Source organism: Vibrio sp. 3-2(1) (genome assembly GCF_963887575.1).
GTDB lineage: Bacteria > Pseudomonadota > Gammaproteobacteria > Enterobacterales > Vibrionaceae > Vibrio > Vibrio anguillarum.
In genome coordinates this window covers 1-54,609 of sequence record NZ_CAWPGB010000006.1, presented here as the reverse complement: position 1 = coordinate 54,609, position 54,609 = coordinate 1, and the positions used below count along the sequence as shown (strand labels likewise).

General features: G+C 45.3%; 40 protein-coding genes, 1 tRNA gene and 1 riboswitch. Of the genes, 34 read left to right on the top strand and 7 right to left on the bottom strand.

Annotation, left to right across the window (positions count from 1 at the left end; genetic code table 11):
- The first annotated feature begins 37 nt into the window (after positions 1-37).
- Positions 38-114, top strand: a tRNA-Asp gene (locus tag AACQ79_RS01950).
- A 534-nt stretch (positions 115-648) separates the two neighbouring features.
- Here AACQ79_RS01950 and AACQ79_RS01945 read toward each other — a convergent pair.
- Positions 649-1,995 (bottom strand): cation:proton antiporter, encoded by a 1,347-nt coding sequence (locus AACQ79_RS01945; RefSeq protein ID WP_013857902.1) that lies wholly within the window; start codon positions 1,993-1,995, stop codon positions 649-651.
- Between the two features lie 116 nt (positions 1,996-2,111).
- On the opposite strand from AACQ79_RS01945, the gene metH reads away from it, so the two are divergent.
- Positions 2,112-5,789, top strand: coding sequence for a methionine synthase (gene metH / locus AACQ79_RS01940; protein WP_170899654.1), 3,678 nt, complete (start codon positions 2,112-2,114; stop codon positions 5,787-5,789).
- A gap of 66 nt (positions 5,790-5,855) precedes the next feature.
- Here the strand turns inward: metH and lysC are convergent, their stop codons facing one another.
- Positions 5,856-7,208 (bottom strand): lysine-sensitive aspartokinase 3, encoded by a 1,353-nt coding sequence (gene lysC / locus AACQ79_RS01935; protein ID WP_017043419.1) that lies wholly within the window; start codon positions 7,206-7,208, stop codon positions 5,856-5,858.
- A gap of 109 nt (positions 7,209-7,317) precedes the next feature.
- Positions 7,318-7,493: riboswitch (Lysine riboswitch) on the bottom strand.
- A 178-nt stretch (positions 7,494-7,671) separates the two neighbouring features.
- Between lysC and AACQ79_RS01930 the strand changes: the two genes are divergently transcribed.
- The 3 genes from AACQ79_RS01930 (at position 7,672) to mgtE (ending at position 11,581) form a co-directional block, all read left to right on the top strand.
- Positions 7,672-8,793 carry a pyridoxal-phosphate-dependent aminotransferase family protein gene (locus AACQ79_RS01930; RefSeq protein ID WP_170899653.1) on the top strand — a complete coding sequence of 374 codons (1,122 nt, stop codon included), beginning with the start codon at positions 7,672-7,674 and terminating at the stop codon, positions 8,791-8,793.
- An 849-nt stretch (positions 8,794-9,642) separates the two neighbouring features.
- On the top strand, positions 9,643-10,038 hold the full coding sequence (locus AACQ79_RS01925; RefSeq protein ID WP_017050669.1) for a hypothetical protein: 396 nt from the start codon (positions 9,643-9,645) through the stop codon (positions 10,036-10,038).
- A 166-nt stretch (positions 10,039-10,204) separates the two neighbouring features.
- Entirely contained in the window at positions 10,205-11,581 is a 1,377-nt protein-coding gene (gene mgtE / locus AACQ79_RS01920) for a magnesium transporter (RefSeq protein WP_088731551.1), read from the top strand.
- Between the two features lie 114 nt (positions 11,582-11,695).
- Here mgtE and AACQ79_RS01915 read toward each other — a convergent pair whose 3' ends face one another.
- The 4 genes from AACQ79_RS01915 to AACQ79_RS01900 all read right to left on the bottom strand — a co-directional run bounded on the left by AACQ79_RS01915 (position 11,696) and on the right by AACQ79_RS01900 (position 18,149).
- Positions 11,696-13,489 carry a PglL family O-oligosaccharyltransferase gene (locus tag AACQ79_RS01915; protein ID WP_373433179.1) on the bottom strand — a complete coding sequence of 598 codons (1,794 nt, stop codon included), beginning with the start codon at positions 13,487-13,489 and terminating at the stop codon, positions 11,696-11,698.
- 34 nt (positions 13,490-13,523) lie between these two features.
- Positions 13,524-16,346 (bottom strand): excinuclease ABC subunit UvrA, encoded by a 2,823-nt coding sequence (gene uvrA, locus AACQ79_RS01910; protein ID WP_026029161.1) that lies wholly within the window; start codon positions 16,344-16,346, stop codon positions 13,524-13,526.
- Positions 16,347-16,514: 168 nt separating this feature from the next.
- Complete coding sequence (gene galU, locus AACQ79_RS01905; RefSeq protein WP_013857894.1) at positions 16,515-17,384, bottom strand: UTP--glucose-1-phosphate uridylyltransferase GalU; 870 nt, start codon at positions 17,382-17,384, stop codon at positions 16,515-16,517.
- A gap of 117 nt (positions 17,385-17,501) precedes the next feature.
- A complete protein-coding gene (locus tag AACQ79_RS01900; RefSeq protein ID WP_047688160.1) occupies positions 17,502-18,149 on the bottom strand; it encodes a LuxR C-terminal-related transcriptional regulator in 648 nt (215 codons plus the stop codon).
- Positions 18,150-18,434: 285 nt separating this feature from the next.
- Here AACQ79_RS01900 and AACQ79_RS01895 point away from each other — a divergent pair, with 285 nt between their 5' ends.
- The 26 genes from AACQ79_RS01895 to tldD all read left to right on the top strand — a co-directional run bounded on the left by AACQ79_RS01895 (position 18,435) and on the right by tldD (position 49,366).
- Entirely contained in the window at positions 18,435-18,968 is a 534-nt protein-coding gene (locus tag AACQ79_RS01895) for a single-stranded DNA-binding protein (RefSeq protein ID WP_013857892.1), read from the top strand.
- 129 nt (positions 18,969-19,097) lie between these two features.
- Positions 19,098-21,086 (top strand): RNase E specificity factor CsrD, encoded by a 1,989-nt coding sequence (gene csrD / locus AACQ79_RS01890; protein WP_170899651.1) that lies wholly within the window; start codon positions 19,098-19,100, stop codon positions 21,084-21,086.
- A 12-nt stretch (positions 21,087-21,098) separates the two neighbouring features.
- Positions 21,099-22,541 carry an MSHA biogenesis protein MshI gene (locus AACQ79_RS01885; protein WP_088731575.1) on the top strand — a complete coding sequence of 481 codons (1,443 nt, stop codon included), beginning with the start codon at positions 21,099-21,101 and terminating at the stop codon, positions 22,539-22,541.
- Positions 22,538-23,182, top strand: coding sequence for a type II secretion system protein GspM (gene gspM, locus AACQ79_RS01880; RefSeq protein WP_017047102.1), 645 nt, complete (start codon positions 22,538-22,540; stop codon positions 23,180-23,182). The genes AACQ79_RS01885 and gspM overlap by 4 nt, the downstream gene beginning before the upstream one ends.
- Complete coding sequence (locus AACQ79_RS01875; RefSeq protein ID WP_017050664.1) at positions 23,172-23,498, top strand: MSHA biogenesis protein MshK; 327 nt, start codon at positions 23,172-23,174, stop codon at positions 23,496-23,498. Before gspM ends, AACQ79_RS01875 begins: the two co-directional genes overlap by 11 nt.
- A gap of 14 nt (positions 23,499-23,512) precedes the next feature.
- On the top strand, positions 23,513-25,141 hold the full coding sequence (mshL, locus tag AACQ79_RS01870; RefSeq protein WP_170899650.1) for a pilus (MSHA type) biogenesis protein MshL: 1,629 nt from the start codon (positions 23,513-23,515) through the stop codon (positions 25,139-25,141).
- Between the two features lie 5 nt (positions 25,142-25,146).
- The gene (locus AACQ79_RS01865; protein ID WP_170899649.1) at positions 25,147-25,992 is read left to right on the top strand and encodes an ExeA family protein; all 846 of its coding nucleotides are present in this window, start codon (positions 25,147-25,149) and stop codon (positions 25,990-25,992) included.
- Complete coding sequence (locus AACQ79_RS01860; protein WP_170899648.1) at positions 25,989-27,134, top strand: tetratricopeptide repeat protein; 1,146 nt, start codon at positions 25,989-25,991, stop codon at positions 27,132-27,134. The genes AACQ79_RS01865 and AACQ79_RS01860 overlap by 4 nt, the downstream gene beginning before the upstream one ends.
- Complete coding sequence (locus AACQ79_RS01855) at positions 27,124-28,848, top strand: ATPase, T2SS/T4P/T4SS family (RefSeq protein ID WP_170899647.1); 1,725 nt, start codon at positions 27,124-27,126, stop codon at positions 28,846-28,848. Before AACQ79_RS01860 ends, AACQ79_RS01855 begins: the two co-directional genes overlap by 11 nt.
- Before the next feature lie 12 nt (positions 28,849-28,860).
- Positions 28,861-30,078, top strand: a complete 1,218-nt coding sequence (locus AACQ79_RS01850; RefSeq protein ID WP_013857883.1) for a type II secretion system F family protein — start codon at positions 28,861-28,863, stop codon at positions 30,076-30,078.
- A gap of 10 nt (positions 30,079-30,088) precedes the next feature.
- Positions 30,089-30,550 carry an MSHA biogenesis protein MshF gene (locus tag AACQ79_RS01845; protein ID WP_170899646.1) on the top strand — a complete coding sequence of 154 codons (462 nt, stop codon included), beginning with the start codon at positions 30,089-30,091 and terminating at the stop codon, positions 30,548-30,550.
- A gap of 95 nt (positions 30,551-30,645) precedes the next feature.
- On the top strand, positions 30,646-31,221 hold the full coding sequence (locus AACQ79_RS01840) for a prepilin-type N-terminal cleavage/methylation domain-containing protein (RefSeq protein WP_010320593.1): 576 nt from the start codon (positions 30,646-30,648) through the stop codon (positions 31,219-31,221).
- Between the two features lie 37 nt (positions 31,222-31,258).
- The gene (locus AACQ79_RS01835) at positions 31,259-31,732 is read left to right on the top strand and encodes a type II secretion system protein (protein ID WP_094150213.1); all 474 of its coding nucleotides are present in this window, start codon (positions 31,259-31,261) and stop codon (positions 31,730-31,732) included.
- A gap of 153 nt (positions 31,733-31,885) precedes the next feature.
- A complete protein-coding gene (locus tag AACQ79_RS01830; RefSeq protein ID WP_170899645.1) occupies positions 31,886-32,383 on the top strand; it encodes a prepilin-type N-terminal cleavage/methylation domain-containing protein in 498 nt (165 codons plus the stop codon).
- Entirely contained in the window at positions 32,373-32,930 is a 558-nt protein-coding gene (locus AACQ79_RS01825) for a prepilin-type N-terminal cleavage/methylation domain-containing protein (protein ID WP_170899644.1), read from the top strand. The genes AACQ79_RS01830 and AACQ79_RS01825 overlap by 11 nt, the downstream gene beginning before the upstream one ends.
- Positions 32,930-33,700, top strand: coding sequence for a PilW family protein (locus AACQ79_RS01820; protein ID WP_017046656.1), 771 nt, complete (start codon positions 32,930-32,932; stop codon positions 33,698-33,700). Before AACQ79_RS01825 ends, AACQ79_RS01820 begins: the two co-directional genes overlap by 1 nt.
- Complete coding sequence (locus tag AACQ79_RS01815) at positions 33,675-34,100, top strand: MSHA biogenesis protein MshP (RefSeq protein WP_170899656.1); 426 nt, start codon at positions 33,675-33,677, stop codon at positions 34,098-34,100. The genes AACQ79_RS01820 and AACQ79_RS01815 overlap by 26 nt, the downstream gene beginning before the upstream one ends.
- Positions 34,087-38,499: a DUF6701 domain-containing protein gene (locus AACQ79_RS01810; protein WP_170899643.1), complete on the top strand. Its 4,413-nt coding sequence runs from the start codon at positions 34,087-34,089 to the stop codon at positions 38,497-38,499. The genes AACQ79_RS01815 and AACQ79_RS01810 overlap by 14 nt, the downstream gene beginning before the upstream one ends.
- A gap of 170 nt (positions 38,500-38,669) precedes the next feature.
- Positions 38,670-39,713, top strand: a complete 1,044-nt coding sequence (locus AACQ79_RS01805; protein ID WP_013857874.1) for a rod shape-determining protein — start codon at positions 38,670-38,672, stop codon at positions 39,711-39,713.
- A gap of 51 nt (positions 39,714-39,764) precedes the next feature.
- On the top strand, positions 39,765-40,652 hold the full coding sequence (gene mreC, locus AACQ79_RS01800) for a rod shape-determining protein MreC (RefSeq protein ID WP_013857873.1): 888 nt from the start codon (positions 39,765-39,767) through the stop codon (positions 40,650-40,652).
- Positions 40,642-41,130 carry a rod shape-determining protein MreD gene (gene mreD, locus AACQ79_RS01795; protein ID WP_013857872.1) on the top strand — a complete coding sequence of 163 codons (489 nt, stop codon included), beginning with the start codon at positions 40,642-40,644 and terminating at the stop codon, positions 41,128-41,130. Before mreC ends, mreD begins: the two co-directional genes overlap by 11 nt.
- Positions 41,127-41,693 (top strand): Maf family protein, encoded by a 567-nt coding sequence (locus AACQ79_RS01790; RefSeq protein ID WP_094125127.1) that lies wholly within the window; start codon positions 41,127-41,129, stop codon positions 41,691-41,693. Before mreD ends, AACQ79_RS01790 begins: the two co-directional genes overlap by 4 nt.
- 22 nt (positions 41,694-41,715) lie before the next feature.
- Positions 41,716-43,185 carry a ribonuclease G gene (gene rng / locus AACQ79_RS01785; protein ID WP_019281135.1) on the top strand — a complete coding sequence of 490 codons (1,470 nt, stop codon included), beginning with the start codon at positions 41,716-41,718 and terminating at the stop codon, positions 43,183-43,185.
- A 10-nt stretch (positions 43,186-43,195) separates the two neighbouring features.
- The gene (locus AACQ79_RS01780; protein WP_170899642.1) at positions 43,196-47,080 is read left to right on the top strand and encodes a YhdP family protein; all 3,885 of its coding nucleotides are present in this window, start codon (positions 43,196-43,198) and stop codon (positions 47,078-47,080) included.
- A 10-nt stretch (positions 47,081-47,090) separates the two neighbouring features.
- Positions 47,091-47,924, top strand: a complete 834-nt coding sequence (locus AACQ79_RS01775) for a carbon-nitrogen hydrolase family protein (RefSeq protein WP_170899641.1) — start codon at positions 47,091-47,093, stop codon at positions 47,922-47,924.
- A complete protein-coding gene (gene tldD, locus AACQ79_RS01770; RefSeq protein WP_170899640.1) occupies positions 47,921-49,366 on the top strand; it encodes a metalloprotease TldD in 1,446 nt (481 codons plus the stop codon). The genes AACQ79_RS01775 and tldD overlap by 4 nt, the downstream gene beginning before the upstream one ends.
- A gap of 117 nt (positions 49,367-49,483) precedes the next feature.
- Here tldD and arcA read toward each other — a convergent pair whose 3' ends face one another.
- Positions 49,484-50,704: an arginine deiminase gene (gene arcA, locus AACQ79_RS01765; RefSeq protein WP_017047087.1), complete on the bottom strand. Its 1,221-nt coding sequence runs from the start codon at positions 50,702-50,704 to the stop codon at positions 49,484-49,486.
- A 686-nt stretch (positions 50,705-51,390) separates the two neighbouring features.
- Here arcA and rraB point away from each other — a divergent pair.
- The 3 genes from rraB to AACQ79_RS01750 all read left to right on the top strand — a co-directional run bounded on the left by rraB (position 51,391) and on the right by AACQ79_RS01750 (position 54,495).
- Positions 51,391-51,819, top strand: a complete 429-nt coding sequence (gene rraB / locus AACQ79_RS01760) for a ribonuclease E inhibitor RraB (protein ID WP_170899639.1) — start codon at positions 51,391-51,393, stop codon at positions 51,817-51,819.
- 140 nt (positions 51,820-51,959) lie between these two features.
- Positions 51,960-53,585, top strand: coding sequence for a tyrosine-type recombinase/integrase (locus tag AACQ79_RS01755; protein ID WP_170899638.1), 1,626 nt, complete (start codon positions 51,960-51,962; stop codon positions 53,583-53,585).
- Between the two features lie 196 nt (positions 53,586-53,781).
- On the top strand, positions 53,782-54,495 hold the full coding sequence (locus AACQ79_RS01750) for a hypothetical protein (RefSeq protein WP_170899637.1): 714 nt from the start codon (positions 53,782-53,784) through the stop codon (positions 54,493-54,495).
- The last annotated feature ends 114 nt before the right edge of the window (positions 54,496-54,609 follow it).

The window sequence follows — 54,609 nt, the reverse complement described above, 5'->3', positions numbered from 1 at the left end:
CGCCAGGCTTTGAATATTGTCTAACCAGACACGCTGCGGAGCGGTAGTTCAGTTGGTTAGAATACCGGCCTGTCACGCCGGGGGTCGCGGGTTCGAGTCCCGTCCGCTCCGCCACTTATTAAGAAGCCCTGCTAGTAATAGCTGGGTTTTTTTCGTTTGAGTAAAATAGCATTTTATTTTTTATCACTCTCACTGCCGTCTTCTAAAAATCAATTCCACGCATACTTACATATTCACTCCTTGTAATCCGTAACACTCTGATTAGCTAGGGCTCGCTTACCGGTCCGTAATTTTACTTGGCGCCCTTCTTCAATAATCATTGAACCTGTTTGTTCAAACTTGTTCGGCTGACTTTAAGCTATTGTGTGATTATTTGTGTATGTGAATGACTTTCTTTGGGGTGTGCGAGAGCCATCATCACACCTTCATTTGAATAGGGTTCGCCAGCTTTTTAAAATAAGTGTTACTAAAGCTATCCATAGTGATATTTCACCATAGTTCACAGCCTTAATTAGATCATATTTTTTAAATTGGTATTACAGTAGATATAGAGAGAGGAGCAACAAAGTAAAGATAGCAAAGCCGATGTTCTAGAACATCGGCTAGGGATAAAATTGATTTGATCAGTCATTACTGACAGTTTTCTTTCTAAACTGACGACTTTTCAGCTTGTTTTGCTTTGTCTATTAATGGGGTAATTGTTGAACCTTGAATAAGTATTGAGAACACCACGACAGCGTATGTCATAACAAGGATTATCTCTTTTACATCAATAAGCTTGTCTGGGATAACTAATATGCCAGATGGGATAGAAAGTGCCATTGCTAGTGCTAGCCCACCTCGTAGCCCTCCCCAAGTTAGTATCTTTATTGACCATGGATTGTAGGAGCGGTAACGCTTGAAGCCGATGTAAGAGAAAAAAACGCTTAGATAGCGAGCAGATAAGACAAGAGGAATGGCGAAAGCCATCAATATCCAGTCCTCTTCATGGAATTTGAAAAGTAGCATCGACATACCGATAAGTAGGAAGAGCACACCATTCAAAAATTCGTCAACCAATTCCCAAAAGTGGTCAAGGTGTTCTTCACTTTCTTTTGAAAAGCCAATGAAGCGTGTCCAGTTGCCAATCATTATCCCTGATACAACCATAGCTAAAGGTCCGGAAACATGAATAACATCTGCAAAAACATAGCCAGCAGTCGGTATACCAATGGTTAAAAGCAGTTCCATTGAGTGATCATCGGTGGCGCTGATGAGGTAGTGGAATAATAGCCCAAGAGCTAGGCCATACAGGATGCCCCCCATTGCCTCTTGAATAAACAACATAGTTACACTACCTATGGTTGGTGCTTCTGTACCAAATGCAATAGTGAAAATAGTGACAAAGATAACCAAACCAAAACCATCATTAAAGAGCGATTCTCCCTCGATTTGGGTTGAAATACGTTTTGGTGCATCTAACTTTTTAACAATAGCTAATACGGCTATTGGGTCTGTTGGTGATATGAGTGCACCAAATAGCAGACAGTAAACGAGATCGAAGTGAATACCGATAAATTGGCAGAAGGCGTATAGTCCAAAACCGATGAAGAAGGTTGAAAATAGCGTTGCGCCTAGCGCAAGAACCGCAATTTCCCATTTCTGATCTTTTAGGTTGGGTAATTTGATGCCTAGGCCGCCAGCGAAAAGTAGAAAACCGAGTATTCCTTTGAGCAGAAAATTTTCAAAGTTAATACTGTTGACGGTTTCTGTCGCTATTTGAGTTAGATGAAACCAATCATTTTGACCTGCAACTAAGATCAATAATGACAACATCATCGATCCTGCTGTAATGGCGATAGTGGTTTGCATATTGCCTATCTTACTGTTTAGAAAGGCAATCAACATTGCTGCTCCTGATAGGAAGCATAAAGTGTAATAGACAGACATTGTTTTCTCGTCGTGTAACAAAATATGAATGAAATTCTCCTTGGATGATGTACAAATAGCAAACACTTTTTAGCCATGATTGCCGATGTATCAAACGATAATTAAAGTGAAGTTTAGACGTCTAGATTTCTAATGGTTATATGATAGGATGAGCGAATAACCAAAAGGAATGAGGCTGTACTGTGGGAAGAGAAGTTAGAAGTCAAATTGAAGCTCAATTGCAACAGAGAATATTATTGATTGATGGTGGCATGGGCACCATGATTCAGAGCTATAAATTGGAAGAGCAAGATTACCGCGGAGATCGCTTTGCCCATTGGCCAAGCGATCTGAAAGGAAATAATGACCTTCTCGTCTTGACGCAGCCTCAGTTAATCAAAGAAATTCATAGTGCTTACTTGGAAGCAGGTGCTGATATCCTCGAGACGAATACCTTCAACGCGACGAGCATCGCAATGGCCGACTACGATATGCAAGCCATTAGCGATGAGATCAATTTCGCTGCTGCAAAACTTGCACGCGAAGCTGCTGACGAATGGACGGCGAAAACGCCTGAGAAACCTCGTTATGTAGCAGGAGTGCTAGGGCCAACAAACCGCACTTGCTCGCTCTCCCCTGACGTGAATGACCCTGGTTTTCGAAATATCAGCTTTGAGCAATTAGTTGAAGCTTACTCAGAATCAACACGTGCTTTAATTCGTGGCGGCAGCGACTTAATTTTGATTGAAACTATTTTCGATACTTTAAATGCTAAAGCCTGTGCCTTTGCGGTGGATTGTGTGTTTGAAGAGTTGGGTTACAAACTGCCCGTGATGATCTCAGGGACAATCACCGATGCCTCTGGTCGAACGCTTTCTGGGCAAACAACCGAAGCCTTTTATAATGCACTGCGACACGTTGAGCCTATCTCATTTGGTTTGAACTGTGCACTCGGTCCGGATGAATTGCGCCAATACGTTGAAGAGCTATCACGTATTTCCGAATGTTATGTCTCGGCTCATCCCAATGCGGGGTTGCCTAACGCATTCGGTGAGTATGATCTTGAAGCCGATGAGATGGCGCAGCACATCGGGGAATGGGCGCGAGCAGGATTCTTGAACCTTGTTGGTGGCTGTTGTGGAACCACTCCTGAGCACATTAGACAAATGGCAAAAGTGGTCGAAGGTGTGAAACCAAGAGCGTTACCCGATATTCCAGTGGCTTGTCGTCTATCCGGTCTAGAGCCGCTGACGATTACCAAAGAGAGCTTATTCATCAACGTAGGTGAGCGAACTAACGTCACTGGTTCTGCGCGTTTTAAGCGTTTAATCAAAGATGAGCAATATGATGAGGCGCTGCATGTTGCTCGAGAGCAGGTCGAAAACGGTGCACAAATCATCGATATCAATATGGATGAAGGGATGTTGGATGCGCAAGCTTGCATGGTCCGCTTTCTCAATTTATGCGCTTCTGAGCCGGATATTTCCAAAGTACCAATCATGGTTGATTCTTCTAAGTGGGAGGTAATTGAAGCAGGTCTCAAATGCATTCAAGGCAAAGGGATTGTGAACTCGATTTCCCTCAAGGAGGGAAAAGAGAAGTTTGTTGAACAAGCTAAACTCATTCGCCGCTATGGTGCTGCTGTGATCGTGATGGCGTTTGATGAAGTAGGCCAAGCGGATACCCGTGAGCGAAAACTTGAAATTTGTACCAAAGCTTATCGAATTTTGGTTGATGAGGTTGGTTTCCCTGCTGAAGATATCATTTTTGATCCCAATATTTTCGCGGTTGCGACTGGTATTGATGAGCATAATAATTATGCTGTGGACTTTATCGAAGCCGTGGCTGATATCAAACGTAATTTACCCTATGCGATGATTTCCGGCGGGGTTTCCAACGTCTCTTTCTCTTTTCGCGGTAACAACTATGTGCGTGAAGCGATCCATGCTGTATTCCTTTATCACTGTTTTAAAAACGGCATGGACATGGGTATCGTCAATGCCGGTCAGCTTGAGATTTACGATAACGTGCCTGAGAAACTGCGTGAAGCAGTCGAAGATATCATTCTCAATCGCCGCAGCGATGGCACTGAACGCTTACTGGATATTGCGGCTGAATATGCGAACAAAGGTGTCGGTAAGGAAGAGGATGCCAGTGCGCTTGAATGGCGTTCATGGCCAGTCGCAAAACGTTTAGAGCATGCGTTGGTCAAAGGTATCACCGAGTATATTGTTGAAGATACGGAAGAAGCTCGTCAAAATGCCACTCGCCCATTGGATGTGATCGAAGGGCCTCTCATGGATGGAATGAACGTGGTCGGCGACCTCTTTGGCGAAGGGAAAATGTTCCTGCCGCAAGTAGTGAAATCGGCGCGCGTTATGAAGCAAGCCGTTGCGCATTTAGAGCCCTACATCAACGCGCTTAAGCAAGCGGGTTCCAATAATGGCAAAATCCTTCTTGCCACAGTTAAAGGGGATGTACACGACATCGGCAAAAATATCGTTGGCGTCGTTTTGCAGTGTAATAACTACGAAATCATTGACCTCGGCGTTATGGTGCCATGCGAGCAGATCCTCAAAGTCGCGAAAGAACAGAATGTCGACATCATTGGGTTATCCGGCCTCATCACTCCCTCTTTAGATGAAATGGTGCACGTCGCTAAAGAAATGGAGCGACAAGGGTTTAAATTACCGCTTTTGATTGGCGGAGCAACCACCTCTAAAGCACATACCGCAGTTAAAATTGAGCAAAATTATCACCAGCCAGTTGTGTACGTGAACAATGCTTCGCGCGCAGTAGGCGTTTGTTCTTCGCTTCTTTCTGATGAGTTACGTCCTGCTTTTGTGGAAAAATTAAACATCGACTATGAACGCACGCGTGATCAACATCACCGTAAAACCCCCCGAACTAAGCCTGTCTCATTAGAAGTGGCAAGGGCAAATAAAGCGGTTATCGATTGGGATAACTATACGCCGCCAGTTCCGGCTAAATTGGGCGTACATGTGTTTGATGATTTTGATGTGGCTACCCTTCGTCGTTACATCGACTGGACACCATTTTTCATGACATGGTCATTGATGGGTAAATATCCAACGATTTTTGAACACGAAGAGGTGGGAGAGGAAGCGCAAAGTTTATTCCATGATGCTAATGCATTGCTTGATAGAGTTGAGCGAGAAGGGCTACTCAAGGCTCGCGGTATTTGCGCTTTATTCCCGGCCGCGAGTGTGGGAGATGATATCGAAGTGTATCGCGATGAATCGCGCACCGAGGTTGCTCATGTTCTGCATCACTTACGCCAACAAACCGAAAAGCCCAAAGGTTATAACTACTGCTTGTCCGATTACATTGCACCAAAGGAGAGTGGTAAACGAGATTGGATCGGCGCATTTGCCGTGACAGGCGGAATTGGTGAGCGAGAATTAGCAGACCAATATAAAGCGCAAGGCGATGACTACAACGCCATCATGATCCAAGCGGTAGCTGATCGTCTTGCTGAGGCTTTTGCGGAATATTTGCATCAGCAAGTTCGTAAAGAAATTTGGGGCTATGCTGCTGACGAAGAGTTGTCGAACGATGATTTGATCCGTGAGAAATACCAAGGTATACGCCCAGCGCCGGGCTATCCAGCGTGTCCTGAGCATACGGAAAAAGGCACCTTGTGGGAGATGTTGCAGGTTGAGCAAGCCATCGATATGTCTTTAACCACCAGTTACGCTATGTGGCCGGGTGCTTCGGTGTCAGGTTGGTACTTCTCGCATCCGGACTCTCGTTATTTTGCCATTGCACAAATTCAGCAAGATCAGATGCAAGATTACGCGCAACGTAAAGGTTGGAATGCACAAGAAGCGGAAAAATGGCTTGGGCCGAATTTAGATTAAGTAATAAAAAACAGGTTGGCTAAGCCAACCTGTTTTTTATTCAGCGTGTAACTACTCAATGTGGTTTTATCGTTCAAACAAATCTTGATGAAGTTTCTGAATTGCCGCTTTAGAAACCGACTCGTGTAATAAAAAGCAGAGGTTGTGCGGGCTGGCACCATAGCAAATCATACGCAAATTGAAATCTTCTAAGGTGCTAAAAACTTGTTTTGCATAGCCTTTGCTTTCACTCATGTTATTGCCGATCAGCGCAACTAAACACAGATTATGTTCGACTTCAACTTTACACAGCTCTTCTAATTCTAAGCGCACCGCTTGAGGCAGTTCAGGCGCTCCACCTGAGGTATCGGTTTTATCTAATGTTAATGAGACGCTGATTTCAGAGGTGGTGATCAAATCCACCGAAATTTTGTGTTTGGCTAAAATTTCAAACACCTTCGAAAGAAAGCCGTATGCGTGAAACATGCTAGCGCTGCGTAGCGTAACCATGGTTTGATTGCAGCGTAGGGTCAAGGCTCTAAATAGAGGTGAGCTTTCCACACGTTTACGGATCCAAGTGCCGCCTTTTTCAGGCTCTTTTGAGGAGCCGACAAACACAGGGATATCGTGGCGAAGCGCGGGCAGCAACGTCGATGGATGCAAAATCTTAGCGCCAAAGTTTGCCATCTCCGATGCTTCGCTAAAGCTTATTTCCGCAATCGGAGCGGCTTTAGGCGCAATGCGAGGGTCGGTCGTATAAATCCCCGGCACATCAGTCCAAATTTCTAAGCCAGAAGCTTGTACCGCTTCGGCGATCAAGGCCGCAGAATAATCACTGCCGCCTCGGCCCAATGTGGTTGTATTTCCTTGCTCATCAGCGCCGATGAAACCTTGAGTTACCACTACGTGTTGCAGACAAAGTGGTGTTAACTTCTCTTGGGCTAATTGCTGGATCTGTTCTAATTGCGGTTCTGCCCGACCGTAGTGATCATCAGTACGCAGCACTTCTCGAATATCAAAACGGATCGCATCCATGCCACGTTCACGCAGTAATTGCGTCAGAATGAAGGTCGACATTAACTCGCCACAAGCCACTAAGTGATCGGTCAGTTTTTTACTCGCTTGAAAAGAGGCCGCTTCTGCGACACTGGCCACCATATCTAAAATTGAGTGTACCTCTTTTTCAACTTGTAGCGGGTCGGCAAGTTTATCAATAATCGCATGATGAATATCAGCTAACTGCTTGATAATACTTAAGCGTTGATTGGCATCTTGTACGCCATTGGCTAATTCAACCAATAAATTCGTCACGCCAGAGCAGGCACTGCTCACGACTAATTTGGTCTCTGGATTATTTTCGATCACAGCGGCACAAAGGCTCATTGCTTCAAAGTTAGCAACGCTTGTTCCGCCAAATTTGGCGACATTGAATGCGCTCACGGCATTTCTCCCACGACTTCCTGAAATAAAAATAGTGTTGGTGTACCAACGTCCAATGTTTGAAGAGAGTTTTTCTAGAGCAAATAAAGAGGTGTTTTTATGATTGGTTTACCTCAGAAGCTCTTCATCAGGGTTGCTGATGACAGTTGAAGGGATTCAGCCCATTCAACCGATAAACCAAATCCACAACCTTGGTTTATCTCGGCACTGCTCCCCATTAATGTTTTGTATTGGAGTTGAGGCTCCACAAAACATCTGCCTGGGCAGTGCTCCTCTTCTGCTAGATAGCTCATTCATTGAACGTTTTTGAACTGTTAATGTCAATCGCTAATTAAGTCCAAATGTAAAATAAAATTAACCAGAGTGTGACACTGGTTTGACCTCTAGACTTCGGTCGAATTGTTGCATCAGCAGATTTGTTTTACTCTGGGTATTCGTATTTGGCCGCAAGCAAGGAGCAACTATGTCCATTACCAGTTTTAACCCACCCCAGCGAATTTTGATGGGGCCAGGCCCGTCAGATATTTACCCCCAAGTATTACAAGCGCTGAGCAGGCCGACCGTTGGCCACTTAGATCCGCTTTTTATCCAGATGATGGATGAGCTAAAGCAGCTGCTTAAATACGCTTTTCAAACGGAAAATGAGTTTACCATCGCGGTTTCCGCGCCGGGCAGCGCTGGTATGGAGGCGTGCTTTGTCAACCTGATTGAGCCGGGAGATAAGGTCATCGTGTGTCGCAATGGCGTTTTTGGCGAGCGTATGCGCGAGAATGTAGTGCGCTGTGGCGGAGAAGTGGTGCTGGTGGATGATGAGTGGGGAGCCCCCGTTTCGCTCGATAAAGTCGAGCAAGCCATACAGGCTAACCCTGATGCTAAAATTCTCGCATTTGTCCATGCAGAAACGTCAACTGGTGCATTGAGTGATGCGCAAGCATTAGGTTTGCTGGCTAAGCAAAACAACATGCTGAGTATTGTAGATGCGGTGACATCCTTAGGCGGCGTGCCACTTTATGTGGATCAATGGCAGCTCGATGCCGTCTATTCTGGGAGCCAAAAGTGCTTATCGTGCCCTCCGGGTTTATCGCCACTGACTTTTTCAGCGCAAGCGATTGAAAAAATTCAATCTCGCACAACCCCCGTTCAAAGCTGGTTTTTAGATCAAAGCTTAGTGCTTGGTTATTGGAGCGGTGCAGGCAAACGCAGTTATCACCACACTGCGCCAGTTAACAGTTTGTACGCATTGCATGAAGCCTTACTGGTGTTGAGAAACGAAGGTCTAGAGCAGGCTTGGGCACGTCATCGTGTGATGCATGACAAATTAAAGCAGGGCCTAGAAAAATTAGGATTTGAATTTGTCGTTGCTGAAGATTGTCGTTTACCGCAATTGAATGCGATCTATATTCCAACAGGGGTTGATGAGGCTAAAGTGCGAGCGCATTTGCTCAATCAATACAACTTGGAGATCGGCGCAGGCCTTGGCACTTTAGCGGGTAAAGCGTGGCGTATTGGTCTAATGGGGTATGGGGCGCGCAGTGAAAACGTGGCCTTATGCCTACGGGCGTTAGAAGAGTCATTAACAAATTAGCAAAAAAACACATAAGGGAGCATTTGCTCCTTTTTAGTGATGCTGATGCCGAACGTTGTTCGTCTCAGCATCAATCATAAAATTCATTTTTATTGTTAGCTCTTCCCTAGCGTGAGTGGAATACTCGTGATTGATGTCTTAAGATAAATTCTTCCGTTAATGGTTTAATTACTCCTATGAATATAAGTGGCATTTTGTGTATTTATAATAAATATACGATGCTAAAGTTTGTGGCCTAAATATTAGAACCGGTTTGGATGCTACTTTGTATTGTCATGGTATTGTAAAAAATGAACATTGTTCGATTGTTTTGGTTGACCATTATTTTATCTGCGTTAGGATAACCGCGCTGAGAAAGCATACTTATTATTAACTTTTTAGAGGTGCAATAGAAACCTATGGACTCGTCGAGTAGTCGATTATCCAAGTGTGGTATTTTCTGGTTAGTAGAAAAGCCTACGTTTTGTTGCCAACTTTTCATTTAAAGCCTCGCTTTTGCTAAGTTGGTATTCATACTAACGAAGCTCCTTTTCTTGTTCTCTCCTGTCAATATCACACTCTTTTTATAGAGTATCGTGTTTGTTTAAGTCGATCATATGATTTATTCAATACAGCGTTTCTACTGGCTAGAGCGTGAATGCTTTTGAATTTCTTGCGTGTCATCTGTACACCGCTAGAACTTTCGCAAGTACACGGCTTCTCTATTTGACTGACTTTATCTTCTCCTAACTTGCTTGTTCAAGGCGGGGAATGCTTGAGCTTGATGGTATAAGCTTATTGCAGCTCAGTTACGTGGATTTTCTGCATAATTTGGTTTCTTTGCCTTGATAGTTTCAAGGAGATACAAAGATGGTTATGTACAACACATCATTAGCTATGGGCAACCGGCTACCTGCTGCTCACTCTATTCAAACCGAAATGGATAACAACTTTATTTGTGTAGGCGCATCGCTATCTGTAGAGGCGGTGATTGCGATTCTACGCTCATCGTCCTTAACCGATAAGCGTTTAAACCTTATCTTTATCTCTGGTGATGCAGGTGAATACTTAGGATTTGTTTATTTAAGCAAGGTGGTGGTATCACAGATGAATATCATCATGAAAGATATTATGCACAAAAGCGATATTGCCGTATCGGCCTTAATGGATAAGGTTCAAGCTAGAAAGTTATTATTAGACAGTCATTTGCCTATGATTCCTATCATCGATAGTCGGAATCGAGTGATTGGCGCCTATTCTATATAATAAATATTAACAAACTTTAAAATAAGTCGCTCAACTTCACTAAATGAAATTTTAGTGAGATTGGAACAGTGTGCTTAAAATTTAAGTTATTCATTGAATACATTGATTCTAAAAATAAGCTTTAAAATTATTATGTTTATTTTTAAAGTTAAATATCGGCTGAGATATGATAATGAAATTACAAAAAATAGCGTTAGAACTCGCTGCGATTAATTTTAATCGTGACCCATTAAACTTAAATCAATTAATGGAACAGTATCCTATCGCTGATATTGCTCAAGTCTTCGCTGAGCAGTTGGCTAATCAGACCTTGAGCGAAGAGGATGTCTTTGAGCTGGTGCAATTGATGCCAATCGCTCGTCAAGCGGCGCTATTGGGGTATTTTTCTGAGCCTATCAGAGAAAAAGTGGTGGAGAGAATGCCGCTCGAAGCGCTTGCGAAAGTGCTTCAAGTTATGCCCCATGATGAAAGGGCTGACTTATATGCTCACTTGGATGAGACGCGCCAACCGCCGCTACTTGCTCTACTGGATCAACAAGAGCGGCAAGATGTACAACAACTTGCAGCTTACCCTCAAGGCTCGGTCGGCTCCATCATGACGACAGATTATGCGACGTTAAACGCTGATGATGATGTGCAGCAGGCGATTGCGCGTTTACGTGAAATGGCCAACGAGAGGGAAACCATCTATCAAGCGTATGTGATTGATAAACAGAATCGCTTACTTGGTACACTTTCGCTTAAGGATTTAGTGCTGGCACAACCGACCTCGCTTGTCTCTGACATCATGACCAAAGAGACAGTGTTTGTGCGAGCCGATGAAGATCAAGAGTGTGCAGCGCAAGCCATCAGTAAATACGATTTACTTGCGGTGCCTGTTTTTGATGAGCAATTTCGTTTGGTCGGTATAGTGACTTATGACGATGCGATGGACGTGGCCGAGCAGCAAGCGGATATGGATTTTCATAAAGTCGCTGCGGTTGGTTTTACCGGTAACCTTAAAGAAGCCAGCGTATGGCTAATGTACAAGAAACGTGTGTTTTGGCTGGTGTTGTTAGTCTTTGGTAATCTTTTTTCTGGTGCCGGTATTGCGTACTTTGAGGAGACGATTCAAACCTATGTCGCCTTGGTCTTCTTCTTACCACTGTTGATTGATAGCGGCGGTAATGCAGGATCCCAGTCAGCTACGTTGATGGTTCGAGCCTTAGCCACTGGTGAAGTGGTGATGAAAGATTGGCTATCCATGTTGGTGCGAGAGTTAGGGATTGCGGCGTTATTAGGGGCAACAATGGCCATTGCTGTCTCTTTATTGGGTTTTTGGCGAGGCGGCAGTGATATCGCTTTTGTCGTTGCGGTAACGATGCAAATTGTGGTGATTATTGGCTGTATTGTTGGAATGCTCCTTCCGTTCATTCTGAATAAGTTTAAGCTCGATCCTGCGTCAGCCAGTGCTCCGTTGATCACGACCATTGCGGATTCTATCGGGGTGATCATCTATTTCAGCGTTGCTACCATGGTGTTGGATTTTCCACCAGTGACGTAAGCCACTCATCCGGCAGTGAGATCTACTGGTTGGAGTGTGAAATAAGCCCAACGGTCAGAAGCTTTCTCTATTTTTGGGAAAGCTTTTTTTATGAATAAGGCTCATATGCTCGATTTAATTGGCAGACGAACGATCAGCCGAACTGGTTGGCGGGCTATATTGCACCTCACTGAAATCCATATTGGGGAACAAAAATGCGGCTTCGGAGCGAATTTGCTCGGCGCGGCTTTCGTCACCAATGCCTTGGTAAGCCAAGATCAGATTATTGTAAAAAGCAGGACGCGGTTTATGTTTTATGATGGCCAATGACCAGTCGATGTATGGCGTAATCAATTTAGGATCTTGATTATACAGGCCAATGTTGAGGTAAGTGCTGTAGACATCCCAATCAAAACGGTCTTTCCAAACCACAGGGTTCGTCACCTTTTGTAGGATATCCGGGTTCTTGGGTTGAGATTTCTCAAATTGGGTAAGCACGTAATTACTGTGCAGTGCGCTGAGCATATAAAAGCCAGTCAAAATCGGCACTACTAAACTCAATACTCGAAACAGGGATTTACTGATAAGGCCAAAAGGGGCCGAACGGTATTTAGCCACGCGTTGATCAACCCAAAAAAGCAGAATAATGAAGGTTATCCAATGAATGGCAGAATGGTAAAATGGGTATTCGAGTTGGCTGTGCAACACGATAGGGATGAAAAGGGCGAACATCGCAAGCCTGGTCCCTTTCTTGGCCGAATACATCCGCATGAGCACGAAAAGCATGGCCAGTGTGATCCCTAGCGTAGGTAACAAACCGCCTTCCACTGCCCAGAATAGTAATTCATTATGAGGATGATCCATCGACGCCAACCCCGGTTGGTAGCTAGGGTTTAATTGGTGTTGCCTTGCAGTATAAAGCAAATATTCAGATTCAAACTTGCCATAGCCATAACCCGTGAAGGGTTTTTCTATGACCATATCGATGGTTTGAGGAAAGGTATAACGGCGAGGGCTCTCTAAATCAGCCTTATTCTCTAGAAAATCGCCCGTGCCTTGGGAATAGACAGCGACAAACCCTAAAGCAATACCCAATAGCGTTGCAGCGCTCCATCCCCAAAACCGTTTAGGCGTCGAAAATTTAAATAGGTAAGGCAGAACAAAAAGCGTGCCGAGTGCCGCGCCAATCCAGCCAGTGCGTGAGGCTAATATCACCAGCAACGGTGCAGTGAGCAGTGGAGTGACATAAAGTAGGCTCACTTCGCTAACATGCTGATTGTACTTTTTCGGTTGACGAGCCAGTAAATAGCCGGACATAACTAGCCCTGTCGCGAGAAAGCTCGCCATCACATTCGGTTGCTGAAAAATGCCGTAAGGGCGGTTGATGAGGGTGTTGTAGCCAAAAATATTATCGGGTGAAAGCAAAAAGTATTGGTACAGACCAAATAGAGTTTCAATCAATACCGCGAGTACGATAAACCAGAGTAATCGCTGCTTATGTTTGTTACTAAAACGAAATTGTTGCAGCAATACAAAAAAAAGCAGCCCAGTCCATAGTCCTAACATTCGACTCAACGACGACTCAATTTGAGCATTCGTATAAAGCAGCGGAATCGTCATGATGGTACAACTGATGAAAAGACCGATGGTCAGTTTGGAATAGCGTAACCTACGGTTAGATGCGAGTTGATACAGACCTAATGAGAGCGTAAAACTAAGGGCAAGCCAAGTGGTTGGATTAAAAGATAAAGCTAGACCTGAGCCACCAGGGTTGGGCATAAAAAAATGCATTGCCAGTAAATAGAGAATGCCAATCGAAAGCAAAAAGGGTTTGTTTAAGGGGATGGCGGGTGTTTGTGCTTCAAGTTGTGTACCGCTTAGATGCAATGTTGCCATAGGTCTCGCGTTCCAATTAAAAGAAACCAGCAACCACTTGCTGGTTTCTTTACTTTACCGTTTTTTTCTATTTCAACATAGGCTTAAGAAAGCGTGCTGTGTGTGAACCTTCGATCTGCGCCACATCTTCGGGCGTTCCTTGAGCAATAATTTCGCCGCCGCCTTGTCCACCTTCTGGCCCTAAGTCGATCACCCAGTCTGCGGTTTTAATCACATCTAAGTTGTGTTCAATCACCACCACGGTATTGCCGTGGTCGCGTAGGCGATGCAGTACGGTCAAGAGCTGTTGGATATCATGGAAGTGTAAGCCTGTCGTTGGCTCATCCAAAATGTACAAGGTTTTTCCTGTATCGCGTTTTGATAGTTCACGAGCCAGTTTGACGCGTTGAGCTTCGCCCCCTGACAATGTCGTCGCCGCTTGTCCGAGGCGTATGTAGGATAAACCCACGTCAATCAAAGTTTTGAGTTTGCGAGCGATCATCGGTACGGGTTCAAAAAAAGCGTAAGCATCTTCGACGGTCATCTCCAACACTTCATCAATCGCTTTGCCTTTGTAGCGGACTTCCAATGTTTCACGATTATAGCGTTTGCCCTTACACACATCGCATGGCACGTAAACATCGGGTAAAAAGTGCATTTCAACCTTAATCACACCATCACCTTGGCATGCTTCGCAGCGTCCACCGCGAACGTTAAAGCTAAAACGACCCGGTTTATAGCCTCGAGAGCGAGACTCTTGAGTGCCCGAGAATAGCTCACGGATCGGTGTGAAAATGCCCGTATAGGTGGCCGGGTTTGAGCGGGGAGTTCGGCCTATCGGGCTCTGGTCAATGTCGATGACCTTATCAAAATGCTCTAACCCTTTGATTTTTTGATATGGAGCAGGCGTTGCTGTGGTGGCTCCATTTAAGGCCGTATGAGCAATTTTAAAAAAGGTATCATTAATTAAGGTTGATTTACCGGAGCCTGAAACTCCGGTTACGCAGCTAAATAAGCCAACAGGAATTGATAAATCAACCGTCTTGAGGTTGTTACCCGACGCGCCGATAAGCTCCACCGTTTTCTTGGGATCTCTCGGGGTACGCACGGTAGGAATCGCAATTTTTTTCGCGCCGCTCAGGTACTGTCCTGTGAGCGAATTAGGGTTGGAAATTATGTCATTCACATTCCCTTCTGCGACGACTTGTCCACCATGCACACCAGCGCCAGGGCCAATATCAATTACATGATCGGCCATACGAATTGCGTCTTCGTCATGCTCTACAACCAATACCGTGTTGCCTAGATCGCGCAAATGCGTGAGCGTTTTTAATAGCCGTTCGTTATCACGCTGGTGGAGCCCAATCGATGGCTCATCTAAGACGTACATTACCCCAACGAGTCCAGCGCCAATTTGGCTCGCTAAGCGAATCCGTTGTGCTTCGCCTCCTGACAGGGTTTCAGCACTCCGAGAAAGGTTGAGATAATTCAACCCAACGTTGACGAGGAAATGCAAACGGTCATTGATCTCTTTCATTACTTTTTCAGCAATTTGTGCTCGTTGGCCTTCTAAATCAAGAGATTGAAAAAATTGCAAGGCATCGGCAATGCTCAGTTCCACCACTTCCGGGAGCGCGGTGTCATTGATAAATACGTTGCGAGCTTCGATGCGTAAACGGGTGCCATTACAACTGGTACAAGGCTTAGTCGAGATGTATTTCACCAAATCTTCACGGACAGAGTTAGATTCTGTATCGCGATAACGCCGTTCAAGTGTATTGAGAATGCCTTCAAACGGATGGCGTTTAACCCGAATATCACCACGGTCATTAATGTAGTTAAACTCAATCTCAGTTTTCCCCGAGCCTTTCAAGATGATTTCCTGAACCTTTTTAGGCAGTTTGTTAAATGGGGTGTGTAAATCAAAATCATAATGCGCAGCGAGTGACGTGAGCATCTGGAAGTAGTAGTAATTTTTCTGATCCCAGCCACGAATCGCTCCTTGCGCGAGGCTGAGTTGGCTATCTTGGATAACGCGTTCAGGGTCAAAATATTGTTGTACGCCTAAACCATCACAGGTGTGGCATGCGCCCGCTGGGTTATTAAATGAGAACAGCCGAGGCTCTAACTCCTGCATACTGTAGCCACAGTGTGGACAAGCAAAATTGGCTGAGAATACAATCTGTTCGCCTTCACCATCCATATCAGTAACCACAGCAATACCGCCTGACAACTCGAGCGCTGTCTCAAAGGATTCGGCTAGGCGCTGCTGTAGGTCAGGACGAACTTTAAAGCGATCAACCACCACTTCAATGGTGTGCTTTTTGTGCAGCTCAAGGGTTGGTGGATCAGTCAGATCGCACGTTTCACCATCAATTCGGGCACGGATAAAACCTTGCGCGGCCAAGTTTTCCAGTGTTTTAACGTGTTCACCTTTACGCTCTTTCACAATCGGTGCAAGTAGCATCAGTTTTGAGCCTTCAGCTAATTCCAACACCTTATCAACCATTTGGCTGATGGTTTGAGCGCGAAGTGGAACTTTGTGCTCTGGGCAGCGCGGCTCACCGACTCGCGCATAAAGCAGACGTAAGTAGTCATAAACTTCAGTAATGGTGCCAACCGTAGAACGAGGGTTATGCGAGGTTGATTTTTGTTCAATAGAGATAGCCGGTGAAAGACCTTCAATATGGTCAACATCCGGTTTTTCCATCAAAGATAAAAATTGGCGTGCATAGGCAGACAGCGATTCAACATAGCGACGTTGGCCCTCTGCGTAGAGTGTATCAAAGGCGAGAGACGACTTCCCCGAGCCTGATAGCCCTGTAATCACCGTTAATTTATCGCGTGGAATGGTCAGGTTGATATTTTTCAGGTTGTGGGTTCGAGCGCCCCTAACTTCAATTTTGTCCATCATCTAGGCTCTATGTAACACAAGTTAAGCAAGTATTGCATAGTGTGAGTTTTGTGCAAATAGGTACTGGATAAAAAAACAGTAAATAAAAACCACGGGACTTGCCGTGGTTTTTATTGGGGAGGCGCTAGGTTACTAAAGCATTAGGTGACTAACGCATTCGGTTACTTAAGCTTTATGAGTCGAATGCTTATCCAACGCGACTTTTTGTTCGTTCTTTTTGTACATGTTTTCAAAGCAGTAGTTAGTGGCTTCGATATAGCCTTCTACGCTACCACAGTCAAAGCGTTGGCCTTTGAATTTATACGCCAATACACAGCCTGATTGCGCTTGTTTGAGTAGCGCGTCGGTAATTTGAATTTCGCCACCTTTACCCGGCTCTGTTTGCTCAATCAGATCAAAAATATCTGGGGTTAAAATGTAGCGACCAATGATGGCTAAATTGCTTGGTGCGGTGCCTGGTTCTGGTTTTTCAACCATGTCATCCACTCGGAACAGATCGTCTTTGATCATTTCACCGGAAATAACACCGTATTTATGTGTTTCATTTTCAGGCACTTCTTGAACGGCAACAATTGAGCAGCGGAACTGTTTATACAGAGCGACCATTTGTGCCAAAACCCCTTTTTCTTGATTGACACATAAGTCATCGGCCAGCACCACCGCAAAAGGTTCATCGCCGACTAATTCTCGACCCGTTAAAATCGCATGGCCTAAACCTTTCATTTCACGTTGACGAATGTAGGTGAAGTTGGCGGTATCAATGATTTCACGAATATCAACCAGTAGCTCTTCTTTGTTGGTGCCACTAATTTGATGCTCTAGCTCATAGTTTTTATCGAAGTGATCCATGATCGAGTGTTTTCCACGCCCAGTCACAATACACATTCCGGTCATTCCAGCTTGAATCGCCTCTTCAACACCATATTCGATCAAGGGTTTATTGACGACTGGCATCATCTCTTTAGGCATTGATTTGGTCGCTGGAAGAAAACGTGTACCGTAGCCAGCGGCTGGGAATAGGCATTTTTTGATCATGCTATAACCTTATTTTTATTTGAATTGTTAATTGATGGCGCAACCTTATCATGCTTTATGAAACGCTATCACCACTAAAGCGGTGAACTCAGTTAAATTCTGCGTGAAAGCACATAATTAAGACAGAATATTTTGATTGGCCCACGCAATCGCTTGGACCCTATTTTTGACCGATAGCTTTTTGAATATTTGGTAGAGATGTGATTTGACCGTGAATTCACTGATGAATAAATCTTCCGACATTTGGTTATTCGATGCGCCAGTTTGTAAGCAGCGGAGGATCTGTATTTCGCGGGCGGTTAAGTCTGTAATCACTTGAGCAGTATGGGATTCAAACGCGTAGCGATAGTAGTGCAGTAACTGGCTTACAGCGTGTCTGGGTAGCCAATTTTGTCCGTTAATGATTTCACCAAGCCCAAATGCAATTTTATCTAGGGTGTCATTTTTATAAAATAGCCCCTTTAAATGGCCAAAGGTTAATAAGTCATTCGTGGTTAATCTTTGCAACACATTGATAAGGATCGTTTCATGATGCTGACTGCTTAATGGGCAGTTTCCCAAGCGTTGCTGCAGTAGCGCATAATCGGCATGGTCAATCATCAATATTTTGTGTTTATCTGGACAATACGTTTGGCGCAGGATTTCAGGCTCAATTTTTGGAATGGGCAGTCCAAGCCGATCGGTTAAATGGTCAATATAAGGGTGCTCTTGCTCTTTATCTAAGCAAAGAAAGTAAATGGTGCGGGTATAGTTTGTTTTTCTCATGGTCACTTCCTGTTGACGAGAATGTTAGACAACTGTCTAGAAAATGACGGAAATTAGGTTATAAAGCCAACGAGATAAATAAAATTGCGCTTAGTTTCATATAGTAAGGTAACTGAGTGTTTTGTCATCCTTAAATTAGATGTGGCGGTTCTAAAAAATAGGAAATTGAGCAAGATTGTGAGATGAATTTTGACAACTATTTCTGTGAAGATTTGTGCCTCGCATAAAGCGTGGTATCCTAGTCAGCTATTTAAAGAACACTCATGATGGAAGACGGAGCAAAACATGGCAAGCCGTGGAGTAAATAAAGTTATTTTAGTGGGTAACCTAGGTAACGACCCAGAAATTCGTTATATGCCTGGTGGCGCTGCTGTGGCAAATATCACCATTGCAACGTCAGATTCATGGCGTGATAAAGCAACTGGTGAGCAACGCGAAAAAACCGAATGGCACCGTGTTGCGCTGTTTGGCAAATTAGCCGAAGTGGCTGGTGAATACTTACGTAAAGGTTCACAAGTGTACATTGAAGGTCAGCTACAAACTCGTAAGTGGCAAGATCAAAGCGGACAAGATCGTTATACCACCGAAGTTGTCGTACAAGGTTTTAATGGTGTGATGCAAATGTTGGGTGGCCGTGCTCAAGGTGGTGCTCCAGCGCAAGGTGGAATGCCACAACAACAGCAACAAGGTGGCGGATGGGGGCAACCTCAGCAGCCTGCGATGCAAAAGCAACCACAGCAACAGCAGTCAGCTCCTCAACAGGCTCAACCTCAGTATAATGAACCACCAATGGATTTTGATGACGACATCCCATTCTAAACGTTCGAATGTCGAAAAAAGCCGCGAAAACCGCGGCTTTTTTATATAGTTATCACTATTAGCATTTTCTTATTTGTCAGCACAGCTTAGTGATCGACAAAGTTTACGTTGAAAAGGAATTCAGCATTCATGCGGTATACACCAACACTGAAACTGAGTACTCGGTTAGTGGCTTTTGTTACGCTTATCGTAACCAGTGCAATGTTCATTTTGTTTATTGGTGGAACTTTGTCTTTTCAACGGCTTGGACAAGAATATCTCAATCACTACCTAGCAGGAATTGTGGAGGTAGTCGATAAAGAAATAGAAGATCCTGATGCCGCTTATTCATTGCAACGTTGGATGCCCAAAATGTTGCAAGCCAGTAGCATTGTTGAAATGCAGCTCTCTTCACCAGCTGGCGTTATTTACCGTTTTAAAGATACCTCGTCCAAAGTCGACCCTGCCCGTTTGTACCATATTGATATTATCCTTGAACGTAATCCAGGCTACAGCATCAGCTTTAAAGCCGTTCCTCCCTATCTCAGTTATAGCTACTCATTGGGTGCCATGTGGTCTATTACGTTGGCAGTTGGTCTCATCGTGTTTTGTTTGATTCGTGGGGTAAAGTGGCTTAAAGAGCAATTGCTTGGAACTGAATTGTTGGAGGAGCGAGGGCGAATGATTCTCGCCGGTCGAGTGGAGCAGTACGCCAAAGGTGATCACCGCGAGTGGCCTTATACGGCGAGTGAGGCGCTTGATGTCCTGATTGATGAGCTGCAAGATGCTCGTCAAGAGCGTAGCCGCTTTGATACTTTTATCCGGACCCAAACCTTCTTAGATAAGTTGACGGGTACGGCCAACCGTGTCCTTTTTGATAGCAAATTGGAATCAGCCTTGTTAGAGAATGGCGCGCGTGGTGGCGTTTTGTTAGTGCGTATCGATGATTGGGATTCTCTGTGCGAAGAAAATGATAAAAAAGCAGCGGATGATCTCGTTGTGGAAGTCGGGGAGAACATCTCTAACGTCATACAGCGTTACCCGGATGTTATTTTATCTCGCTATTACGATACCGATTTTGCCATTTTTGTGCCGCACCAAGGGGTAAAAGAGGTCGCTTCTATTGCTACACAATGTTTGAAGCTTTTAGCGCGCATATCGCCTCCTGAGCCGCTCGATAAAGAAAACTGGTGCCATATAGGTATCAGTATGTACAGCGAAGGCGAGCGGCGTGGTCGAGTGTTGGATGAGGCAGAAACGGCCTTAAAAAGTGCTCAGTTACAGCGAGTGAATACGTGGAGCCGCTTTAAAAAGAGTACTTTTTTCCAAGAGGAACGCGGCAGTGTGCGTTGGCGAACTTTGTTTGATCAGGTGCTGACGCCTGAGAAAATGATTTTATTCCGTCAACCTTGCTATTTGCTTGAAAAGACGAATGATTTAGTATGGCTGCACGATGAGTTGTTTGCGCGTATTGATGATCCAGAACAAGGTGTCATAAAAGCCTCTCGCTTTCATTCTGCTTTAGAAACTGTAGGTTATGAAATGGTGATGGATCGAGCCGTGTTGCTGCAGGTGGTTCGTTTGCTCAAACGCTCTGAAGTTAAGGTCAATGTGTCAGTGAACTTGCATGTCGTCCCATTCGCCGATAAGTCGTATTTTAAGTGGTTCCGGCATGAATTGTTGCAACTTACCTCGAGTAGCCGATCGCAGCTCTCCTTTGAGTTTCCTGAAGGTCGGTTAGTACAGCATCTCGATTATATGCGCCCCGTTATTAAGATGATCTCCGGCCTCGGTGCTAAGGTAATCGTAGGGCAGGCTGGCAGAACGATTGTCAGCACTCACTACATAAAAGATCTTAAGATTGATTTCCTTAAGTTACACCGCAGTTTAATGAAGAAAATAGACCAACGGCATGAAAATCAGCTGTTTGTTCGTAGCATGATCGGTGCTTGTGGCGGTACTCAGACTCAAGTTATTGCGGTCGGTGTCGAAACAGAGCAAGAGTGGCAAACGCTAAAAAACCTAGGCATTCATGGTGGGCAAGGCCGACTGTTTGAAGAAGAACAGCCTTTGTTACCTGAGAAAATAATTAGCCCTAGCGTGACCTTAGGGCGAAGAAATCGTTGGCGTAAAAAATAAAAGCGAACCTATATGAATCTTCAGTCACTGATTGATAAATTAAAACCATCTAAAGCGACGTTGCGGCAATTGTTCGTTGTCGTAAGGCCTGATGCTCTCTATTTCTCGGCTTTGGATGATGCGACTTTGCCGACAGAGATCCCGCTTGATGGTGCAACGTGGCAACAGGTACTCTTTCACGCACTCAAACCGCTCAACATCAAGGGTACGGTAATTAACCTTGTCCTCCACGCTCATTTTTATCAAACTTATCAAATAGAAAAACCGCAGTTACCCAAAGAAGAGTGGTCAGTCGCCCTGCCATTTTTATTGAAAGATCTGGTGACAGAGAAAGTCACTGACATCATCGCTGATGCTTTTCCGTTACCCGCAGATAATAAAATTCAAGCCTACGTGGTCTCAAAACGCACGGTATTGGAAGTGGCGTCGCAACTGAGTGCGATGGGTTTAGAGTTAGGCAAAGTAATTCCCGAAGATGAAGTGTGGGCGAGAAGTGCCGGTGATCTTGAACATTTTTTGCTGCTACAGCGCAGTAAAAACAGCAGTTTTAAGTTTGACGCATTTGTGGATCGAAAATGCTGTTTTCAACGAACGATGAGAGGTGTTGTCTCTCCCATTACTGGTGTCGCCAGCTCGGTTTTACAGCTCGATGGTTTAGCGTTAGAACTGCAACGTTCGATTGATTACCTTTCCTCGCAGCTTAAAGGTGCCTCATTACATCAGCTAAAAGTGCTGTGTGATGAAGAAGCGCAGCAAGAGTTGGTCGATGCATTAAATGAACGCCTAAATGTCAAAGTTTCCCTGCTTGATGAGCGGTTACCGAGTTCGGCACATCTGCTGGTGGAGCAAGTGACTCGCATTGACGATTCAATGCTCAACTTATACCCGGCGCATCTTAAGCCGAAGAAAGAGTATTTTTCACTGTCCATGGTCTGCGCGATTTGGGGCATTGTCGCTTTAGTGATGCTATTGGCCTATGCCAGTTATCAATGGCAAAATAGTCAATTGAAACAGCAGCTACAAGCCAAACAAGCGCAAAATCAAGTCCTTGCTGCTGAATTAGAAACGACCAAACAGAAAGTTGACAAGCATAAGCCATCGGTTGAAAAAATGGCGGCGATTGAGCGTTTGAAGCAGCAAATTAAGGGCAAACAAGCCACATTGGATTCGATTAATGAGTTTGACCAATCACAACAGGTCGGTTACTCAGGAGTCATGCGTTCGCTAGCCACACTCAGCCGTGATGATATTTCATTAACGACCATTACCATCCATCATGAGCAGCTCGATTTGCAAGGCTTAGCCAGAGAGGCGAAAGATATTCCAAACTGGCTAAGTCAGTTTAAAAGCGAACTGAACCTAGTGGGACGTAGTTTTGAAAAGTTAAAAATTGCGCGCAATGAGCAAGGCATTCTCATCTTTGAGCTTAAAACTAAAGCGGAGGATAGCCAATGAATTGGCAGAGTATCAGCAACAAATTCTTAGCCATCAGTTCGCGTGAAAAAATGTTGATCGCCCTGTGTGGCTTAGTGGTGATTACACTGCTCTTGTTTAGCTTGTTACTTGAACCCGCGATGAAATCGGTGGCGGCTAATCGGTTACAGCTTCAGTCTGTTGAGCAGATGAACCAGCGAATGCAAGGTGAAATTCTGTTATTGACTGCTAAGCTTAATAAAGATCCGAATCAAGAGATCAATCTAGAATTCAAACAGTTAATGGCGCAGAGCCAAACTCTCTCGCTTGAGCTGGCAGCATTGGTTGATTCACTGATTACACCCGCGAAGATGGCGCAATTGCTTGAAAGTGTTTTGGCAACCAGCCCAGAGTTGACGTTGGTCTCCATGGAGTCATTAGCAGCAGAGCCGATTGCAAATAACAACCAATCATCTGAATATTCAGGCTATTATGTTCATCCTGTGAGATTGGAGTTCACCGGTAATTACTTCGCGATATTGAATTATTTGACCAATTTAGAAAGTTTACCGATGAAGTATTATTGGCGTCATTTCCAATACAAGGTAGAAAATTACCCCCAAGCCAGAGTCATTATGGAAGTGTACACATTAGGCATTAGACAGGAGTTTATTGGTGGTTAGATCCGTTTTTTCACTGCTGTTGATGTGTTTTGTATGCAGTAGTTGGGCAGCGCAAGATCCTACCGCGCCATTAGGTTGGGCGAGTGAGAGCGCATCACCTGTCAATAAAATAGAGAGTTACCCGCTACCTAGGTTGCAAAGTATTGTATGCCAACAAACCATACCTTGTGTGGCAGTGCTTAACGATCAAGTGGTTGGTATCGGAGAGTCGCTATTTGGCTACACAGTAGAAGCCATTGAACCACAGCAAGTGACCCTTTCTCGCAGAGGAAAGACGTGGGATTTAGGCCTCTTTTCTCTGGACATCAAGCAGTAAGGTATAGAAATCGTATGCGTAAAATCGTATTAGGCGTAGTCATCGTATCCTTAATGGGCTGTTCTATGGGGCATCGCGATCCAGTTGAGATGAAACAGTCTTTGAATCAGGCGATTAATGAAGCCAACAGCCGAAATCTAGCCGTTCTACCGGCCTCCGTAGAAGCTGACTTGATGCCTGACATTGAGGGAATCACAGCGCGCAGTCAAGAAACGGTTAAACGCTTTCGTATCCAAGCTGATAATGTGGATGCAAGGGTATTTTTTGCCAGTTTAGTGAAAGGAACTGAGTTTAGTGCCGCCATCCACCCTGAAGTTACTGGAAGTGTAACGGTAAATCTAACCGACGTGACTTTGGATGATGTATTGGCCGTCGTTCGTGACATGTATGGCTATGAAATTATTAAAAAGGGTAAAGTGATTCAGGTTTACCCATCAGGTCTGCGTACTGTGACTATCCCGGTCGATTATTTACAACTTAAACGTACGGGCCGTTCTTTAACTTCCATCACCACCGGTACGATCACTAATACGGATACCGGTTCTAGTTCCTCGAGTAGTTCTAGCTCAAATTCCAGTTCTAATTCCAATTCGAGTAACTCATCCAGTAATTCGAAAGGTGGAACGGAAATTGAAACCACCAGTGAAAGCGATTTCTGGCCGCAGCTTGAAAAAGCCGTTGCACAGCTGATTGGCTCGGGCAAAGGTCAAGGCGTTGTTGTCACGCCACAAGCCAGTGTCATTACGATTCGCGCTTACCCCGATGAAATTCGCGAAGTGCGTAACTTCCTTGGCATTTCTCAGCAACGTCTGCAGCGACAAGTGATCCTTGAAGCGAAAATTTTAGAAGTCACCTTGAGCGATGGTTACCAGCAAGGGATCAATTGGTCAAATATGTCCTTTGGCAATGGTGATGTTGTGATTGATAAAGTCGGTAGTGCGGCTTCGTTACTGCCGGGGATGGATGCGATTGGCACTCTGTTGCAAGGCCAAACCAATGTCACCATTTCAGATGGTAGCTTTAAAGCAGTGCTTAACTTCATGGGAACTCAAGGGGATTTGAATGTCCTATCCAGTCCAAGAGTCACCGCGGCTAATAACCAAAAAGCGGTGATCAAAGTCGGCACCGATGAATACTATGTCACTGATGTAACGGGTGTGGTTGGCAATGGCGATAACTCCAATGTTGCACCGGATATCCAACTCACGCCTTTTTTCTCGGGTATCTCGCTCGACGTGACGCCACAAATTGATGACCAAGGCAATGTGCTATTGCACGTGCACCCTGCTGTGATTGAAGTCGACGAGCAGAAGAAACAAATTGAATATGCAGGCAACCAAATTGTGTTGCCATTAGCGCGCAGTACGATCCGCGAATCAGACTCGGTGATCCGCGCGCAAGATGGTGATGTGGTGGTGATTGGTGGATTAATGAAATCCAACACCTCTAATCAAGTATCTAAAGTCCCTTTTTTGGGAGATTTACCCGGTTTAGGATATCTGTTTCGTAACACCTCTGAGCTGACTGAGAAAACCGAATTGGTGATTTTGCTTAAACCAACCGTTGTGGGTGTTAATACGTGGCAAAAAGAGCTCGAACGCTCGCGTGAACTACTGCAGGAGTGGTTCACAGACGAAGAATAAACAGCATGTATCTTGAGCACTTTGGTTTTGACCAACTGCCTTTTCATCTCACGCCTAACACGTCACTGTTTTTAGGCTTAGCGCCACATTACGAGGCGATTCAAACCGTGAGTGCCGCCATTGATTTAGGCGAAGGGGTGATCAAAATAACCGGAGAAGTAGGGACCGGAAAAACCATGGTGTGTCGCATGTTGATCAATCATTTACACGATCATATTGCACTGATTTACTTACCCAACCCAGCGCTTAATGGTCGAGAACTTCGCCAAGCTGTCGCCAGCGAACTAGGCCTTAATAAGCAAGATGATGCGGATATTGTTGATCGTATTCAGCGGCAATTGATTGCGCTAAAGCAGCAGGGGAAACGAGTTGTCGCGATTGTTGATGAAGCACAAGCGTTACCAGACGATGCATTAGAAGTGCTGCGTTTATTCGGCAATTTAGAAACAGAATACACAAAGTTGTTGCAACTGGTGTTGATTGGCCAACCAGAGCTCGATGAGCGTTTAGCGCAGCACCATCTGCGCCAATTTCGTCAACGAATTACTTTTAGCGCTTATCTGCGGCCGCTCTCTTTAGATGAAACAGTCGCTTATATCGAGAGCCGCTTGAGCAAAGCCGGAGGTGATGCGCAACTGTTTAATCTTGAACAGAAAAAAGCGTTGTGGCGAGCCAGTTATGGTACCCCTCGTTTGATTAACCAAGTGTGTCACAAAGCCCTGTTGCTGGCTTTTACGCAAAACGACAGCACGATTCGCAATCAGCACCTATTTACAGCGATTCACGATACGTTTGATACCTGTAAGCCTAAGTTTAAACGCCCTTTTATGTGGGGATGGAGTCAATCATGAGTGCGATGAACGATGCACTATCAAAACTGGCACAAGCGCAACGCCAATCGGTGGTGAACTTGCAACCAGCGCAAGTTGCGAAAGTAAAACGCAGCCGCGCTTGGTTGTGGATGGTAGCCGGGTTTGCTGCCAGCTTAGCGGTCGGTGGATGGGCGGTGTCACAGCAGCAAGCTATGGTTGACCAAGCTGCGGTTGACCAAACTATGGTCAGTCAAACTATGGTCAGCCAAACAGTAGTCAGTCAAACACTGGCCAATCAAGCGATAGTTAATGAACCTAAGAGCCTGTTGTTAGAGGTTGATGAGCGAAGCACTTCGCCTGCGCTTGTTTCTCCGACCACCAAAATTGTCCCAGTTCATCGTCCCGTTTACCAAACTGCCGTTGTTGCAGTGGACAAAAAAACGGCAAATTCAGCAACGCCCACAGTGGCGGTTAAACAGGATTCGGCCTTAGCCAATCAACAGCCGTTGTATTCTAACAGTGCGGTCGCGCTCGGTGCTGAAAGTGGCCAAGAAATCTCAAGTGTTTTGATTGAACAAGTGGATTTGACGCCAGAGCAACTGGCGGTAAAAGCAATGAGTCGCGCTGATAAAGCCGTGGACAGCAATGAGCTCAAAGAGGCACTGGATGCGTACAGTGAAGTGCTACGCTTTACCCCAGAAAATGAACTCGCCCGTCAAAAATTATCCGCGCTCTATTATGGCAAAGGTGATGCGCGCAAAGCTTTTGAAATTTTACAAAGCGGTATAAAACTCAATCATAACGGAGAAAGTTTGCGGATCGCGTTAGCCAAATTACTGATTAAAGAGAAGCAGAGTGAAGCGGCGTTAACCCCTTTAGTTCATTTACCTGACAATGCTTCGATCGATTATCTCTCGCTAAGGGCAGCCTTGGCACAAAAAGCCAAGCAAGATTCACTCGCATTAGAAAGCTATCAACGCTTAGTCAAGCTTGATGCTGAGAACGCACGCTGGTGGTTAGGGCTTGCGATAGCACAAGAGCGCACGATGGATTTTCAGGCGGCCAAATATACCTACCAACAAGCGCTTGCGAAAGTTGGCCTCTCGAGTCAGTCACAACTGTTTATTCGTGATCGCCTAGTCGTACTAAGCAGTTTAGAGGAGAGTACGAGTGCAAATTAAGCTACGAAAACGCTTAGGTGATCTGCTGGTTGAAGAAGGGATCATCACTGAAAATCAAGTTGAACAAGCGCTCGCTGCGCAAAAACGCAGTGGACGTAAACTGGGTGACACGCTGATCGAACTCGGCTTTTTATCAGAGCAGCAGATGCTTAGCTTCTTATCGCAGCAACTTTCGCTGCCGCTGATCGATCTCAGCCGAGCCAATGTCGATATTGATGCAGTGCAGATCCTCCCGGAAGTGCATGCACGCCGTTTACGCGCCTTAATCATTGGCAAAAATGGTGACACGCTGCGCATCGCAATGAGTGATCCGGCGGATCTGTTTGCTCAAGAATCTCTGCTCACTCAATTACCCCAATACAGTTTTGAATTTGTTATTGCTCCAGAAAAACAATTGGTTGAAGGGTTTGATCGTTACTATCGCCGCACTAAAGAGATTGCGTCCTTTGCCGAGCAGCTACAACTGGAACACCAAGGCAATACCGCCTTTGATTTCGATATCGGTGATGATGACAGCGATGAAGTGACCGTTGTTAAGCTCATCAACTCTCTATTTGAAGATGCGATTCAGGTTGGGGCGTCTGATATTCATATCGAACCTGATGCCAATGTATTGCGTTTGCGCCAGCGGATTGATGGGGTATTACACGAAACTCTACTCAATGAAACCAACATCGCTTCGGCTTTAGTGCTGCGTTTAAAATTGATGGCCAATCTTGATATCTCAGAAAAACGCCTCCCACAAGATGGCCGTTTTAATATCCGAGCCAAAGGCCAATCGGTCGATATTCGTATGTCGACCATGCCAGTACAATACGGTGAGTCGGTGGTGATGCGTTTACTCAACCAATCATCCGGAGTTCGTAAACTGGAAGAGTCGGGTATTCCTGACGATATTTTACAGCGTTTACGTCATCAACTTAAACGTCCACACGGCATGATCTTAGTGACCGGCCCAACCGGCTCAGGGAAAACGACGACGCTATACGGCGCGTTATCAGAGCTCAATGTTCCTGGCAAAAAAATCATTACTGCCGAGGATCCGGTTGAATACCGATTGCCACGTATCAGCCAAGTGCAAATCAACCCTAAAATTGACCTTGATTTCTCAACGGTGCTGAGAACCTTTTTGCGTCAAGACCCAGACATTATTCTAGTCGGGGAGATGCGCGATCAAGAAACCGTTGAAATTGGTTTGCGCGCGGCCTTAACTGGCCACTTAGTGTTGAGCACCTTACACACCAATGATGCGGTTGATAGCGCCTTGCGCATGATGGACATGGGCGCGCCGGGTTATTTAGTGGCCAGCGCCGTGCGGGCTGTGGTTGCCCAACGTTTAGTGCGTAAAGTTTGCCCCGATTGTAAAGCGGTGGATGAGGTTGATGAAGCCCGCAAACAGTGGCTGATGGTGCGTTTCCCAAATCAAGTTGAAGCGGCTTTTACACGTGGACGTGGGTGCCAGAACTGCAATTTGACGGGGTACCGTGGGCGAATTGGGGTTTTTGAAATGCTCGAACTTGAACATGAAATGATGGATGCGCTACGCGCCAACGATGCGGTTAGTTTTGCGCAAGCCGCTCGTCAGTCGAAGCAGTACAAACCGCTGCTAGCTTCGGCGATGGAGTTGGCGCTACAAGGGGTTGTCAGTTTAGATGAAGTGATGAGCTTAGGTGAAGGTGATTCATCCGGCATCATTCAAGCCATCTATCTATAGTTAAGGTTACTCATGCCAACGTATCGTTATCAGGGTCGAAATTTAGATGGTAGCAAAACCTCTGGGCATGTTGATGCCCCGACAGAAGAGCTCGCGGCGGAAGCGCTATTTAACAAAGGCGTGATTCCGACCTTAATTTCGTCAGACCAAGGGGCTGATTTTTCGATTGATTGGAAATCGCTGTTTACCCCAAGTGTGCCACTTGAGGTGTTGGTGATCTTCTGTCGTCAGCTTTACAGCTTGACCAAGGCGGGTGTGCCGCTGCTGCGCTCGATGAAAGGACTTATCCAAAATTGTGCTAATAAACAGCTTAAAGAAGCATTGGAAGCGGTTAGCAATGAGCTAACCAACGGGCGCAGTTTATCGAGCTCAATGCAGATGTACCCGAAAGTCTTTAGCCCGTTGTTTGTGTCGATGATCCACGTCGGTGAGAACACAGGGCGGCTTGATGAAGCCTTGCTGCAATTGTCTCATTACTACGAGCAAGAAGTCGAAACTCGTAAACGGATCAAAACGGCGATGCGTTATCCGAGCTTTGTCATCAGCTTTATTTTGGTCGCGATGTTCATTCTCAACGTTAAAGTGATCCCACAATTTACTAGCATGTTTAGCCGTTTCGGGGTTGATTTACCGCTGCCAACTCGCATTTTAATTGGTATGTCAGATTTCTTTGTCAACTACTGGCCGATGATGATAGGCGTATTGCTTGGGTGTTTATTTGCTTTCAGAGCTTGGTTGAGCACAGCCGCAGGGCGTCAAAAGTGGGATAAGTTTCGCTTAAGAATGCCTATTGTCGGCGGTATAGTGAACCGAGCGCAATTGGCGCGTTTTTCTCGAACTTTTGCCTTGATGCTGAAAGCAGGGGTGCCGTTAAATCAATCGATAGCATTATCTGCCGAAGCGTTGGATAACAAATTTCTAGAATCTCGCCTATTAGAAATGAAAGCGGCCATTGAAGCGGGAACAAGCGTATCCACCACCGCCGTAAACGCCAATATTTTTACGCCATTAGTTATTCAGATGATTTCGGTGGGTGAAGAGACAGGGCGCATCGATGAGTTGCTACTTGAAGTCGCGGACTTCTATGATAGAGAGGTGGATTACGATCTCAAAACCCTCACCGCGCGCATAGAGCCGATTTTATTGGTGATTGTTGCCGCTATGGTGTTGGTGCTGGCACTTGGCATCTTTTTGCCAATGTGGGGAATGCTCGACGCGATCAAAGGATAAAGGTTGTCAGATGAAAACGGCGATAGAGCGTTCTCAGTTCGTAATTTGGGGGTTGATTGTCTTTGTTCTTTTGATGGCTTTGCTATCAGCATGGCAGTCGATAGAAAAAGAAGCCAATCAAACCGCATTAGCGATGGCGAGCAGTAAAATCGTAGAAAGTGCCAATTTTTATAAGCAAGATTGGTTATTAAAGGGGCGGCCCTCAACTTTAATCGCGAATGGTCGATTACTCAATATGAGTGCAGCGGGCTGGGTATTACCATTGGCTGAGAATGAATCAAGTATAGATTGTCGTTATTGGTTAAGCCTGCTATACCCAGATGAACAACTGCTTGAAAGCAAAGTGATTTCAATTGAGTCGGCACATCAAGCAAATCAGTATCGATGTCGCTATGTTTACAGTCAAAAACAGGTGATAACCATTGAACTTTTAAGGGATAAGTTTACAGTAAGCGTCGATTTTTCAGCATGAGTTTTCGACATAAGCAGTGAAATGGGCACTCGCCCCGTAGCGATGCGAGAACAAGTGCGTATAATACACGGTAATAACAAAGAGATAGGTAGAGCATGGATAACAAACAAACGGGCTTTTCCTTAGTTGAATTAGTCGTAGTGATTGTGGTTGTCGGCTTATTAGCCGTTGCAGCGCTACCCCGCTTTTTAGATGTCACCGATGAAGCGAAAAAAGCCAGCATCGAAGGGGTTGCCGGTGGTTTTGCTACAGGTGTTCTATCGGCGCGTGCTCAGTGGGAAGCTCAGGCAAGAACCTCTGTGACTTTGGGCTCGGAAAAACAAAACACCGTCAACTATGATGGTGTCAATTTCTGGCTGACTCGCTCTACAGCTAGCAGTGGCGCCGCGACCGGTTTTAGGGACGGTTATCCGTTGGCGCTCAATACCGATAATACCAGTTATCCAGCGGCGATTACGGATCAGTCATGTATTGATTTAATGGATAATTTGCTGCAAAACCCACCAAAAGTTGACACAGTCGCTAATGCAGCCAATAACGCTAATGTAAAATATTCAGCACAAGCCGATGACGGTCAAGCCACTTGTACTTATGTGCAAAAAGAGGGCGGAACCGCGCACCAGTTTGTGTATGAGATAAAAACTGGTCGTGTGACCGTCACTTTGCAGTAAGTCTGCGCATTGATTAAAACATAGAGAGAAAGTAACTATGAAAAGACAAAACGGTTTCACCCTAATCGAACTTGTGGTTGTGATTGTTATTCTCGGCATTCTCGCCGTCACCGCTGCACCACGTTTTTTGAATTTGCAAGGCGATGCGCGTGATGCTTCTTTACAAGGACTAAAAGGTGCGATGCAAGGTGCCGCTGGCATTGTTTATGGCCGAGCGGCAATTGATGGTAAAGAGTCTGTCTCTGCAGCAGATGTCGCTATTAGTGGTATTAGCGGTGCAGTAAAAGTTGTGTGGGGTTATCCTGAAGCAAGTGCTAATGGTATAGGTAAAGTCGTGACTGGTTTGGATAGTGATTGGAAAGTTGTATCAGGTTCAAATACTACTAATGACGCTATATCGTATACTTTCAAAACGGGTAGCGATGATTCTAGTAAATGTTTTGTTAAATACGCAGTAACTCCAAGTACGCCATCATCTGAGCCCACGATTGAAATCGTAAGTTGTAAGTAAGAAAAGCGTAGGGTTATCGCCTTGTAGGTAAAGGCCAGCATTGCTGGCCTTTACTGCTAGTTATTTCTCACCCACAAAAATCAGTAAAACTTAAGCCCACCACGGAAATTTCTTATATACTTTAAGCACTTGTTTTTTTGCTAGAGGTATAAAATGCAGCAGCATTTAGCAGCACGGCGTGGTTTTACGTTGATCGAACTGGTCGTGGTTATTGTGCTGCTGGGTATTGTGGCTGTGTACGCAGCAAGCCGTTATACCGGCATATCCTCCTTTTCAAGCGTGACCACACAAAGCGAAGTGTTGGCCTCACTGCGTTTGACCCAAAACCGCGCCATGCAGCGTACCTACCTCTGTAATCGCTGGTTGGTCAGCAATAATCAAGCGCAGCAAGTATCTCCTTCCGTTTCTGCTGGTGCTTGCACCACTTCACTGCTCAGCCCTGCAACCGACAGTAGTTTTGTGGACGCGGCGGCGAACGATATCACCCTGATGTTAACCAATAATGATGGTAGCCATTTTTTAGATTTTGATAGTTTAGGTCGCGCCGCGCAGTGCTTAACGGCAAACTGCACTGTTACCTTAAATAATCTGCAATCGGGTGAATCTCGCCAAGTGTGCATCAATAGCGAGGGGTACATTTATGCGTGTTAACGCGCCGCGCGGGTTTACTCTCATTGAGATGATCATCGTTATCACGGTAACGGCAATAGCCATGACAGGCATCACGACCGCGCTTTATCCTCGCTCGCAACAAAGTGCTGAACAGGTGCTAGCAGTTAAAGCCGCCGAGTTAGGCCGCGCGGTCATGGATGAAGTGATGGGCCGAGCCTTTGACCAAAACTCCGGCCCAAAGGGTGGATTGCCTGAGTGTTTACTTAGCGGAGCTGTAGAGGAAATGTGCACTGCTCATGACGCTTTGGGTAAGGATGGTGAAGCGAGTATTAACCAATACAACGATGTCGATGATTTTATCACTACTCAACCAAGGCCAATTGAAGATGTGCTCGGCACACTGTTAGATACGAGCAGTTATCGAGGTTTTACTGTGACGATTGCGGCGTTTTATGAGCAAGACGGTGGTGGGCAACTCAGCGGAGTGAATGCTAACCAACTGACTCACTATAAACGGGTTTCTGTGGTGATCATTGACCCGAAGGGTAATCGCTACCCGTTTGCGGCGATTAAGGGCAATTTCTGATGCGTGGTTTTACCCTGATTGAAATGGTGATTGCGATTATTCTGTTGTCGGTGGTCGGGCTATTTTTAGGCTCTGTGATCCGCCAAAGTATGGGTATTTATGTTGATACCACCGCCCGCGAAGCTTTGATCCAACAAGGGCGCTTTGTTACTGAGCGGCTGAGCCGAGAACTGCGTGAAGCGGTACCAAACAGCGTGATGGTAGAAAATGGTTGCATTGAGTTTTTACCGATCACTGACAGCGCGATCTACAGCGAGCTGCCAACCGTGCAATCGCCTTCGGCTGCGGTACGGTTGTTACCGATCGACAAAAAGGTACTCAATGGCGATCGTCTGGTCGTGTTTCCAACCAACGCCGCTTCGCTACGCCAAACGCCAAGTGCAAGCGGACAAACAGCGCAAGTAAACGCAGATGTGGATTTTACATCACCCAACAACACAAGCATGGTCGATGTAGCCTTGACACAACCGACTGGGTTTGTAATTCAATCGCCAGCTAAGCGAGTCTATTTTTATCGCACGCCAGTGGCTTTTTGTTATCAGAACAGTCGTATTTATCGTTACGCGGATTACGCGCTTAATCGCAGTGCGCTCAGCCCTGAGCAGCTTGGCACTCCAGTATTGATGGCTGAAAACATTAGCCAAGCTAATTTTCACGTCACGCAGCCAGAGCTACAACGCAACGGCTTAGTGAAAATTGAACTGACATTTTCCGACCGCGGCGAGGAGGTAAAGTTTGACCATGATGCGCTTATCTACAACACGCCGTAAACAGCAAGGCAGCGGCTTAGTCTTGGTCATCTTTATCATTGTGGTGGTTGGCTTTGTTGCATCGGTCGCGAACCGTAATCAACAGCGCAATAGCCAGCAATTGGTTTCGATGGTGTTAGGGACAAGGGCCGAAATGGCCGCGCGATCGGCGATCAACGTTGAACTAAGTCGTTTTTATCAAACGCCACCTAGCGGGAGTTGCCATACTCATTCTGTACAATCACTCACGTTTGAAGGTGAAGGATTAGCGCAATGTAGCGCACAGGTTAAATGTAATTTGGTGGGTACAATGGATGATGGCCGTACTGTCCATCAACTCACGTCAACCGGGCGCTGTCAGTCTGGCGATTGGACGTTGCAGCGAGTTATTGAAGTGGGGGTGAAAAGTGATTCACTATAAATGGCTGATTAGCTTACTGCTCATGAGCGGTGGGGTTTGTGCCCAACAATATAATTTATCCAATAATCAATATCCTCCTTGTAATACCTCGTGGCAAAAATCTGGCAACACTTATACCTGTAGCGGTAATGGTCAAGTGACGTTAAATGATGGTGATGTGATTGTCGCCGATGTTGACTCAACACTGATCGCCAATGACGGTTTTTATTTGATTAATAACCAAGTGGGTAACGCATCAAATAGGATAAGTCTGCAAGCGAACTACGGAGCGATAGCCAGCCAAGGCTCTCAAAATACGATTTATGGGGATGTTTCAGCCAACAGCAGCAACGTAACTTTCAATAACACCAATTTAATTGGTAATGTTACGACGGGAGGAAACGTCACTATCAACGGTGGTAGCGTGCAGGGTAATTTAACCAGTAATGATCAAACGGTTGTTATTACTGGAGCAAACGTGGTTGGTAATATTACGGCGCAATCAGGCATTGTCATTACAGGAAGTGTGTATAGCGGCAATATTACGATGACCTCTAATAACTCTGTGACGTTTAATTCGGTGGATATGACTTCCGGTTCTGTATCAGGGGCAAGTCATTTCACGGCAAACAATAGCCAGCTAGGAAGGCCTGATTCTCAGGTCAGTATTAATACTACCTCTAACGATATCACCTTAAATGACTCAACGGCTTATGGTGATTTTAATGCGGCAATTAATAATGCTGGTGGCCAAGTTAATGTCAACAATAGTTCAATTACTGGTACATGTTCCCCCATATCTAATCCATTGAATGCTTGTGATCCCTCTCCTGTAGCGCGCTATCATTTTGATGAAGTGCAATGGAGTGGGGCTGTCAATGAAGTCAAGAATGCGTTTGGCTCTTCTCTTAACGGCCGCGCAATGAATGGTGCGCTTACCAGCTCTCAATCACCGGCGCTACCCGCCAATATTAATAATTACGGTACTTGTGGTTATGGCGAGTTTGTTGCCAACCAAAACCAATATGTACAAGTGGCTCATGATAGCCAGTTATCTTTCTCGGACCAGCTAACGATATCTGCGTGGGTGTACCCCGTCAGTCGCCCGGCGAATGGTGGCTTGCATACCATAGTGGCGAAAGATACTAACTACGAATTCCACCTTGATAGCCAAGGGCGAGTTTTTTGGTATTGGGAGAGAAGTTCTGGCGGTGCCAATACATTAACCACATCCAATGTTATTCCGCTAAATACTTGGACTCATATCACCATTCGCTATAACCGCTCAGCAAGTAGTAATGAGAGACAAAAAATCTATATTAATGGTGTGGTTGCGGCGACAAACAGCGATAACCAACCACTCAAAACCAATACAGTGAATTTGGAGATTGGTCGAGATTACAATTCCGACAACAGAACTTTCTCCGGAAGGCTTGATGAAGTGGCTATTTATAATAAAGCTCTCACTGATAGTCAGATTGTCAATCTGTATAACGAACGTCATCTGTGCCAAAGTTCAGGGCTGCAATGTTTTAGCGATGATTTCCAAAGTCAGCCATTGGATGAGCAGTGGCGAGTATTCAGTAGCAGTGGTAACTTTACGCCTTCAATCACCAATAATCGCATGCGATTAACACAAGCGGTGCAAAACCAAGCCACCGCTTCAACATTCCAACGGATTTTCCCAGCGGCAGGGAACCGTGTAGAGGTTGAATTTGACTATTTTGCCTATGGCGGTAATGGTGCTGATGGGGTGGCGATTGTCTTCTCTGATGCCTCTGTCACTCCTCAAGTTGGAGCATTTGGTGGTCCTTTAGGTTTTGGTTATAAAGTCAATGAGCAAAAACCCGGATTTGCGGGCGGCTGGTTAGGCATTGGATTGGATGAATATGGTAATTATTCGATTGAAGGTGGCGGGAATGGCCCAGGTCGCAGGCGGCAAGCTGTTGTATTAAGAGGTTCTGGTTCCGGCTATAGCGGTTATAACTATTTAGCAGGCACGTGTAATAACGGCACAACCAATACCAATGGAGATTGCCTAAATCCGAGGGTAGATAATACCAATGGTAATCCTCAGCACCGCTACCGAATTGTTATTGACTCAACTCAAGCTTCAACGTCGCTGGTGACCGTAAGCCGTAAAGTTGGCACTGCCAGTTGGAAAACTTTAATTGGGCCAGTTGATGTGATGTCATTTGCGGCGCAACAAAATGTTCCTACGGATCTGTTTATGTCCATTACAGGTTCTACAGGCTCTTCGACTAATAACCATGAAATTGATAATTTCGAAGTCTGTGCGCTCAATTCTCGTCCAGTTGGCGAGCAAATTAATCACTTTCGCATCTCTTTGCCTGCACAAGGTTTAACTTGTGCAGCTTCTGACGTGTCTGTGACGGCGTGTGCCGATGAAAGTTGCAATAACTTATTTACCGATCCGGTTATTGCTTATTTAGTCCCTAACTCTCTACCTAGTGCAACGGGCGGTTGGGTGAATGGTTCAACTATCTCATTTAGTAATGGGGTTGGTAACACCCAACTTAGGCGTAACAGCGCAGGTAATGTCACCGTTGATGTTTCTGGTTCCGTTCCCACGGCTATGTCTTTCAATAACACTTTATGCAGCCACAATGGGAATGCTGGCCCCTTTTTGACCAGTAACTGCACGATGAACTTTGCTGACAGTGGCTTCATTTTGGATGTACCCAATTCCTACGCCAATCAATCGGTAACTGGGACCATTAAAGCGGTACGAAAAGATAACGCTTCACAACTGTGTTTGCCTAGTTTTCAAAATGTACAGAAACCCGTTTCCTTTTGGAGTGATTACTTGAGCCCTAATGGGGGGCAAGGTTTTAGAGCTTTATCGGTTGGTGTGAATAGTGTGGCGGTAGGGCAGTCATCCAATACTGCGACGCCAGTGGTGCTCAATTTCAACCAAAATGGTGAGGCGAGTATTAACGTCTCCTATCGTGAGGCTGGCAGCCTGGCTTTGAATGCCCGTTTAACGGGAAGTGGTGATGAGCAAGATTTGCAACTAACAGGTCAAACGACTTTTATACGAGTTCCTCGTGCTTTAGTACTCAGCGCGACCAGTTATTATGGTGTTAGTGGAGCGTGTCCTAATGCCGATATTAGCTGTGATATTTTTGCTAGGGCGGATGAAAACTTTAATCTCAATATCAAAGCGGTTGCGAAGGCACCGATTGAGGATAATGATTTCACTAACAATTTAGGAGTGACAAATTATCAACAAGCAAACATTGAGCTTAAACATACTCTAATCGCACCAGCGACAGGCGTGCCGGGTAATCTTGGCGAGGCGGAATATAGTCATCAAATGGGCAGTTTGACGACTGTACAACAAAGAGTGAGTGAGGTTGGGGTGTTTGATTTCTCGCTGAACGCGCCAACGACGTATCTTGGACTCGATTTAGCGAGTGAGAATCTGCCGATTGCCGTTGCCTCAACGGGCCAGATAGGTCGTTTTATCCCAGCCTATTTTTCTCCTTCTTCGGTGGTGACCAGCTTACAGGCTGAGTGTGAGGTGACTTCTCCTAATGACGAATCGTTCAGTTATTTAGGACAACCGTTTGGATATAAAGAAAATCCGGGTATTTACTTACACCCAAAATCCGCGTCAGGCAGTGAAACGGTCAATTATTTCGACAGTGCTTGGTGGCGTTATGATCGGCAGTGGGACAACCGAATATATAACGATACTGTGAATAGTTTACCAATCAGCTTTGATAGCGATTTGACGAGTGTGAACCGAGTCAATGGCGTTGATTCTCGCATTGAACTCTCTGGGGAGATATTGATCTACCAAAAGCCACCACAACCAATAGTGCCTTTTAACAGCAAGTTAGATCTTACCCTCTTGGTATCCGATCTTACAGATCTTGATGGAGTTTGCTACCGCGAAACAGCCAGCAGTCCTTGCATAGACTATACGATTACAGATATTGATGATGAGATGAAATTGCGCTGGGGAAAACTGGTGATCCACGACACTTATGGTCCAGAAACGAGTGCGCTAAGTCAGCCAATCACGAGTGAATACTTCACTGCCAATGGCTTTGTTACTAATAGCTTTGATCGCTGTACAAGGTTACCAGATCTTACGAATTTCACTTTAACGCCGACCGATCTAACTTTAGGTTCCGGTGGTGCTCCTGAAGTTTATCCTACTTTAGTCAGTCAAACGCTCGCCTTGGGTGCCGCTAATATCAACTTTACGGCTCCGGGAGCGGGTCATCAAGGATTCATTGATACTTTGCTTGATCTCAATGCTCATGGGTTGCCTTGGTTGCGTCCCTACAATGATCAAAATAGCGCGTTTGAAAATGAAATCTCAGGCCGAGTACAGTTTGGATTGTACCGAGGCAGCGACCGGGTAATCTGGTGGCGTGAAAAAAATTAACCGGATAATTCACACAAATTCATGAAGATTTTTCTACCTAAGTTAGGAATCTGTTAGAAATTGCGTGTTTCAGTCCATGTTTATGCGTCAACGCCTTGCTGTGATCGCAAGGCATTGGTACATTTAGTGCAATTTTCTATCTTCTAATTCTTGCAGGACGAGCGAAGAATATGTTCAAAAAACTGCGTGGCATGTTTTCCAACGATCTATCGATCGATTTAGGTACCGCCAATACTCTTATATACGTTAAAGGACAAGGTATTGTCCTCGACGAGCCTTCCGTTGTTGCTATTCGCCAAGATAAAGGTCGTGGTGGAAAAAGCGTTGCTGCTGTCGGTCATGCCGCTAAGCAGATGCTTGGTCGTACGCCGGGGAATATTTCTGCAATTCGTCCTATGAAAGACGGCGTGATTGCGGATTTCTACGTGACCGAAAAAATGTTGCAACATTTCATCAAGCAGGTGCATGACAACAGTGTACTCAAACCAAGCCCTCGCGTTCTTGTGTGTGTGCCTTGTGGCTCCACCCAAGTTGAACGCCGTGCGATTCGTGAATCAGCACTCGGTGCTGGCGCGCGTGAAGTGTATTTGATTGATGAGCCTATGGCGGCGGCCATCGGTGCTGGTCTGCGTGTTTCTGAACCAACGGGTTCAATGGTGGTCGATATCGGTGGTGGTACGACTGAAGTTGCCGTTATTTCCTTGAACGGTGTGGTTTACTCTTCCTCTGTGCGTATCGGCGGTGATCGTTTTGATGAAGCGATCATCAATTATGTGCGTCGTAACTACGGCAGCTTAATCGGTGAAGCGACCGCAGAGAAAATCAAACATGAAATTGGCTCGGCTTACCCCGGCGATGAAGTGATGGAGATTGAAGTTCGTGGTCGTAACCTTGCTGAAGGGGTCCCTCGTAGCTTTACTCTTAACTCCAATGAAATCTTAGAAGCACTGCAAGAACCGCTTTCCGGTATTGTTTCTGCGGTGATGGTTGCGCTTGAACAGTGTCCGCCAGAGCTTGCTTCTGATATCTCAGAAAATGGTATGGTATTAACCGGTGGTGGAGCGCTGCTCAAAGATATCGACCGCCTCTTGACCGAAGAAACGGGAATACCAGTCGTGGTTGCCGATAATCCTCTAACCTGTGTTGCCCTTGGTGGCGGTAAAGCGTTGGAAATGATCGATATGCACGGTGGCGACCTATTTAGCGAAGAATAATGGCTTTGGGAGCCGTAAAGCTCCCATCATGACATCTAGGATTTTTATAGAATGAAGCCAATATTTGGTCGAGGACCATCTCTTCAGCTACGTCTCTTTTTTGCCGTGATTTTATCAGCCAGTCTTATGCTGGCTGATAGTCGTTTAGGTGCTTTTTCCAACGTTCGTTTTTTTCTTAATAGCTTAGTGGCTCCCATTCAATACATGGCGGATTTACCGCGCAGCATGTTTGATGATCTGTATGAGCGATTCGCCACTCATCAAAAACTGATTGAATCGAATCAACGTTTAAAACGAGAAGCGATCACCTTGAAAAGTGATTTGATCTTGTTTGATCAATACCGCGAAGAGAACCAACGGTTACGTAAATTGCTTGGATCTTCTTTTGTTCGTGATGAAAAGAAGGTTGTCACTGAGGTGATGGCGGTCGATACCTCACCTTATCGTCACCAAGTTGTGATTGATAAAGGGCGAACGGATGGCGTTTACGAAGGGCAACCCGTTATCAACGACAAAGGTATTGTTGGCCAAGTGACTTTTGTTGCGGCTCATAACAGCCGGGTGTTGTTGCTGACTGACACCAATAGTGCGATTCCAGTGCAAATTATTCGTAATGATATTCGAGTGATTGCTTCAGGGAATGGCCAGGTGGATCGTATTCAATTGGAACACATTCCCACCAGCACTGATATTGAAGTGGGTGACTTGCTCGTCACATCAGGTTTAGGGGGCGTATATCCTGAAGGTTATCCTGTCGCACACGTTTCGGTGGTCGACAAAGATACCCAGCGTGAATTTGCGTCGATCACCGCCGATCCCGTGGTGGATTTTGATCGTCTACGCTATTTGCTGTTGATCTGGCCTAACGAAGATAGGCAGCAGAAAGTATTGCAAGTTACGCCAGAGAAAATGTTAGAGGAAGCAACCGATGGCCAGTAGTGTCGTGAAAAGTAAATTGGTGATTGGTGCATCATTTCTCTTTGCTCTGGTTTTACAAACTATCCCTTGGCCGGGTGAGCTGGATCTACTGCGCCCATCGTGGTTACTGCTGGTGACATGCTATTGGGTTTTAGCGTTGCCGCATCGAGTCAACGTAGGGTCGGCTTTGATCCTTGGTTTGTTATGGGATCTGCTGCTTGGTTCAACATTGGGCATTCGTGGCATGATGATGGCCATTGTTGTCTACTTAGTGGCGATTAACTTCTTAGTGCTGCGTAATATGGCGTTATGGCAACAAGCCGTAATTATTGGCGTGTTATCTATGTTGCTTGAAGTGCTGATCTTCTGCGGCGAATATTTAATTCAAGATGTGACATTTAACCCGCTCTCGCTATGGGTTGGTATGATCAATTGCATATTATGGCCTTGGATGTTCCTACTGCTTCGTCGTGTGCGACGCCACTGGCACCTTAGATGATGAATAAAAAAATTGTATTAGCTTCTGGCTCGCCAAGAAGACGAGAGTTACTGACTCAACTGGGTTATCAGTTTGATATTGTGGTGCCCAACGTTGAAGAGTGCCGTAATGAGCATGAAGCCCCAGCAGCGTATGTTGAACGTTTATCACGTGATAAGGCACTGGCTGGTGTTGCTTTATCCAACCCTGCTTCGATAGTTATTGGGTCTGATACCATAGTCGTGCAAGGCGAAACAGTACTTGAAAAACCTGCTGATTTTGCTCAAGCACAACAGATGTTACGCAGCCTATCTGGTACAAAACATCAAGTGATGACGGCCGTAACCGTAGCAACACATGATCATTCTAAATCCGTCGTGGTAACGACGGATGTATGGTTTAAACCTTTGTCAGATGAAGAAATAGAACAATATTGGCAATCGGGTGAACCTTGCGATAAGGCTGGCAGTTATGGCATTCAAGGATTGGGTGGACGATTTGTAACGAAGATCGAAGGCAGCTATTACGCTGTTGTAGGATTACCATTATTCGAAACTGACCAGCTCTTGCACGAATTTATATAATTAAAAACATTGAGGTGTACTCATGAGTGCAGAGTTGCTACTAAACGTCACCCCGAGTGAAACTCGAGTGGCGATGATTGAAGGCGGAGTTCTTCAAGAGGTCCACATTGAGCGAGAAGCGAAACGCGGCATTGTGGGCAATATTTACAAAGGAAAAGTCAGCCGAGTTCTTCCCGGAATGCAGGCCGCCTTTGTCGATATTGGTTTAGACAAGGCCGCTTTTCTTCACGCTTCTGACATTGTTCCTCATACTGAATGTGTGGCTGAGAACGAAAAACAGCAGTTTCAAGTTCGTGATATTTCAGAGCTAGTTCGTCAAGGCCAAGATATCGTGGTGCAAGTGGTTAAAGATCCATTAGGCACTAAAGGCGCCCGTTTAACGACAGATATTACCCTACCTTCGCGCTATCTCGTTTTTATGCCCGGCGCAAGTCATGTTGGTGTCTCACAACGCATTGAAAGTGAATCAGAGCGTGATCGTCTCAAAAAAGTCGTGTCTCATTATTGTGATGAGCACGGTGGCTTCATTATTCGTACCGCCGCTGAAGGGGCTGATGAGAAAGAGCTTTCACAAGATGCCGCCTTTCTTAAACGGCTATGGCTGAAAGTGTTGGAGCGTCGAGTTAAATACAAAACACGCTCGACACTGTATGGCGAATTGGGTTTAGCTCAGCGTATTTTACGAGATTTTGTCGGCACCGATTTGACGCGGATCTTAGTCGATTCGCGCCTTGAATTTGAGAACCTCAAAGAGTTCACCTCAGAGTTTGTGCCTGAGTTAACCGATAAGCTTGAACTGTATGAAGGTGACAAGCCTATTTTTGATATGTACGACACCGAAAACGAGGTTCAGCGTTCTCTCGAGCGTAAAGTGGAGCTCAAGTCTGGTGGATACCTTATCATCGACCAAACCGAAGCCATGACCACGATTGATATCAATACTGGCGCGTTTGTTGGCCGTCGTAACCTCGAAGAAACCATTTTTAATACCAATGTTGAAGCGACTCAAGCCATTGCCCGTCAGTTACGTTTGCGCAACTTAGGGGGCATCATCATTATTGATTTTATCGATATGATGTCTGAAGAGCACCGTAAGCGAGTGCTCAACTCCTTAGATGCCGCACTGGTTAAAGATCGCGTCAAAACGAATATTAATGGTTTTACGCAGTTAGGCTTGGTGGAGATGACGCGTAAGCGCACCCGTGAAAGTATTGAACACGTGTTATGTTCAAGTTGTCCAACCTGTGAAGGCCGCGGCAGTGTGAAAACCGTTGAAACCGTCTGTTTCGAAATCTTACGTGAAATCACGCGTGTCAACCGTGCTTACGATGCGGATAAATTTGTGGTTTACGCATCCCCTGCGGTGGCAGAAACCTTGCAAGGTGATGAGTCTCATGCTCTTGCTGAGTTGGAAGTGTTTATTGGAAAAGAAGTGCGTATCCAAGCGGAGCCACTTTATATTCAAGAACAATTTGACGTTGTGATGATGTAGTAGGGCTTTTGTGATCTCAACTTTTACGCGCCTTTGGCGAATAGTATTGTGGTTTATCGTTTGCGTGCTAGTGGTGCTGGCTGTTGCTGTCACCACCTTGCGTGTGTTTTTGCCACAAATGAATCGTTTCCAAGGCGAAATACAAACGTTGATCAACCAAAATTCAGGTTTTGAATTTGAATTAAGTGAGGTCACTGGTTTTTGGCGTAATACTCACCCGTCAATTGCACTTAAGGGGCTAAAAGCAAAGCTACCTGATGGATCGCAAATTCACTTTTCTGCGCAGCAAATCGATGTTGAATTTGACCTCATTCAGTCAATAATGCAAATGCAACCTGTGGTCGCGGATCTCAGTATTCATCAACTCAAATTGGATATTCGCTCGGTAAACTGGCTTGAGCTACAGGCTGAAGATAACCAACAGAGCCGCACACAAGGCAATGTCATTCAACGTTTAGACAACCTACTGCTGCGGCAATTGGATGATTTTGCGCTACTCGACTCGACGGTTTTCTATCAATCTGTCGCGGGGGAGATTCGCCAGTTAGATATTGAACGTCTTCGGTGGAAAAATAACGCTCAGCAACATAAAGCTGAAGGCGTGGTGAGTATCGCTGATACCAGTATTAACTCTCTGTTAGTGAGTGCTAACTTTGAAGATCATGGTTCACTACGCGATATTTCAGGTCGCTTCTATGTTAGCGCTGACAATATCAAAATAAACCCGTGGTTGACTCGTTATCTCAAAGACGAAACCGGCATTAAGAAAGGACAGGTGAGTTTTAATGCCTGGCTGACCTTAGAACATAACCAACCCAAAGATGGCTATGTCGAACTTAAGCCCTCGGAACTGGTTTGGGGTGAAGAGCGTCAGCATGAACTGTTGTTAGAGTCGGGAATCATCAAACTGTTACCTATTGAACAAGGATGGCAAGTTAACGCTTACTCACTTCAGTTGCGCACGGATGACGAAGTGTGGCCTAAACTTGATGCCGCGTTTGAATGGCAACCGACGCAATGGCGTTTGAACTTGTCGCAGTTAGACATAAAAACTTTGCTTCCCTTTGTGAAAATGATGCCCGATTCCAGCAAAACGAACGAGCTTTTGCAGCAATTGGATTTGGGGGGCACCTTAGAAGATATTCGGCTCAGCAAAGGAGATAGCCTGCAATCGCTTCGTTATTCGGCCGAACTCAGTGATGGCGCCATGGCGCAATGGCAGTTATTGCCACAAGTACACCATCTCAAAGCTTCCATTGCAGGTAGCATGGAGAGTGCCCGCGCCAAAGTGACGCTGATTGATGACGTGTTACCTTATGGTGATGTTTTCCAAGCACCATTGAATATTCGTCAAGGTGAAGCTGATGTTGTGTGGCAAAAGCAAGCCGATGGCTGGTCATTGTGGGCCAGTAAAGTGACTGCGGCGACGCCAGACTTACAAGTGCTTGGATCATTTCGTCTCGATTTTCCTGAAAAACGCAGCCCTTTACTTTCATTTTATGCGGAAGCGGACTTATACAATGCAGGTGAAACTTGGCGTTATTTGCCCACCTTAGCATTGGGGCGCAAGTTAACAGACTATCTCTCTACTGCGATTCAAGGTGGTAAAGCCAACACTGCTAAACTGCTTTGGTATGGTGAACTTGGCGATTTTCCCTACCAACAAAACAATGGCGTATTCCAAGCTTGGGTTGGTTTAAAAGAGGCGAAATTTAGTTTTGATACGGCGTGGCCGCCGATCACCAATTTGCAACTCGATCTGCTGTTTGAAAACGATGCGATGTACCTTGATTCACACTCTGCGACCTTAATGGATGTCACTGCCCAGCGGATCACAGGGCGAATACCTGAGCTAGCCGAAGGTGGACACATCGAAATCGAAGCCAGTGCAACAGCCCAAGGCAATGCCGTACGCGACTATATGACCTCAACGCCTTTAGTGGATTCGGTGGGAGCGGCGTTAACGGCGATCCAAGTCAGTGGCGAAGTGCAATCTGAATTTCAGCTTCGTATCCCTTTTGATAGTGAACAGGAACCCCGAGCATGGGGTTGGGCGAATTTAAATAATAACCACGTGGAAATTGATGCACCGCCAATGGTGCTTGAGGGTGTCTCTGGCAAAATTGAATTTGATAATGACGTTGTGACGGCAGCCGGTTTGTCGGCTGATCTGCTGACTCAACCGATCGCGATTGATTTTAAAGGTGAAAATGCCAGCCAAGGTTACGCGGTGAATATTGATGTGGTGGGAGACTGGGATATTAAACCCCTGACGCCTTTTGTCGGTGAGCGCTGGCTAAACCGTTTAAAAGGGCATGCTCCTTGGCAAATGGGCGTTGATATTCAGCTCAATGATGTCGGTTTCACTTATCAAATCGACACCTTAGCCGATTTAAAAATGGTAGAAAGTGATTACCCTTACCCGCTAAAAAAAGCCTTCAACGTGGCAGGCAAAGCTCACTTGCAAGCATCGGGTAACCAAGAGTCGATCACCGCTCGCCTACAATTACCACAAGCGAAATACCAAGCTGAAATCGATATCACATCGAAAAAACCACGCCTGACAGCCACCAATCTCATAGTAGGGAGCGGCAATTTCAAAATCAGCCCAGTGGTTGGCCACCATGCGCAGATCCGCAGCGATACCTTTAATTTGGATGAATGGTTGAGTTTGGCCAATGAGCCTCAACCGAAGAAAAAATCAGCTCTAGCGGAGATGAATACTCCTGAGATCCCACCACCAGAGAGAGTGGACATCAACGTCAAAGCACTTCTACTAGCGGGAATTGAATGGCACGATGTTGATTTTAATGCCAGACGTAAAAATCTCGGTTGGTACGCACAGCTCGAGAGCCAAGAAGCAAAAGGCCAAGCGAGTTATATTGAACCTTATGATTTGTCCGTCTCGCTTGAACGCTTGCACGTTTACATTCCTGAGTTGGAGGACAGCTCCAAAAAATCACTGTTGGTTGATCAAGATCGCCAGTCTGAGCCGCTTATTACTGATTTTGACCGACAGTTTCATCGATTGGTGCCAAACTTAACTTTGGCCATTGATGATTTTTGGTTGCAGGGTTACAAGGTGGGCAAGATGAATATGGACTTCCAACGGCAAGGTGATACTTTGCAATGGAAGAAGATTGATATCAGTAGTGGTTCAAACCAAGTCAATATCAGTGGTGCTTGGACGTTGAATAAAGACGCACAAGGTGATGAGCGTAGCCATACCCAACTGAATCTCACCATGAAAGGTGACAATAATAGCGATTTGATGGAGCGCTTTGGCATCAGCTCCGGTATCCAAAGAGCGCCATTTGAAATGTCGAGTCAAACCGAATGGGATGGCGCGCCTTGGTCAATGAAGATCGACAGCTTAGAAGGCAAGATAGAGACTACTATGGGTAAAGGGGTAGTTTCTGATGTCAGCGGTGCCGCTCGTTTACTCGGATTATTCAGTTTAGATTCCATTATCCGTAAAATGCAGCTCGATTTTAGTGACGTGTTTGATAAAGGAATGGCCTTTAACTCAATTACGGGCAGTGGTGAAATTTCGCAAGGGATTTTTGTTACCAACAACATCAAAATGGATGCTGTTGCCGGTGAAATGACCATTAAAGGCTTAGCGGATCTCAATAGCCGCACCGTCGATGCTGAGGTGAATTTTGTACCAGACATCACATCAGGAATTCCCGTCTTGACGGCTTTTGCGGTGACGCCGCAAACAGCGCTGTATGTCCTAGCTATTACGACCGTGATTGCACCTGTGGTTGAGGTCTTTACCCAAGTCAATTATGAGGTTAAAGGACCAATTAATTCACCGGTTGTTAAAGAGCTTTCACGTAGTAGGGGCGAGTTTAAATTGCCAGAAAAGTTGAGAAAATTGACTGAAAAATAGGGAAGTAGGCATGGATCGCGTTGGACTTATTCAAATGACGTCAAGCTCTGAACCTGCGCAGAATTTGGCCTATATCGAACAGCAAGTGTCACTACTTGTGGCGCAAGGTGCGAAGTGGATTGTCACGCCGGAAAATGCACTGGTGTTTGGTACGCGGCAACAGTACCACCAACATGCCGAGCCATTGGGGCAAGGGCCCTTGCAGAGCCAATTGGCTGCTATGGCTCGCTTTCATCGGGTATGGCTGTTGGTGGGCAGCATGCCTATCCGTCGTGAGGTTGGGGTAACGACTACCTCCTTGCTGTTTGACGCCAATGGCGATCTTGTCGCGCACTACGACAAATTACACATGTTTGATGTAGATGTCGCTGACGGCCACCAGCGCTATCGAGAATCGGAAACTTTTACCTGCGGCACAAAGCTGAGTGTTGCGTCGACGCCATTTGGTCAAATTGGCCTTTCCATCTGCTATGATGTGCGCTTTCCGCACCTCTATTCCCAATTAAGAATGCAGGGTGCTCAGATATTAGTGGTTCCTGCGGCCTTTACGGCGGTGACCGGAAAGGCACATTGGGAAGTCTTGTTAAGAGCCCGAGCGATAGAGAATCAGTGTTGGATTGTTGCGGTTGGGCAAACTGGGCTTCATCCATGTGGGCGCGAGACATGGGGTCATTCGATGGTCATCAGCCCTTGGGGTGAGGTTATTGCAAGCTTAAACCAGCAAGTGGGGAATTTAGTCGCCGATATTGACTTGGCTTACGTTGAGCAAGTTCGACAAAAAATGCCCATTGCTGCACACACCCGATTCACCAATCAGTTTATAGATAATAAGAGCAAACTATGAGTATTAACCGCATTGAAGATGCACTATTAAAACCTGCAGGATTAACCGAGCAAGATATTGCGGATACACTAGCGACAATTGCCACTCGTCAAATTGATTATGCCGATATCTATTTTCAGTCGAGCTGGCATGAATCTTTAGTGCTCGAAGACAGCATTATTAAAGACGGCTCATTTAATATCGATTGCGGTGTTGGTGTGCGCGCCATCACTGGTGAAAAAACGGGTTTTGCTTATTCAGATCAAATCCAATTAGAAGGTTTGAAACAGAGTGCAATAGCCGCACGAGGTATTGCGCAGCAAGGTAAAAGTGGCTGTGTTCAAGCCTTTAAACGTAGCGATAATCAAGCCTATTATGCGGCGGATAACCCACTAGCCAGTTGGAAAAAAAAGCAAAAAACAGAATTACTGCAAGAGCTGGATGCTTACATTCGTACCAAAGAGCCTTTGATCCAAGAAGTCTCAGTGAGCTTAAGTGGTGTGCATGAACAGATGTTAGTTGCTGCAACCGATGGGACTTACGCAGGCGATATCCGCCCGTTGGTCCGTTTGTCGATCAGCGTGTTAGCACAAAAAGGTGATCGCCGCGAGCGAGGCAGCTCTGGTGGTGGTGGTCGTTTTGGTTATGACTTTTTCCTCACCGAACAAGATGGCCGTAAAGTTGCGTTTCAGTTTGCCGATGAAGCTATCCGACAAGCCTTAGTCAACCTTGAAGCTGTCGCAGCTCCTGCTGGCGCGATGCCTGTTGTGCTCGGTTCTGGTTGGCCGGGCGTCTTGCTTCACGAAGCGGTAGGGCATGGCTTAGAAGGTGATTTTAACCGCAAAGGATCTTCTGTTTTCTCCGGTAAAATTGGCCAGAAAGTAACCTCAACGCTTTGTACGATTGTTGACGATGGCACACTGAAAGATCTGCGTGGCTCGCTCAATGTCGACGATGAAGGTGTCAATGGTCAATACAACACCTTAATTGAAAATGGCGTGTTGAAAGGCTACATACAAGACAAACTCAACGCACGTTTGATGGGGGTGAACCCTACGGGTAATGGGCGTCGTGAATCGTACGCACATTTACCGATGCCGCGCATGACCAACACTTATATGTTGCCGGGTGAACATACGCCAGAAGAGATCATTTCAACAGTGAAGAAAGGCGTTTATGCGCCCAACTTTGGCGGTGGCCAAGTGGATATCACCTCGGGTAAATTTGTGTTCTCTGCCTCTGAAGCCTATATGATTGAAAACGGCAAAATTACTTATCCAATCAAAGGTGCAACCTTGATCGGTTCTGGCATTGAGGCAATGCAACAAGTCTCGATGGTGGGTAACGATTTGAGCCTTGATCGCGGCGTTGGAGTGTGCGGTAAAGCAGGACAAAGTGTGCCTGTTGGAGTAGGGCAACCTACGCTTAAGCTAGATTCGCTCACTGTTGGTGGCACCGAATAACGTTGTTACTCGCTCAGAGCTGACGTGGTTTGTATCGCGCAGCGTAAGCAAATAAAAAGCGGCGTTTTGATGCGCCGCTTTTTTATCTCTTTTATTCACTGCGTTGAATTGAAAAAGTTAAATATCATCTCGCTCGATCGGGCAACTCATGCAGCGCGCGCCGCCTCGGCCTCGGCCGAGTTCATTGCCGGGGATGGTTAATACTTTGATGCCTGCCTTATCGTATTTCTCGTTAGTGTAGACATTGCGCTCGTAGCCAATCACAACTCCGGGTTTAACCGTTAGCACGTTGTTGGCGTCATTCCATTGCTCGCGCTCAGCCTCATAGCTATCACCACCAGTGGTGATGATTTTGAGTTTGTCCAAACCTAACGCGCGTTCAATCGCATTAACGTAACTTGGCATTGAATCGACGTTCATCCCGCCATCGCCTTTCGGCGTTAAACGCCATGTTTCTAAATCATGACGCATAATTTCTGGGTAAACAGAAAAGGTGTCGACATCCATATGTGTCATCACCGTATCTAAATGCATACAGGAGCGGTGTTTAGGCAGGTTAACGGCAATTACCTCTTTGGCCTGCCCATGTTTAAATAAACTCGCAGCAAAATTTTCTACCCCTTGCACAGTCGTGCGTTCGGAAATACCAATCAACACCGCACCTTTACCGATCACCAGTACGTCGCCCCCTTCAATATTGGCATTATCGTAGTGCAGATCTTCATCACCGAAATACTTGATAAAATTCTCTCCTGCAAATACAGGATGCCAACGATAAATGGCGCGTAAATGGTTGGTTTCACGTTGGCGTGCTGGTTTCATCATCGGATTAAGCGATACGCCGCCATACACCCAGCAAGAGGTATCGCGGGTAAAGAGATGATTAGGCAACGGTTCAATCACAAAATCTAACGGACGATGCATTTTAGGTAGCATCGAAGAGGAGTGGATGGGCAGTTCGGAATAAGCAAGACCACCGAGTAGCAGAGTGGCGAGGTGTTCGTTATCCATGTCAGCTAAATAGCAGCGCAGATCGCGCGCCAAAGTGGGACCATAGCGAAAATCAGAAATTTGCGTATCGAGCAACCACGCTTTGGCATCGGCAACGGCTAAGGTTTCGACTAAGAGATCATGTAGCAACAGCACTTCAACATCTTGGTCCTTCAATGTGTTGGCAAAGGCATCATGCTCTTTTCCTGCATCTTCTACGGCAAGCACATCATCAAATAACAGTTCATGACAGTTCGACGGTGTGAGATGAGTTAAGGCACGCTCTGGCCGATTGAGTAATACTCGGCGCAGTTGCCCAACTTCAGATCCAACGTACAGCTTATTCATTTTGTATCCCTACTCTTATTTCTCATGTTCTTTATGACAAGCTTAAGCGAACGATGCAAGTCTACTTAGTGGTGGTATTAGCTGTTATTTTGTGAACTTATAGTTGTGTATGCTTTAAAGTGTGCGCTTATTAAAAAATAACTCCAAAACTAGCCAAATAAGCCTAATAACGACAAAGTGCTTTGTTATGCGTTTTTGGCTCAGAGGAGGGTGAATTAAGCATGAAGAATAAGTGATTTTCTATGCGGTTATTTACATAAAAAGTGCATAATGCGGGCATGTTTAGCCAAAGCGACCTTTTTCGCTATGCATGAATGTTTGATAAACAGGCAGTTTAATGCGGTGAAAGAGCAAATCATCAGGCAGATAATCTACTGAATTAGCAAAATGAAAATAAATTGTTAAATTAAAGTGTTTTTTATTTGATCTGTACTTGATTGAGCAGTGATCCTTTAGAAAGATAAAGATCGCGGTACGTTGTTGGTGGCAATTTTAGGCGAACCATGCCATATTTCGTCGAAATTCATTTATACCCTTCCGACGTGAAGTTGCAGCGGTGCTGGCTACGTTTGCTCACCCCAATCACATAGTTTATCTATGTTCATGGGGATGAACTCACTTGCCGCCTACCTGCAACGCCAAGTTGATGGAGTATAGTCTACATTTAGCCAAATCTGGAGCACCTTATGTCTCAACCTCAGCAAGATGACTACGTATCCGTTGAAGAGTTAATCGAAATTCAAAAAGAAGATACTCGCGACATCATTCAAGCCCTGCTCGAAGATGGCAGTGATCCAGATGCGTTATATGAGATAGAGCACCACCTATTTGCTGAAGATTTTGACACGCTAGAAAAAGCGGTTGTTGAAGCCTTTAAAATGGGTTTTGAAGTGCTTGAAGCAGAAGAAACAGAAGATGAAGACGGCAATAAACTATTGTGCTGTGACGCGACTATGCAATCGGTACTGAAAGCCGAAGCGATCGATGAACAGGCAGAGAAGCTTATTCAACTTGCTGAAAAATATGACATTATTTACGACGGCTGGGGCACTTACTACGAACACCCCTACGATTCTGAAGAGGGAGACGAACCCTACGACTCTGACGAAGAGTAAATATGAGAATTATTGTGAACCTCGCCACATGGTGAGGTTTTTTTTCACCCTAACTTCACAAGTAACAACCATACACCATTAAAAGGTGAGAATGTATGCTAGATCAATTGTTAACCAGAGAATGGGTTTGAGGTATTCAAGTGACTGAAATCATTTACGACATTAAAACCAAAACATTAAAACAATTCACTTACAGAAAACCAGTGGTTTTCGTTGATGATAATGGCGAACTTCAATATGAATACTCTCGCAACAAAGGAAGTGACGTTTACATTAAGAAGGTGATCTTCTTGAACTTAGTTGGTTATGAGAAGCTGAAGCAGCTTGATGAGAAGGGTAAGCCGATGAAAGATGAGCGTGGCAATACCATTTTCATCAAGGGAAAGCTACTTTCATATGAGCCTCTGGATTGCGTTAACGAATACATTCTTGCAAAACATATTGAGAAGGATGTAGAAGAATCTCAACAAGCCTCTAAGGCTTTAACTCACTACTTCAGGTTTATCTTGGACGCTCAAGCAAGATGGGACAGTAAATATGATAATGAAGATTATGATCCTTTTATCGACCCACCCCGTCCTGCTTGGGATAAGTTTGCTGTTAGGAAGAATCTACGCGCCACGTTCATGTACCGAGATGCAATCAAGGCGACAACGATAAATGGTACAGGGTTAGCTAAATCTGTTGCAGTAGCATATGTGCGCTCAGTTGTTGATTTTTACAAACATCATCTCAGACAAGGCATGAAGTTTAACAACCCTCCGTTTGAATTCGAAACCTACCTAATTAACATTGAAAACAGTGGCACTCACATGAGCGCTTACAGGCGTAAAGAGATTCAAACCACTGATTTAAAGCTGAGTTTCCCAAAATCAAAGAAGAATGACGGTGGCAAATTACCTAATGCAAGGCGCGACCTAAAGCCGCTGACAAACAGTGAGTGGAAAGAGATTAAGAATATTCTGGTTAACACCAAACGAGTTATTAAAAACGTCAATCGTGAAGAGAAACTTGTAAGTCTGCCTGAAGAGTATTGCTTCTTGTTTTGCATCTACCGCTATACAGGGCTTCGCAAAGAAGAAGGTGCAAGTTTGCATTTGGGGCAAATAGCTCGCCCTGATATGAGTATCGCTGCACTAAGGCTTGGGGTGGGCGACCAATATGGCTCTCTCACTAAAGACCCTAATGGCGGTTATAACAATAAGTCTCGGCGCACAATCATTCCTAGCTCACTGATGCTCGAACTATACAACTACAGTCACTCACCAAGGTACAAAAAACGCTTAGCGAAATTTCAACAAAGATGCAGAGCAGAGAGGGAGGCAGGTAACGATGCCTATTTTGATGGGGCTGATGGTGTTGATGAAAACAAACAATACCTGTTCATTAGTAACTCTGGCGTGCCGTTCTTTAAAAAGCTTGAAGAAATAAACACACGATGGAATGAAGTCAGGAAAACAGCAGCCGTTAATTTACCGAACGATATTGATTCGGTGGTGCACAATCTACGCTCTACCTTTGCAGTCTCCGCGTTTCGTGCATTGTTGAAGAAAATGGATGCAGACGACGCTCTGAAATACGTATCAGAATTGCTTGGTCATGAAGATTTGTCTACCACATTGCGGTACCTACAAATTGCTCAGGACAAGCCAACTGGGGATGAAATTTGGGAAGATGTGCTCGATTTCATTGGAGTATTCGATGAAGAAAACGACTTGGACGATTTACCTGAGTTCGAAGAAGCGTCTAAAAAACTAGAGGGATAAAAGAAAAAATGAGCCGTAAAGCTAACTCCAAACCAGTTTTCCTTGATGAAGAATTTTACGAGACACCATCTGCTAATGTTGAGCCGCTTCACTTAGATAAATTGAAACTGAAGTGTAATGGCCGTACATCTCATTTTATTCAATTGTTATATAGAGGTGTTCCTAACTATTCCCAGAAAGGAAAAAAATAGAGTGTGTGGATTATATACCTGTTGAGGGCAGAGAAGCTTTTGTTCGTGATATATACCGTATTCTAAAAACAGATTTCAACACAACAAAGCAAAAACATTTTTACGAACTGAGAGGATACATTCGCTGGATGGACGACCATCACCTAGAGCCCACCAATGGAGACTACTTTGCGCCTGATTTATACACTGCTTTCATGGATTATCATCAAGAAAAATGTAACCGAGGTGAGCAAAAATTAGCAACGTGGAGTGAGGCTAAACATATGCTGAGTTTCTTTCTTAAAGCATATGACCGATCCAAAGAGGCAAAGCATTTAAAATCAATAAAAGGAATACAAAAACAAACCGATTCACATAAGGGCATCGATGTTGCTGGGGAATTCAAGCCGCTTGTTCGGCGCTTTATTTCGGCGTTTGGGGAGTTTAGACAACATTTCTTAGAAGACACCAAGCCCGACATGCATGCACTTTGGGATGAAGAGCTGTTCAATCAAGAGGCAGAGAAAAACAAGTGGAGCAATCAGGAAAAAGGGGCCAAAAAAAGTTCCTTTAAGAAGGCTGTAACCAGCGATAATGCTACACGTAACCACTTCTCCCGGCTGGCGGCGATGCTCGCCTTTTGCTTCACAGGGCAAAACACAACCCCCATTTTAAAACTTCGTTTTAGCGACATTCGATTTACTGCTAAATCAAACGGCAAAGTCTATGTAGTGGCATAGTGAATTTGGTCACTTAGTTAGAGGTGATATCATCACCTCATAAGTTAACAGGTGACATTATGACAAAACATACAAGACGACTATTTAGCGCAGAATTTAAGTTAGAAGCAGCGC

Excerpts from the sequence above, each read along its gene's own strand:
- mreC (WP_013857873.1), top strand. The coding sequence starts at position 39,765 with ATGAAGCCAATATTTGGTCGAGGACCATCTCTTCAGCTACGTCTCTTT.
- AACQ79_RS01925 (WP_017050669.1), top strand. The coding sequence starts at position 9,643 with ATGGTTATGTACAACACATCATTAGCTATGGGCAACCGGCTACCTGCT.
- AACQ79_RS01850 (WP_013857883.1), top strand. The coding sequence starts at position 28,861 with ATGCCAACGTATCGTTATCAGGGTCGAAATTTAGATGGTAGCAAAACC.
- arcA (WP_017047087.1), bottom strand. The coding sequence starts at position 50,704 with ATGAATAAGCTGTACGTTGGATCTGAAGTTGGGCAACTGCGCCGAGTA.
- galU (WP_013857894.1), bottom strand. The coding sequence starts at position 17,384 with ATGATCAAAAAATGCCTATTCCCAGCCGCTGGCTACGGTACACGTTTT.
- rng (WP_019281135.1), top strand. The coding sequence starts at position 41,716 with ATGAGTGCAGAGTTGCTACTAAACGTCACCCCGAGTGAAACTCGAGTG.
- AACQ79_RS01815 (WP_170899656.1), top strand. The coding sequence starts at position 33,675 with ATGCGCTTATCTACAACACGCCGTAAACAGCAAGGCAGCGGCTTAGTC.
- AACQ79_RS01885 (WP_088731575.1), top strand. The coding sequence starts at position 21,099 with ATGAATCTTCAGTCACTGATTGATAAATTAAAACCATCTAAAGCGACG.
- AACQ79_RS01865 (WP_170899649.1), top strand. The coding sequence starts at position 25,147 with ATGTATCTTGAGCACTTTGGTTTTGACCAACTGCCTTTTCATCTCACG.
- AACQ79_RS01900 (WP_047688160.1), bottom strand. The coding sequence starts at position 18,149 with ATGAGAAAAACAAACTATACCCGCACCATTTACTTTCTTTGCTTAGAT.
- AACQ79_RS01930 (WP_170899653.1), top strand. The coding sequence starts at position 7,672 with ATGTCCATTACCAGTTTTAACCCACCCCAGCGAATTTTGATGGGGCCA.
- AACQ79_RS01845 (WP_170899646.1), top strand. The coding sequence starts at position 30,089 with ATGAAAACGGCGATAGAGCGTTCTCAGTTCGTAATTTGGGGGTTGATT.
- AACQ79_RS01840 (WP_010320593.1), top strand. The coding sequence starts at position 30,646 with ATGGATAACAAACAAACGGGCTTTTCCTTAGTTGAATTAGTCGTAGTG.
- AACQ79_RS01820 (WP_017046656.1), top strand. The coding sequence starts at position 32,930 with ATGCGTGGTTTTACCCTGATTGAAATGGTGATTGCGATTATTCTGTTG.
- uvrA (WP_026029161.1), bottom strand. The coding sequence starts at position 16,346 with ATGGACAAAATTGAAGTTAGGGGCGCTCGAACCCACAACCTGAAAAAT.
- AACQ79_RS01860 (WP_170899648.1), top strand. The coding sequence starts at position 25,989 with ATGAGTGCGATGAACGATGCACTATCAAAACTGGCACAAGCGCAACGC.
- AACQ79_RS01895 (WP_013857892.1), top strand. The coding sequence starts at position 18,435 with ATGGCAAGCCGTGGAGTAAATAAAGTTATTTTAGTGGGTAACCTAGGT.
- AACQ79_RS01830 (WP_170899645.1), top strand. The coding sequence starts at position 31,886 with ATGCAGCAGCATTTAGCAGCACGGCGTGGTTTTACGTTGATCGAACTG.
- AACQ79_RS01775 (WP_170899641.1), top strand. The coding sequence starts at position 47,091 with ATGGATCGCGTTGGACTTATTCAAATGACGTCAAGCTCTGAACCTGCG.
- AACQ79_RS01825 (WP_170899644.1), top strand. The coding sequence starts at position 32,373 with ATGCGTGTTAACGCGCCGCGCGGGTTTACTCTCATTGAGATGATCATC.
- AACQ79_RS01790 (WP_094125127.1), top strand. The coding sequence starts at position 41,127 with ATGATGAATAAAAAAATTGTATTAGCTTCTGGCTCGCCAAGAAGACGA.
- csrD (WP_170899651.1), top strand. The coding sequence starts at position 19,098 with ATGCGGTATACACCAACACTGAAACTGAGTACTCGGTTAGTGGCTTTT.
- mshL (WP_170899650.1), top strand. The coding sequence starts at position 23,513 with ATGCGTAAAATCGTATTAGGCGTAGTCATCGTATCCTTAATGGGCTGT.
- mgtE (WP_088731551.1), top strand. The coding sequence starts at position 10,205 with ATGATAATGAAATTACAAAAAATAGCGTTAGAACTCGCTGCGATTAAT.
- gspM (WP_017047102.1), top strand. The coding sequence starts at position 22,538 with ATGAATTGGCAGAGTATCAGCAACAAATTCTTAGCCATCAGTTCGCGT.
- tldD (WP_170899640.1), top strand. The coding sequence starts at position 47,921 with ATGAGTATTAACCGCATTGAAGATGCACTATTAAAACCTGCAGGATTA.
- AACQ79_RS01805 (WP_013857874.1), top strand. The coding sequence starts at position 38,670 with ATGTTCAAAAAACTGCGTGGCATGTTTTCCAACGATCTATCGATCGAT.
- rraB (WP_170899639.1), top strand. The coding sequence starts at position 51,391 with ATGTCTCAACCTCAGCAAGATGACTACGTATCCGTTGAAGAGTTAATC.
- mreD (WP_013857872.1), top strand. The coding sequence starts at position 40,642 with ATGGCCAGTAGTGTCGTGAAAAGTAAATTGGTGATTGGTGCATCATTT.
- AACQ79_RS01835 (WP_094150213.1), top strand. The coding sequence starts at position 31,259 with ATGAAAAGACAAAACGGTTTCACCCTAATCGAACTTGTGGTTGTGATT.